At 45.0% G+C, this 56,259-nt stretch carries 66 protein-coding genes and 1 tRNA gene (2 of these 67 running past the window's edge); 28 read left to right on the top strand and 39 right to left on the bottom strand.

Going from position 1 to position 56,259, the window contains the following annotated elements:
• The 7 genes in view from QW087_04715 to QW087_04685 are tightly spaced (at most 4 nt apart) and all read left to right on the top strand, a layout consistent with a single transcriptional unit that may run on beyond the window.
• Window positions 1–243, top strand: partial view of a V-type ATP synthase subunit E family protein gene (locus tag QW087_04715; GenBank protein MEM2944022.1) — the 3' end only. Its footprint begins 315 nt before the window's first position; only the last 243 of its 558 coding nucleotides appear in the window; its start codon lies off the left edge, out of view; its stop codon occupies window positions 241–243.
• A 4-nt stretch (window positions 244–247) separates the two neighbouring features.
• Window positions 248–1,309, top strand: a complete 1,062-nt coding sequence (gene ahaC / locus QW087_04710; GenBank protein MEM2944021.1) for an ATP synthase A1 subunit C — start codon at window positions 248–250, stop codon at window positions 1,307–1,309.
• Complete coding sequence (locus tag QW087_04705; GenBank protein ID MEM2944020.1) at window positions 1,309–1,617, top strand: V-type ATP synthase subunit F; 309 nt, start codon at window positions 1,309–1,311, stop codon at window positions 1,615–1,617. The genes ahaC and QW087_04705 overlap by 1 nt, the downstream gene beginning before the upstream one ends.
• Window position 1,618: 1 nt before the next feature.
• On the top strand, window positions 1,619–3,352 hold the full coding sequence (locus QW087_04700) for a V-type ATP synthase subunit A (GenBank protein MEM2944019.1): 1,734 nt from the start codon (window positions 1,619–1,621) through the stop codon (window positions 3,350–3,352).
• Window positions 3,349–4,734, top strand: a complete 1,386-nt coding sequence (locus QW087_04695; protein MEM2944018.1) for an ATP synthase subunit B — start codon at window positions 3,349–3,351, stop codon at window positions 4,732–4,734. The genes QW087_04700 and QW087_04695 overlap by 4 nt, the downstream gene beginning before the upstream one ends.
• Before the next feature lies 1 nt (window position 4,735).
• Entirely contained in the window at window positions 4,736–5,371 is a 636-nt protein-coding gene (locus QW087_04690; GenBank protein ID MEM2944017.1) for a V-type ATP synthase subunit D, read from the top strand.
• On the top strand, window positions 5,368–5,490 hold the full coding sequence (locus tag QW087_04685) for a hypothetical protein (protein ID MEM2944016.1): 123 nt from the start codon (window positions 5,368–5,370) through the stop codon (window positions 5,488–5,490). Before QW087_04690 ends, QW087_04685 begins: the two co-directional genes overlap by 4 nt.
• A gap of 27 nt (window positions 5,491–5,517) precedes the next feature.
• On the opposite strand, the gene QW087_04680 is transcribed toward QW087_04685, so the two are convergent.
• A complete protein-coding gene (locus tag QW087_04680) occupies window positions 5,518–6,981 on the bottom strand; it encodes a DNA-directed DNA polymerase II small subunit (protein MEM2944015.1) in 1,464 nt (487 codons plus the stop codon).
• Window positions 6,982–7,036: 55 nt separating this feature from the next.
• Here QW087_04680 and QW087_04675 point away from each other — a divergent pair, with 55 nt between their 5' ends.
• On the top strand, window positions 7,037–7,426 hold the full coding sequence (locus tag QW087_04675) for an RNA-binding domain-containing protein (GenBank protein ID MEM2944014.1): 390 nt from the start codon (window positions 7,037–7,039) through the stop codon (window positions 7,424–7,426).
• Entirely contained in the window at window positions 7,423–8,187 is a 765-nt protein-coding gene (locus tag QW087_04670) for a sugar phosphate isomerase/epimerase family protein (protein MEM2944013.1), read from the top strand. Before QW087_04675 ends, QW087_04670 begins: the two co-directional genes overlap by 4 nt.
• Here QW087_04670 and QW087_04665 read toward each other — a convergent pair.
• Window positions 8,180–9,475, bottom strand: coding sequence for a CPBP family glutamic-type intramembrane protease (locus QW087_04665; GenBank protein ID MEM2944012.1), 1,296 nt, complete (start codon window positions 9,473–9,475; stop codon window positions 8,180–8,182). The two genes, QW087_04670 and QW087_04665, sit on opposite strands and share 8 nt — an antisense overlap.
• 187 nt (window positions 9,476–9,662) lie before the next feature.
• Here QW087_04665 and QW087_04660 point away from each other — a divergent pair, with 187 nt between their 5' ends.
• Window positions 9,663–9,914 carry a hypothetical protein gene (locus tag QW087_04660; GenBank protein MEM2944011.1) on the top strand — a complete coding sequence of 84 codons (252 nt, stop codon included), beginning with the start codon at window positions 9,663–9,665 and terminating at the stop codon, window positions 9,912–9,914.
• An 86-nt stretch (window positions 9,915–10,000) separates the two neighbouring features.
• Here the strand turns inward: QW087_04660 and cyaB are convergent, their stop codons facing one another.
• The gene (gene cyaB, locus QW087_04655) at window positions 10,001–10,531 is read right to left on the bottom strand and encodes a class IV adenylate cyclase (GenBank protein MEM2944010.1); all 531 of its coding nucleotides are present in this window, start codon (window positions 10,529–10,531) and stop codon (window positions 10,001–10,003) included.
• Between the two features lie 134 nt (window positions 10,532–10,665).
• On the opposite strand from cyaB, the gene cobO reads away from it, so the two are divergent.
• On the top strand, window positions 10,666–11,187 hold the full coding sequence (gene cobO / locus QW087_04650) for a cob(I)yrinic acid a,c-diamide adenosyltransferase (protein ID MEM2944009.1): 522 nt from the start codon (window positions 10,666–10,668) through the stop codon (window positions 11,185–11,187).
• Here cobO and QW087_04645 read toward each other — a convergent pair.
• From QW087_04645 to QW087_04610, 8 genes are all read right to left on the bottom strand, one after another.
• Window positions 11,181–12,320, bottom strand: coding sequence for a hypothetical protein (locus QW087_04645; protein ID MEM2944008.1), 1,140 nt, complete (start codon window positions 12,318–12,320; stop codon window positions 11,181–11,183). The genes cobO and QW087_04645 overlap by 7 nt on opposite strands.
• A 60-nt stretch (window positions 12,321–12,380) precedes the next feature.
• Window positions 12,381–13,025, bottom strand: coding sequence for a hypothetical protein (locus tag QW087_04640; GenBank protein ID MEM2944007.1), 645 nt, complete (start codon window positions 13,023–13,025; stop codon window positions 12,381–12,383).
• Complete coding sequence (locus QW087_04635) at window positions 13,012–13,968, bottom strand: transcriptional regulator (protein ID MEM2944006.1); 957 nt, start codon at window positions 13,966–13,968, stop codon at window positions 13,012–13,014. Before QW087_04635 ends, QW087_04640 begins: the two co-directional genes overlap by 14 nt.
• 99 nt (window positions 13,969–14,067) lie before the next feature.
• A complete protein-coding gene (gene hsp20, locus QW087_04630; GenBank protein MEM2944005.1) occupies window positions 14,068–14,577 on the bottom strand; it encodes an archaeal heat shock protein Hsp20 in 510 nt (169 codons plus the stop codon).
• 5 nt (window positions 14,578–14,582) lie between these two features.
• Window positions 14,583–16,766, bottom strand: coding sequence for a CDC48 family AAA ATPase (locus tag QW087_04625; GenBank protein ID MEM2944004.1), 2,184 nt, complete (start codon window positions 16,764–16,766; stop codon window positions 14,583–14,585).
• Window positions 16,767–16,804: 38 nt separating this feature from the next.
• Window positions 16,805–17,284: an Hsp20/alpha crystallin family protein gene (locus QW087_04620; protein ID MEM2944003.1), complete on the bottom strand. Its 480-nt coding sequence runs from the start codon at window positions 17,282–17,284 to the stop codon at window positions 16,805–16,807.
• 84 nt (window positions 17,285–17,368) lie between these two features.
• Complete coding sequence (locus QW087_04615; GenBank protein MEM2944002.1) at window positions 17,369–17,683, bottom strand: hypothetical protein; 315 nt, start codon at window positions 17,681–17,683, stop codon at window positions 17,369–17,371.
• Window positions 17,673–18,329: a helix-turn-helix domain-containing protein gene (locus tag QW087_04610; GenBank protein ID MEM2944001.1), complete on the bottom strand. Its 657-nt coding sequence runs from the start codon at window positions 18,327–18,329 to the stop codon at window positions 17,673–17,675. Before QW087_04610 ends, QW087_04615 begins: the two co-directional genes overlap by 11 nt.
• Before the next feature lie 285 nt (window positions 18,330–18,614).
• Here QW087_04610 and endA point away from each other — a divergent pair, with 285 nt between their 5' ends.
• Window positions 18,615–19,673: a tRNA-intron lyase gene (gene endA, locus QW087_04605; protein ID MEM2944000.1), complete on the top strand. Its 1,059-nt coding sequence runs from the start codon at window positions 18,615–18,617 to the stop codon at window positions 19,671–19,673.
• On the opposite strand, the gene QW087_04600 is transcribed toward endA, so the two are convergent.
• From QW087_04600 to QW087_04590, 3 genes are all read right to left on the bottom strand, one after another.
• Window positions 19,674–20,627 carry a zinc ribbon domain-containing protein gene (locus tag QW087_04600; protein ID MEM2943999.1) on the bottom strand — a complete coding sequence of 318 codons (954 nt, stop codon included), beginning with the start codon at window positions 20,625–20,627 and terminating at the stop codon, window positions 19,674–19,676.
• Between the two features lie 93 nt (window positions 20,628–20,720).
• On the bottom strand, window positions 20,721–21,653 hold the full coding sequence (locus QW087_04595) for a transcription initiation factor IIB (GenBank protein MEM2943998.1): 933 nt from the start codon (window positions 21,651–21,653) through the stop codon (window positions 20,721–20,723).
• The gene (locus QW087_04590) at window positions 21,625–21,906 is read right to left on the bottom strand and encodes a Gar1/Naf1 family protein (GenBank protein MEM2943997.1); all 282 of its coding nucleotides are present in this window, start codon (window positions 21,904–21,906) and stop codon (window positions 21,625–21,627) included. The genes QW087_04595 and QW087_04590 overlap by 29 nt, the downstream gene beginning before the upstream one ends.
• Before the next feature lie 224 nt (window positions 21,907–22,130).
• On the opposite strand from QW087_04590, the gene QW087_04585 reads away from it, so the two are divergent.
• The 7 genes from QW087_04585 (at window position 22,131) to guaA (ending at window position 27,336) form a co-directional block, all read left to right on the top strand.
• Window positions 22,131–22,874: a 4-phosphopantoate--beta-alanine ligase gene (locus QW087_04585; GenBank protein MEM2943996.1), complete on the top strand. Its 744-nt coding sequence runs from the start codon at window positions 22,131–22,133 to the stop codon at window positions 22,872–22,874.
• A 58-nt stretch (window positions 22,875–22,932) separates the two neighbouring features.
• Window positions 22,933–24,171 (top strand): adenosylhomocysteinase, encoded by a 1,239-nt coding sequence (locus QW087_04580; GenBank protein ID MEM2943995.1) that lies wholly within the window; start codon window positions 22,933–22,935, stop codon window positions 24,169–24,171.
• Window positions 24,153–25,115 (top strand): carbohydrate kinase family protein, encoded by a 963-nt coding sequence (locus QW087_04575; protein MEM2943994.1) that lies wholly within the window; start codon window positions 24,153–24,155, stop codon window positions 25,113–25,115. Before QW087_04580 ends, QW087_04575 begins: the two co-directional genes overlap by 19 nt.
• Before the next feature lie 121 nt (window positions 25,116–25,236).
• A complete protein-coding gene (locus tag QW087_04570; GenBank protein MEM2943993.1) occupies window positions 25,237–25,470 on the top strand; it encodes an Lrp/AsnC ligand binding domain-containing protein in 234 nt (77 codons plus the stop codon).
• A gap of 13 nt (window positions 25,471–25,483) precedes the next feature.
• Window positions 25,484–25,777 (top strand): hypothetical protein, encoded by a 294-nt coding sequence (locus tag QW087_04565; GenBank protein ID MEM2943992.1) that lies wholly within the window; start codon window positions 25,484–25,486, stop codon window positions 25,775–25,777.
• Between the two features lie 144 nt (window positions 25,778–25,921).
• Complete coding sequence (gene purE / locus QW087_04560; GenBank protein ID MEM2943991.1) at window positions 25,922–26,389, top strand: 5-(carboxyamino)imidazole ribonucleotide mutase; 468 nt, start codon at window positions 25,922–25,924, stop codon at window positions 26,387–26,389.
• Window positions 26,389–27,336, top strand: a complete 948-nt coding sequence (gene guaA / locus QW087_04555) for a glutamine-hydrolyzing GMP synthase (GenBank protein ID MEM2943990.1) — start codon at window positions 26,389–26,391, stop codon at window positions 27,334–27,336. Before purE ends, guaA begins: the two co-directional genes overlap by 1 nt.
• Here guaA and QW087_04550 read toward each other — a convergent pair whose 3' ends face one another.
• The gene (locus tag QW087_04550) at window positions 27,337–28,071 is read right to left on the bottom strand and encodes an HAD-IA family hydrolase (protein MEM2943989.1); all 735 of its coding nucleotides are present in this window, start codon (window positions 28,069–28,071) and stop codon (window positions 27,337–27,339) included.
• A gap of 235 nt (window positions 28,072–28,306) precedes the next feature.
• On the opposite strand from QW087_04550, the gene QW087_04545 reads away from it, so the two are divergent.
• A complete protein-coding gene (locus QW087_04545) occupies window positions 28,307–28,882 on the top strand; it encodes a GMP synthase subunit A (protein MEM2943988.1) in 576 nt (191 codons plus the stop codon).
• Window positions 28,879–29,109, top strand: coding sequence for a hypothetical protein (locus tag QW087_04540; GenBank protein ID MEM2943987.1), 231 nt, complete (start codon window positions 28,879–28,881; stop codon window positions 29,107–29,109). The genes QW087_04545 and QW087_04540 overlap by 4 nt, the downstream gene beginning before the upstream one ends.
• Here QW087_04540 and QW087_04535 read toward each other — a convergent pair.
• Window positions 29,083–29,562: a DUF131 domain-containing protein gene (locus tag QW087_04535; GenBank protein ID MEM2943986.1), complete on the bottom strand. Its 480-nt coding sequence runs from the start codon at window positions 29,560–29,562 to the stop codon at window positions 29,083–29,085. The genes QW087_04540 and QW087_04535 overlap by 27 nt on opposite strands.
• A gap of 112 nt (window positions 29,563–29,674) precedes the next feature.
• The gene (locus QW087_04530; protein ID MEM2943985.1) at window positions 29,675–30,958 is read right to left on the bottom strand and encodes a hypothetical protein; all 1,284 of its coding nucleotides are present in this window, start codon (window positions 30,956–30,958) and stop codon (window positions 29,675–29,677) included.
• Between the two features lie 332 nt (window positions 30,959–31,290).
• Between QW087_04530 and QW087_04525 the strand changes: the two genes are divergently transcribed.
• Window positions 31,291–32,226, top strand: a complete 936-nt coding sequence (locus tag QW087_04525) for a hypothetical protein (protein MEM2943984.1) — start codon at window positions 31,291–31,293, stop codon at window positions 32,224–32,226.
• Window positions 32,227–32,284: 58 nt separating this feature from the next.
• Here QW087_04525 and QW087_04520 read toward each other — a convergent pair whose 3' ends face one another.
• Both QW087_04520 and QW087_04515 read right to left on the bottom strand, forming a co-directional pair.
• The gene (locus tag QW087_04520; protein ID MEM2943983.1) at window positions 32,285–32,767 is read right to left on the bottom strand and encodes a Mut7-C RNAse domain-containing protein; all 483 of its coding nucleotides are present in this window, start codon (window positions 32,765–32,767) and stop codon (window positions 32,285–32,287) included.
• Window positions 32,748–33,395, bottom strand: coding sequence for a 2,5-diamino-6-(ribosylamino)-4(3H)-pyrimidinone 5'-phosphate reductase (locus tag QW087_04515; GenBank protein ID MEM2943982.1), 648 nt, complete (start codon window positions 33,393–33,395; stop codon window positions 32,748–32,750). The genes QW087_04520 and QW087_04515 overlap by 20 nt, the downstream gene beginning before the upstream one ends.
• 145 nt (window positions 33,396–33,540) lie before the next feature.
• Here QW087_04515 and QW087_04510 point away from each other — a divergent pair, with 145 nt between their 5' ends.
• Entirely contained in the window at window positions 33,541–34,323 is a 783-nt protein-coding gene (locus QW087_04510; protein ID MEM2943981.1) for a PAC2 family protein, read from the top strand.
• Here the strand turns inward: QW087_04510 and rtcA are convergent.
• Window positions 34,310–35,338, bottom strand: coding sequence for an RNA 3'-terminal phosphate cyclase (rtcA, locus tag QW087_04505; GenBank protein ID MEM2943980.1), 1,029 nt, complete (start codon window positions 35,336–35,338; stop codon window positions 34,310–34,312). The genes QW087_04510 and rtcA overlap by 14 nt on opposite strands.
• On the bottom strand, window positions 35,335–38,094 hold the full coding sequence (locus QW087_04500) for a cation-translocating P-type ATPase (protein MEM2943979.1): 2,760 nt from the start codon (window positions 38,092–38,094) through the stop codon (window positions 35,335–35,337). The genes rtcA and QW087_04500 overlap by 4 nt, the downstream gene beginning before the upstream one ends.
• 392 nt (window positions 38,095–38,486) lie before the next feature.
• Here QW087_04500 and QW087_04495 point away from each other — a divergent pair, with 392 nt between their 5' ends.
• Together QW087_04495 and QW087_04490 are read left to right on the top strand one after the other, a co-directional pair.
• Window positions 38,487–40,178 carry a cation:proton antiporter gene (locus tag QW087_04495; protein ID MEM2943978.1) on the top strand — a complete coding sequence of 564 codons (1,692 nt, stop codon included), beginning with the start codon at window positions 38,487–38,489 and terminating at the stop codon, window positions 40,176–40,178.
• A 330-nt stretch (window positions 40,179–40,508) separates the two neighbouring features.
• Window positions 40,509–40,913 carry a PH domain-containing protein gene (locus tag QW087_04490; protein ID MEM2943977.1) on the top strand — a complete coding sequence of 135 codons (405 nt, stop codon included), beginning with the start codon at window positions 40,509–40,511 and terminating at the stop codon, window positions 40,911–40,913.
• A 146-nt stretch (window positions 40,914–41,059) separates the two neighbouring features.
• Here QW087_04490 and QW087_04485 read toward each other — a convergent pair whose 3' ends face one another.
• The 6 genes from QW087_04485 to QW087_04460 form a co-directional block, all read right to left on the bottom strand.
• Window positions 41,060–41,617, bottom strand: coding sequence for a hypothetical protein (locus QW087_04485; GenBank protein MEM2943976.1), 558 nt, complete (start codon window positions 41,615–41,617; stop codon window positions 41,060–41,062).
• Window positions 41,618–42,004: 387 nt separating this feature from the next.
• A tRNA-Gly gene (locus tag QW087_04480) sits at window positions 42,005–42,076 on the bottom strand.
• Between the two features lie 83 nt (window positions 42,077–42,159).
• Window positions 42,160–42,414: a UPF0147 family protein gene (locus QW087_04475; protein ID MEM2943975.1), complete on the bottom strand. Its 255-nt coding sequence runs from the start codon at window positions 42,412–42,414 to the stop codon at window positions 42,160–42,162.
• Between the two features lie 34 nt (window positions 42,415–42,448).
• Entirely contained in the window at window positions 42,449–42,826 is a 378-nt protein-coding gene (locus QW087_04470; protein ID MEM2943974.1) for an Lrp/AsnC ligand binding domain-containing protein, read from the bottom strand.
• A gap of 79 nt (window positions 42,827–42,905) precedes the next feature.
• Window positions 42,906–43,073, bottom strand: a complete 168-nt coding sequence (locus QW087_04465; GenBank protein ID MEM2943973.1) for a hypothetical protein — start codon at window positions 43,071–43,073, stop codon at window positions 42,906–42,908.
• 307 nt (window positions 43,074–43,380) lie between these two features.
• Complete coding sequence (locus tag QW087_04460) at window positions 43,381–43,890, bottom strand: GNAT family N-acetyltransferase (protein ID MEM2943972.1); 510 nt, start codon at window positions 43,888–43,890, stop codon at window positions 43,381–43,383.
• Window positions 43,891–43,987: 97 nt separating this feature from the next.
• Here QW087_04460 and asnS point away from each other — a divergent pair, with 97 nt between their 5' ends.
• Window positions 43,988–45,286: an asparagine--tRNA ligase gene (gene asnS, locus QW087_04455; protein MEM2943971.1), complete on the top strand. Its 1,299-nt coding sequence runs from the start codon at window positions 43,988–43,990 to the stop codon at window positions 45,284–45,286.
• Here the strand turns inward: asnS and QW087_04450 are convergent.
• The 4 genes from QW087_04450 to QW087_04435 all read right to left on the bottom strand — a co-directional run bounded on the left by QW087_04450 (window position 45,277) and on the right by QW087_04435 (window position 49,660).
• Window positions 45,277–46,347, bottom strand: coding sequence for a M20/M25/M40 family metallo-hydrolase (locus QW087_04450; GenBank protein MEM2943970.1), 1,071 nt, complete (start codon window positions 46,345–46,347; stop codon window positions 45,277–45,279). The two genes, asnS and QW087_04450, sit on opposite strands and share 10 nt — an antisense overlap.
• A complete protein-coding gene (locus tag QW087_04445; GenBank protein ID MEM2943969.1) occupies window positions 46,344–47,390 on the bottom strand; it encodes a M42 family metallopeptidase in 1,047 nt (348 codons plus the stop codon). Before QW087_04445 ends, QW087_04450 begins: the two co-directional genes overlap by 4 nt.
• Before the next feature lie 150 nt (window positions 47,391–47,540).
• On the bottom strand, window positions 47,541–48,710 hold the full coding sequence (locus QW087_04440; protein MEM2943968.1) for an AAA family ATPase: 1,170 nt from the start codon (window positions 48,708–48,710) through the stop codon (window positions 47,541–47,543).
• Window positions 48,707–49,660 (bottom strand): NGG1p interacting factor NIF3, encoded by a 954-nt coding sequence (locus tag QW087_04435; GenBank protein ID MEM2943967.1) that lies wholly within the window; start codon window positions 49,658–49,660, stop codon window positions 48,707–48,709. The genes QW087_04440 and QW087_04435 overlap by 4 nt, the downstream gene beginning before the upstream one ends.
• A gap of 257 nt (window positions 49,661–49,917) precedes the next feature.
• On the opposite strand from QW087_04435, the gene QW087_04430 reads away from it, so the two are divergent.
• Window positions 49,918–50,259: a hypothetical protein gene (locus QW087_04430; protein ID MEM2943966.1), complete on the top strand. Its 342-nt coding sequence runs from the start codon at window positions 49,918–49,920 to the stop codon at window positions 50,257–50,259.
• A 72-nt stretch (window positions 50,260–50,331) separates the two neighbouring features.
• On the opposite strand, the gene rpl12p is transcribed toward QW087_04430, so the two are convergent.
• Genes rpl12p through ftsZ form a run of 7 tightly spaced genes read right to left on the bottom strand, consistent with a single transcriptional unit; the run spans window position 50,332 to window position 55,167 of the window.
• Window positions 50,332–50,649 carry a 50S ribosomal protein P1 gene (gene rpl12p / locus QW087_04425; GenBank protein ID MEM2943965.1) on the bottom strand — a complete coding sequence of 106 codons (318 nt, stop codon included), beginning with the start codon at window positions 50,647–50,649 and terminating at the stop codon, window positions 50,332–50,334.
• Window positions 50,650–50,664: 15 nt separating this feature from the next.
• Complete coding sequence (locus QW087_04420; GenBank protein MEM2943964.1) at window positions 50,665–51,672, bottom strand: 50S ribosomal protein L10; 1,008 nt, start codon at window positions 51,670–51,672, stop codon at window positions 50,665–50,667.
• A complete protein-coding gene (locus tag QW087_04415) occupies window positions 51,673–52,374 on the bottom strand; it encodes a 50S ribosomal protein L1 (protein ID MEM2943963.1) in 702 nt (233 codons plus the stop codon). It abuts the gene before it with no gap.
• A gap of 27 nt (window positions 52,375–52,401) precedes the next feature.
• Window positions 52,402–52,881, bottom strand: coding sequence for a 50S ribosomal protein L11 (locus QW087_04410; GenBank protein ID MEM2943962.1), 480 nt, complete (start codon window positions 52,879–52,881; stop codon window positions 52,402–52,404).
• Window positions 52,882–52,898: 17 nt separating this feature from the next.
• Window positions 52,899–53,780 carry a transcription elongation factor Spt5 gene (locus QW087_04405; protein MEM2943961.1) on the bottom strand — a complete coding sequence of 294 codons (882 nt, stop codon included), beginning with the start codon at window positions 53,778–53,780 and terminating at the stop codon, window positions 52,899–52,901.
• Window positions 53,781–53,807: 27 nt separating this feature from the next.
• Window positions 53,808–54,023 carry a protein translocase SEC61 complex subunit gamma gene (locus tag QW087_04400; protein MEM2943960.1) on the bottom strand — a complete coding sequence of 72 codons (216 nt, stop codon included), beginning with the start codon at window positions 54,021–54,023 and terminating at the stop codon, window positions 53,808–53,810.
• Window positions 54,024–54,057: 34 nt separating this feature from the next.
• The gene (gene ftsZ, locus QW087_04395) at window positions 54,058–55,167 is read right to left on the bottom strand and encodes a cell division protein FtsZ (protein ID MEM2943959.1); all 1,110 of its coding nucleotides are present in this window, start codon (window positions 55,165–55,167) and stop codon (window positions 54,058–54,060) included.
• A 232-nt stretch (window positions 55,168–55,399) separates the two neighbouring features.
• Between ftsZ and QW087_04390 the strand changes: the two genes are divergently transcribed.
• Complete coding sequence (locus QW087_04390; GenBank protein ID MEM2943958.1) at window positions 55,400–55,678, top strand: acylphosphatase; 279 nt, start codon at window positions 55,400–55,402, stop codon at window positions 55,676–55,678.
• 114 nt (window positions 55,679–55,792) lie between these two features.
• On the opposite strand, the gene QW087_04385 is transcribed toward QW087_04390, so the two are convergent.
• Window positions 55,793–56,259, bottom strand: the 3' portion of a protein-coding gene (locus tag QW087_04385; GenBank protein ID MEM2943957.1) for a TatD family hydrolase. It continues 373 nt past the right edge of the window; the window shows 467 of its 840 coding nt (coding positions 374–840); its start codon lies beyond the right edge, outside the window; its stop codon occupies window positions 55,793–55,795.

Raw genomic sequence — 56,259 nt, 5'->3', positions numbered from 1 at the left:
GCAAACATACTACAGAAAACCAGGGGAGTGCTTGCAGATCCTAAGGTCTACTGCCCAAAAGGCGACGCATCGCTGCTTGAGGGTACCGTGCCGAGGGAAAGAGTCACTGAGGTAGATATGGAACCGGGGCTCATTGTCGAAAGCGCTGACGGAATGCTTCGACTCGATTTTAGATTCAGAACACTCCTCGAGGATATCTGGGAAAGGGAAATGAAGAGCGTGTCGGCAATCTTATTCGGGTGAAGTTATGGGGATTTTCCGTGGGAAGAGTGGTAATTACGCATATGTCTGCACTAGAATTAAGGCCAAGAAAAGCCTTCTTCTCACGCAGGACGTCTATCCCAAGCTACTCATGATGGATCTGAATGAGATAGGCCGTTTCCTAGGGGAAACGCAATATCATGTGGAAATGGCAGAACTTGCCTCGAGGTATTCAGGAGTCGATCTCATTGAGCTAGGAACGAGCCGCAATCTTGCAAGGGTGTACAGGCAAATTATTGGATTTTCCAGAGGCGAACTCAAAGAAATGATTTGTAGTTATCTTGCCAGGTGGGACGAATGGAACATAAAAACAATTCTGCGAGGAAAATATGCTGGTGCGACTATCGAGGAAATACAGGAAGATCTCGTCCCAGCAGGAAGGCTTGGAGAAGATGCGCTTAATAATCTGCTTATGAAAGAAACTGTCGACGAAGTGCTCGAGACATTGAAAACTGATGAAGGTATCGTATTTCCAGATGAAGTGCTCGCCGCATACAGAGAATCTGGAACTCTAGAGCCGATCGAGGAATATCTCGATAAGATCTTCTATTCTCGTTTGCTTGCGACAATTTGTCCGAGCACTAAGCCAGGAAAGTTATTCTTAGCCTTTGTGAAAAAGGAAATCGATGTCGTAAACCTGAGGACGCTATTGAAGCTTAAACGCGAAAGCGTGTCGCCTGATAAATGCAAGGATTATTTCGTTGAGGGCGGCAGTGAACTAACAATGAAAGAACTCCTGAGCCTCGCCAGCGTTGAGAATTTTGACCGGCTCGTCGAAGAGCTCGCGAGATTTTCTTTCTACGAGGATATTAAAGAGGGTCTGCGTGTGGCTAGAGAAACCGGGTCCCTGATGCAGGTGACTATGGAGCTTCAGAAACACCTTATCAAGCAGGCTGAAACGTTTTCGCACATCTATCCTATATCGATTATCCCTGTACTTGATTACATCATTAGGAAGAAAATCGAAGTTGATAACATCAGGATCATTGCCCGGGGGAAAGAAAGCGGGCTTGATAATGAAATCATTAAGAATCTGCTGGTGATATGATGAAAATCGCAGTACTCGGAACTGAGGAATTTGTTCTCGGATTCCGCCTTGCGGGCGTTACCTGCGTATTCAGAGCTGACAAACTGAAGGAATTCGAGGAAAAGCTCCTTGAACTTATGCAGGACACCTCAATCGGGGTACTGGCAGTAGATTCATCTATGCTTGAGAAATTGAGCGTGAGTACGAGAAGGAAGGCACTTGAAAATATCGCTCCGGTCGTCGTTCCAGTAGGTCGCGAGGAAGGCGACCTGAGAGATAAAGTTAAACGTGCTATCGGTGTTGACTTATATAAGACTCAGAGGGATTAATATGGGAAAAGTTGGAGAGATTTACAGGGTGGCCGGGCCAGTCGTTACCGCAACAGGTATTTCGCCGAGGATGTACGATGTCGCTCTTGTCGGCGAAGAGAAGCTGATGGGGGAAGTCATCAAAATTTATGGCAATAAAACGGTCATCCAAGTATATGAGGATACTTCGGGACTGCGACCTGGAGAGAAGGTCTGGGATACGGGTCAGCCCCTCGTTGCTGAACTTGGTCCAGGTTTGCTTGGCAGTGTTTACGACGGCATTCAGAGACCGCTGCCCGTGTTGATGAAGACTATGGGGGACTTCATCAAAAGAGGTGTTGCCGCACACGGACTTGATCTCCAGAAAAAGTGGGAATTCATACCCCTTGTGAAAGAAGGCGATAGCGTACGTGCGGGTGGCGTAATCGGAAAGGTACGGGAAGGACATATGGACCACAGAATCATGGTGCCACCAGATGTGTCGGGAAATGTAGATTGGATTAAAGAAGGTCAGTTTACCGTCGAAGAGCCTGTATGCGCGGTTTCAGGGAAGGAAGTAACAATGATGCAAAAATGGCCTGTGAGAGTCGGACGCCCCATATCGAAGAAAACTATGCCAGACATACCTCTCGTAACTGGACAAAGGATATTGGACACGCTTTTCCCGCTGTCGAAGGGCGGTGCTGGTGCGATTCCTGGAGGGTTTGGTACTGGAAAAACAGTGACGCAGCAGCAGCTGGCTAAATGGAGCGATGCCGACGTCGTTGTTTACATAGGGTGCGGAGAGAGGGGAAACGAAATGACGGAGGTGCTAGTGACGTTCCCAAAGCTAGAAGACCCAAAAACAGGGAAACCACTGATGGAAAGAACCGTACTGATCGCAAATACATCCAACATGCCAGTAGCAGCAAGGGAAGCGTCCGTGTATACAGGCATGACCATTGCAGAATACTACCGCGATATGGGTTATGACGTCTCGCTGATGGCCGACTCCACTTCCAGATGGGCGGAGGCCATGAGGGAGATTTCCTCTAGACTTGAAGAAATGCCTGGAGAGGAGGGATTCCCAGCTTATCTGGCGGCAAGGCTCTCGGACTTTTACGAGCGTGCTGGAAAGGTAGAGACTCTCTCTGGCATGAACGGCTCTGTCACAGTCGTAGGTGCTGTATCTCCACCAGGCGGTGACCTGAGCGAACCGGTGACCCAAAACACGCTCAGAATCGTGAGGGTCTTTTGGGCACTTGACTCCAAACTAAGAGAGCGCAGGCATTTCCCTGCGATTAACTGGCTTACGTCTTATTCTCTTTACACAACGAACCTCGATACTTGGTTTAGAAAGAATGTCGCTGAAGATTTCCCTGAATTGAGGGCATGGGCCATGGAAATCCTCCAGAGGGAAGCTGAATTGCAGGAGATCGTCCAGCTTGTTGGGTCAGATGCGCTTCCGGATGAGCAGAAGCTCACCCTTGAAATCGCTCGTATGATCAGAGAGATCTTCCTCCAGCAAAATGCGTATCATCCTGTCGACACTTACACGCCGCTTAGGCGACAGTACGTTTTCATGAAGACTATCAAGAGGTTTAGCGACCTCGCGAAACGCGCAGTCGAGCAGGACGTTCCTGTTGAAACGATCACAGAACTGCCCGTCAGAATCAGACTTACGAAATCGAAATTCGAGCCAAACGTGGATGAAGAATTGGAAACGATTAACAAGGAAATGGATGCGCAGTTTGAATCACTGGGGGGTAAGACATGATCTCAAAAGAATATCGGACAATTTCTCAGATAGCCGGCCCACTGGTGTTTGTCGAGAAAACGGAGCCAGTTGGATATGGAGAACTCGTCGCTGTTTCGCTTCCAGATGGAAACACAAAGCGAGGGCAAGTACTTGATACTTCTCACGATACTGTGGTAATCCAGATTTTTGAGGGAACTTCGGGTATAGAAAAGTCTTCGGGTGTGCGTTTTCTTGGCGAAACGATGAAGATGCCAGTCTCGCAAGATATGCTCGGTCGAATCCTTTCTGGTTCCGGTGAACCGCTTGACGGTGGGCCGCCGATTGTGCCTGAGGATCGCCTAGATATCGTCGGTGCTGCTATTAATCCGTGGGCAAGAGATGAACCAAAGGAGTTTATTCAAACTGGCATCTCAGCGATTGATGGGATGAACACCCTTGTCAGGGGCCAGAAACTTCCCATATTCTCGGGAAGCGGTCTGCCTCATAACGACATAGCGCTTCAAATCGCTAGACAGGCGAAGGTGTTAGGAAAAGAAGAGGAATTTGCTGTGGTCTTCGCCGCTATGGGCATTACGAGCGAAGAAGCGCAGTATTTCATGTCTGACTTCGAAAAAACGGGAGCGCTGAAGAGGGCCGTTGTGTTCATGAACTTAGCTGATGACCCTGCTATTGAGAGAATTATCACGCCGAGACTCGCGCTCACCACGGCCGAATATCTTGCATTTCAGCTCGACATGCACGTGCTCGTCATTCTTACGGACATCACAAACTACTGCGAAGCGCTCAGACAGATCGGCGCGGCTAGAGAAGAAGTGCCAGGTAGAAGGGGATACCCTGGGTACATGTACACAGATTTGGCAACGCTTTATGAAAGGGCTGGTAGAATCAAAGGGAAAAAAGGATCCATTACGCAGATCCCGATTCTTTCCATGCCAGGCGATGACATCACTCACCCAATTGCCGATCTGACGGGATATATCACTGAAGGTCAAATAGTTGCTGCCAGGGACCTCCATCGAGCAGGCATTTATCCACCGATTAATGTTGGCGCGTCGCTATCGAGACTCATGAATGCTGGGATCGGTGCGGGGCTTACGAGAGAAGACCACAAGGCCGTTTCTGATCAGTGCTATGCTGCTTACGCTGAAGGCAGGGATCTTAGGGGTCTGGTGGCAATCGTAGGCAAAGATTCGCTTTCGGAAAGAGATAAGAAATTCCTTGAGTTCGCTGATCTCTTTGAGCGGAGGTTTGTCAGACAGGGAAAGGAGGAAGACAGGGACATAGAGACGACGCTCGAGATCGCATGGGAACTGCTGGCAACGCTTCCAGAATCTCAGCTAACGCGTATTGATAGAAAGTACATCGAGAAGTACCACCCCGCGCACAGAAAGAGTGAGTGAGATGGCTAGGCGTGAGTTGAACCCGACGCGCTCTGAACTTCTTGAGATCAAGAAAAAAATCAAGCTGACTGAGGCCGGCTATAAGATTCTCAAAATGAAACGCGACGGCCTCATACTTGAGTTTTTCAAGATTCTCGAAGAAGCGAAGAATGTAAGGGCAGAGATCGTGCGTGATTATGAAAGGGCGATGCAGAAGATCGCCATCGCAAAGGCTGTCGAGGGGGTAATCGCGGTCAAATCGGCTGCGTTTGCTCTGAAGGCTCATCCTGAAGTCAAGGTAAAGAGCAAGAACATCATGGGTCTGGTCGTGCCTGAAATCGAGACAACAACCATCAAGACGACAACAGAAAAAAGAGGATATGGAGTCATCGGGACCTCGCCTTTCATTGATGAAGCAGCTGCGGCCTATGAAGAGCTCTTAGAAACGATCGTCAGGGCTGCGCAGATTGAGACGACAATGAAGCGCCTCCTAGACGAGATAGAAAAGACGAAGAGGAGGGTAAACGCCCTTGAATACAAGGTTATTCCAGAGCTTAAAGAAGCCGAGGAATTCATTGAGTTCAGGCTCGAAGAGATGGAAAGGGAAAACATTTTCCGCCTCAAACGCATCAAGCAGAAGGCGGAGGCAACGGTGTGAGAATCTTTAGTATCTCTGAAGAAAAGAAAAGAGAACTTGTATTCAAGCTTGTATGGATCGTTTCCACATTCATGCTTGTTCTTGGATTCATTGTAATAATACTGTTCTGGAATGCGTGAATTTCAACACATACTGGTTATTCTATTTCAATTGAAATTTCTTACAAAACATCTTCCAGTCCCGAGATGCACGATTGGCAATTTGGCCGGGTCAGGATTGAAATTGTGCATACGCTGGTAGGTTGTTTGTGCCTGCCAAGTCGACGCATTGATGATCCTAATCCCCCTATAATCAGACACCCCAGCTCCGTGCACATGCCCAGTGACGAAAATATCTGGCACGGGGTCGATCACAAGAAAATCCTTTTTTTCTGGGGCGATGGGAGTTTTTCCGCCATATATCGGTGCTAGATGCCTCCGTCGCAGCATCTCTCTCATTGCTTCAATGGGATTTGCGTAAGTTAAACTCTGGATATTTCCAACAAAGTCATCAATGCTCCTGCCGTGATACGAAAGAATGATCCTTCCTTCTACTTCTACGAAGCAAGGGTTGCCTACCATGATGATTTTTGAATCAAAGAGGTCCCTGATCTCCTTCGGAAATGCTGGTTGAGGCTCCGCAAGACGCACAGCGTCGTGATTGCCTGGTTGCATGATAACAGTTACCTCATCAGGAAGCTCTTTCATGAGATCGCTCAGCGCTTCATATTGCTTGAAAATATCATCAATAGCAAGCTCCTCCTCTTGATCTGGGAAGACACCTATCCCGTCAACGCAATCGCCAGGTATAACCAAGTAGCTGACACCAGATTGAACACCTTCGTGTTTGAGCCAGGACACCATCGCATCCCATTGTTTCCTGAGGAAAGTTTTGCTTCCTACATGGACATCAGACGCAAAGGCGACCATCGAACTTGAATCGTTTTTCTCAAATCTGGTTTTGAGGGGGACATCGGGTCGGATGATTTCTTGAGCAACAATCATCTCTCCTTTCTTGTTAGGTCTTCCAACAACACCAATCACTTCATCCGCAATTACGGATTCGCTGATCAGTGGAGAATCCTTAGGGATGAGGACAAGACAGCGCTCTTCATCATCTTCAATCTCAATGATCTTGTGTCCCATTTTTGTAGACCTGACCTCGTTCACCATGCCAATGATTCTAACTTCACGGTCGAACTTGAGGGCCTTTGAGATCGAGAGAACTCCCGCTAATTCTCTTCTATGAATAAGCATCCGCTTTATCGCGTTGAAACGATCAAGAAAATAACGCGCAAAGTCCGAGATATTACCCTCGCACGTCGAATTGCCCGTTATATCCTTCAGAATTCGCACGTCGCCGACCGTTGAGGTGATACCCCCTGAAGACCCTTCCGATCGAGAAACCGTAATCTTCTGCTCAGGAATTTCATCGGGAGATTCCAGAATTTCGGCCGTTCTCACTAATTCTAGTATGTCTTCTTTGGTCACAATCAAAGGATGCTGCTTCATGGATGAAATGGCTGACTTGATAAATGCGATTGGATCCTCTTTTGAAAGGACGAAATCCAAAGCACTAGGCTCGAGCAGTACGCCATTCCCTGCTAGAATTTCAAGCACACGCTCTCTCATTTGCACGGATCAACAAGGAGTCCCATTTAAATACTTTTTCTGGTATCGGGGTGGCATGCCTCTAATCACAGCGCGTGTCAAATGCTTTCCAACGGAAGATCCAGAAAAGGTGAAAAAGGCCATTCTGAACATTTTTCCAGAGAGCATCATCGATGAATCTGAGAACGGGTTCGTTGCTACAGCAAATTCATGCGAAAGACTTGCCGAGCTTGTCAGAAATATGAAGATACTAGACTCAGCGAGGGCCGTTTTGCTTCGGGGGAAGCGCAACAATTCGGTCAAGATCAGGATCAATAAGCAGGTTGCATTCGTTGGCAAGCTTAGCTTCATCGAGGATCGTGACCCGCCGCTAGGCTCCATTGAAGTTGTGATTGAGGACGAACGCATCGATGAAATCATTGATAAGATTGCGCCCAGCACAACTGGTGACGAGGTGAATTCATGATAGCCGTTTCATCGCCCGTATTTTCCATGCTTGATTTTGAAATGGCGTTGGGGTTTGTGAGCCAGAAATTCGATGCATGGGAAATTATTGGAGAGGGGCGCCACTTCCTCCCCAGCATCGAAAAGCAGTTTTTGGAAGTTGCACCTTCATATCCGCTGCAATTTTCAGCCCACGCCCCTTTGAGTGACGTCAATATCGGAAGCTTGAATCCCCGATTGCGAGAGGCAGCGGTGAGGGAGATAATCGATGGATTAAAGTCAGCGAACCGCATGAATTTTGACGTATATACAATTCACCCTGGATTCTGGTCCCCTATAGGACTTCTCGACAAAGAGGGCGTATACGAAGCAGTTCACAAATCATTGTCAGAGATTGAGAAGGCGTCAATGGATACCGGTGTAAGGGTTGCGCTCGAGAACATGCCTAATATGCAGATCAGCATGGGAAGAACACCGGATGATTTGATGAGGATGCTTGATGGTTTTGAAATCGATATTTGTTTTGACGTAGGTCATGCTCATACCTGTCAATCAATTGATGAGTTTTGTAAGCTTACTAGCCGCTTCGTCAACGTGCATGTGCATGACAATCGCGGTGAATATGATGAACATCTCCCAATCGGCTCTGGAACGATCGATTTTAGGAGGGTGCTTAAATTACTTACTGGTTATAAGGGGAGATTGGTCATAGAGGCACGGAGCATGCCTGATGCCGAAATTTCAAAGGAACGATTGGAGAAGCTATTGGCTGAAGCTAGATGAAGTACCTTCCACATCTCATACATTCAAATCTTCCATCGCGGTATCTCGCCTCTGCAGCCCCGCAGTAAGGACAGACAATTTTGAAGTAACCAGCTCCGTACATGTCTAATGTGGCAACGCGGTCGCTTTCGCTCCCTTCAGCATTGTCTCGCAGGTACATTGCCTTCTTGCCAGCATCCCTCCCTGCACGGACGTCGATGGAATCAGGCCATACCTTCCTTCCCAAGATAGCGCCGAGCGCTTTCGAAGCGTAGTTAACAAAATAGATGAATCCAATTACAACCCAAACGAGAATAAAAAGCCCCATAATTATCTGAGAGGGAATGCCTTCGAAAACCATAGTCGGTATCGACAAGTAATCGACCATGAAGTGGAGCATGATTGCGGCGTAGATACCTTCTTTGAGAAAGAGATAGCCGAGCGCCAGTCCTGCCATAAATGTTGGAAGGAGTTTGTAAGCGTCCCAGGAGAAGATATGTGCAACGCTGAAGAACGCGCTCGAAATCAATAAAAAAGTGATCTCGGCCTTGCCCAAAGAGAAATGTCCTCCGAGGAAATATCGTCTTAATTTCTGTCGCTTTCTTCTAAAGAAATCTACAAAAAGAAGGGGCATGCCGATGAGGAGCATTCTGCTTACAATTTCTTCCCATACAGAAGCGTTGGCAAAACTGTAAAGAAGCTTCCAGAGCTCCTTATCGACCGTATCTGGCGTCGTTGGCGTGATACCAAACGCATCAAGGATCAAATAATATACTATGTTAAAAAAGAGAACTGCGAAGAAAATCGTCCCTACTGTGTATATCGCGCTGTGGTTTTCAATTTTTCGCTCTACAGACAGTTCCCTGATGAATATGCGCCAGCTTTTGATCATTAAGAATATGAAAGAGCTCACGATCGCCACAATGAGAAGAATATGGTAAACAGCAAATGAAATCCCACTGAGTTCTACGATATTAATGATCCATGGTACTATGATAAATAGTGTAGTGTGATAATATGGCGTCTCAGGGATCACGATATTAACACTCCAGATGAGTATGAGAATGTTCAAAATTGTCACAGCAATGAGACTGAGTATCACATAAGTTCCTATTCCCCGTATGATTTGCTTAAATGTGACCAGGAATGGTTCAACGCTTGGAGGGGCTATTACTGGGATCTCCACCTGGATGTTAAATGGTTGCCCGCAGAATGCGCAAAAATTTGCATCCTTTACGACAGGCCGTCCACATCGCGGACAATATCGAAAATGATGCTGAGGAGAAGGTGAGGCTTCTTCAGTTGCCACGGGCTTTCATTTCCAGCGCTCTATTTCTATTTGTCGGTCCTTGTATTCGACGATAAAAAAAGATGGTATCATAACCATGTCTTTTCACGACTGGATTAGAAGCGATATAAAGAGAGTGGCAAAAAAATTGTGGAAACTTTTATTAGGTATCGGGGTCTTTTCGGACAAGCCGATTAGGAGGCTAAAAATGGATGATGATGTAACCGGCAAGAAGGTTGAATTTGTGACGATAAGCGCTGAGAAGATACCGTTCGGTAGGAATAATTTTATCGAGGTGGCCAGAAAAAAGGCAATCACGGAGGATGGCGAAAACGAGTTCATCTCGCTCTCAAGGGGCTACTACCTCCCTGACGGCTCCGAAAGGTTCAAAAAATCTTTGACGATTCCGGATGACCCCCAAATCAAGGCGTTCATCGTTGAAAAGATCTCGTCAATGTAAGCGTGGGAAAATATAGTTCTCGAGTGGCTATAGATGGGGACATATTGATTTTTTATCTGGATTATTTTAATTTGCCGCTCTGCGCTTTATTTTCTTAAGGAATCAGCTAAGAGTAGCAATTCCAAATAGGACCTTCGCTCATTTCTCCGCAAGTTGAGTTCATTCATCATCGACGAGATTTCTTCTTTGCCTTTATCCAGGTTAGTGCCAGAATATTCGATTTCGACGAAATCGCCCAACCCTTCCACGCGATCTAAGCAGATGGTGAGCGAGTCTTTACTGAAGACCGTCCTCTCTTTAATGACTTCCCTTAATGGTCTGAATCCAAGTCTTACCAGCAATTCAACAAGCAATTTGCAGTCTGAAATTACCACTTCAATCTCTTCGCGTGTTTTTGTTGTAAAATCCAGTTTTGGACCTTTGTAGGTGAGTGTGCATTTACCATCCTCCACTCTGACGCGAAGCGCCTCATCCGTATCCGCAAAATTCCGACTCGGATGAACAAAATACGTATCTACTTGGTTCATTGATCCGCACTTGACCGCCCCCATGGTCATAAGACGCTTTGCCACTGTTTCCAAATCATCACAGTATGCCTTCATCTCAATTTCCAGCATGCATAGAGAGAGAGGAATCATGAATTAAATAGTATCGACTTACGGCGCCATTCCACCAAAAAACATGTTAGTCGGAATCTTGATAATCAGCAATCCTATAGAATCCTTTGAACACCTTTCAATGAGGCGGTTTTATGGCAATAGGGCTTATCATCATTTATACTGGAGACGGCAAGGGAAAGACAACAGCAGCATTGGGTCTCGCATTGAGAGCTCTCGGCCATGGCAAAAGTGTTTGCATCGTGCAATTCATGAAGGGTTTGGGAATGACCGGCGAGGTGAAGGCGCTTAGTTGCTTTGAGAAAGCGTCGATCAGGCAGTTTGGAACTGGAACTTTTATCATGAAGGGAAAACATACGAAAGAAGATGTAGAGGAAGCTCGCAAGGGACTGGATTTTGCAGCCCAGGTGATCGCCTCGAAGTTGTATAACGTCGTAATTCTAGATGAAATATGTATCGCCATAGATTTCGGTCTCATCAGTCTCGAAGACGTTCTTGAAATCTTGATGAGTAAAGATCGAGAAACCGACATAGTTCTTACGGGCAGAAACGCACCCACGGCACTGATTGACTTGGCAGACCTTGTAACGGAGATGAAGTGCGTAAAACATCCCTATGATTTAGGCATCGGAGCAAAGGAAGGCATAGACTACTGACACTCTTCGACGTCATCCTTTTCCCTGAGACGGTTGCGCAGATACATCAGGAATCTTACCTCCTCCTTTGGTTTGAGTATGCTCAGTCTTTCACTGTCCCCCTTTCGAACAAGTTCAAGGGCCAATGGCTGTCCTCTCGTTAGCTGATAAATAAGCTGAAAGGCCTCATCATCAAGATCCATGGAAAGAACCGCCTTAGCAGTCGTTTTGTCCATGCGTTGCAGGTGGATTTCAATCACCTTACCTCTTATCACGTCGTCCTTGTGAAAGAATCTGCTGTAAGATGGCGTCTCCTCGCCCATTGCCACTGCCATTTTGGCTCTGCCTTGACCAAGTGATGCCATGAGGTCAAAAAAGAAGTCGACGACCGGCTCTTGAACTTCGCAGTAGTTATCGAAGCACAGCAGGACATTCCTCTCCTTTAGTTCCTCAATCGAGCCTGAGGAGCAGCCGTTCAATAGTGCGAATTCTCGTAACGATTCATTGATTTTCACCGCACTGCAATCGTTCTGGAGATCGTACCAGAATAACGGCATGTGAGATCTTTCGATTGCAATTTTCTTCAGCATTGTGGAAGAACCATATCCAAAGTTTGCGAGAATGACAAGCACCGTGGCTTTCGATTCAAAAAACGAAAGCGCGGTTGCGAGCTCCTTTTCTCTTCCATAGAAACGAGGCAGATCGATTTCGGCGTTTGACCAGATGACTCTTTTATGTGCGATTATCAGTTTTGCGCCAGTGGCAACGCATTTTGCAATTTTCGCCAACGTGATATCTGGACGCTTCTTCATAAGATCCGCAACAGAAGTCTCGTTCTCATCGCCACCTTCAGTGACTCTAACTTTCTCATCAAGTATCCGCTCCATCAGATCTGAGACCCTCTGCGCTCCTTTTTGAGTCAGATAATATACTTTCATCCGCCTCTCCTTGCCCGCCACGTGCATTTTCCGCTCTTCGATCATTCCCATTTCGATCAGAGGACGAAGGTGTCTGGTGATGTGTGTGCGCGGAATCTCCAACGCGGATGATATGCCGGATTGCGCTATAGTTTCTGACGGGACATTTTGAGACTGTTCTTTTCGTCTCTCATAAAGATGAATGAGGATAATGTCTTTTGGTGAAAGCTGGAGCATTGATTGAAAAATGCAAGGGGGAATATTTAATCGTGGTGTATTTGCCTCTGCCATCAGAAACTATGGGCTCAAGCTCCTAATCCGATCTGCAGACATCTTTTCTAAAAGTGTCGTTGTTCCTCCCGCTCTTTCATATTCTAGAACCGCAAGAATATTCCTAAAAGTAAGCGTCATCGATGCAATGCTCTCTGCCATATGCTTTTCTTTGATTTCCGAAAGTTTTCTAAACCCACGAGGGGCGTTCACTTTTCTATCCCATTCAAGCACGAAACTGTAGGGCGAAGAAATGTCGAATCGTTTTCTCGATATTCTCCTTGCCATGAAGGACTCCCGGATTAAATCGAAGGCGCTGACGCAGTTGCAGTAAGTTTCTGTAAACTGCTCTTCTGGCATGTCGATCGCTTTAATCGGAACACCGTTTTTCTCGCAAAGCTCAAGGGTCTTCACGTAGCAGGGTGGTGGAAGTCTAACTTCTCCGAATGTAGATAGGATGTTGCCGTACACAACTTCAAGCTCGCTTGGTTCGTAACTGTCGTAATTCTTTCGATCTCTCAGCCCATCAAGTTCCTCTGGCGAGATAGAAATGCAAACCAAATCCGGTGTGATTTCGACAAAGACATCTTCCACTACTTTTTCCTCCGAAACTAGACCTTTGATAACTGGGAGAATGAATATGGAAGCGCCGTTAAGTTCAATGCTTTTCATGCGCCCCACAACGCGCAATGACCATTTCGAATAGCTCCTGCGATTCGTCCAACTTCTTCAATTCGTCCTTGCCGATAATCGCCGCACCTCCTATATTCTGTTTGGATCTGGAGTGTCTCAGAAAAATCACTGATTTTCTCTCGGTGATCTTTGAAATATCGCCGACGATACAGGCCTTCTCTACGAGTTTTGTCTCATCCTTTCCTACACCTGTGATGATCAGGGTACGGTTGTCTTTAGTAAGTGCTTCAAAAGGACACCTTGCAGTGGGAAGAACAGAATAGCCGAGTCTCCCTAATAGTGCGAAGACTTCTCTGCTCAAATCATCCATATCGCTCAGATTGGTTAATCTTTCAGAAGTGTCAGGAGTGTACTTAAAAGGATCGAGCGGCATGACGAGAAACTCACCAAGATACTCCTCAAGCCTGAGTGCTACATCGATCATTGCTCCCATCCCAGATTCGTACATCTTTATTGTTCTTCTCGATACACCAGCAACTTCCGCTAGGGTGCCGAGACTTATGTTTTTCTTTTCGCGGATTGATCTGAGCAAATCACTATCGAGGCGCACATATAGACCACCTGGCGCCGCGAAAATGAACGGAGGCACGCCTTCAAGCAGGTAATCTGAAAGTGTTTCGGGAGATATGATCGGCACACCGAAGCGCGAGTATACAATACCCGCCTCGATATCTCTAGAACCAGATTTTTCGCCAATAAGGATAGGCGCCGCTTGCAGTGCTTCTGCAAGCACTTTTATTTCCTCGGCGTTGTCCTTTGAGAACGCATCGACGTTTGTGAGAACTTTGATAATCAACAATAGTTGATCTCTTCTTGCAACTATGTCAAAACTGATGCTTTTCATGTTGATGGGTTTTGAGACGTAGAAACCTGCTTTTGCTAGAATATGTCGAATCCCTTCAACGAGTTCGTCTCTCTGCACAATTGTAAACGGGGTGAACTTCTATATAAGCATTGCTAAATGATAATATAAAAATAAAATATGCTGGAGCGATCTAAATTAGCGCTCCAATCCCCCATATTATTCAATTCTTATTTCCTTGCCCTTTTCCTTCACACGAGCCCTCTTGAGGTGGATCTCGAGGACTCCATTCTTGTAGGTCGCCTTGGCGCTATCGGGATCGACTTCGCATGGTAGATCTATGCGCTTCTCGAACTTCCTATCGGGGTTATCGACTTCAATTTCTAGAGAATCCTCTGTTGCATTGAGTTTGATATCCTCCTTCTCAACGCCCGGTAGTTCAACTATGATGCGCACTTTATCTGCCTCTTCAATGATGTCTGTAAGAGGTTCTCGCTTCGCAGCCTCTTCCCTCTGCCTGATCGTATTGCCAAATTCCTGGATCCGCGGTTTGCCGTCAGGTCCGATGCGCATGGAGAAGCCGTAGATCATCGGTTCTCTATCGAAGTGCAGATCCCCGCTGAAGAACTTCTCCATGATTCTTTCGATTCTGCGTCGCATTTCTTCGAATTCATCATCGAAGTCGCCAAAGAAGTCGTCCCAGTCCTTCTTTTTCTTGTCCCTTACCATTTTCATCACCTCACGTATTCGAAATCCTTGGCGATTTTTTGATATTTAACTAATTCCGAGCGGGAGATCGGGCGCACTTTGTTGAGCGCCTCTATGAAGTGCCGCATCTGGACTTTTTCATTTTTGAGCGTTTCGGAATTGAGCTCGGCACCTTTCGCAACTATCTCCCTCATCGCGAGCATTACGGCCTCATTGACAAGTGCAGCGAGGTCGGCTCCAGTATACCCTTCTGTACGTCTTGCTAGCTCATCGAGATCGACATCCTCTGCGAGTGGCTTCTTCTTAACATGCACCTCCAGGATCTTCCTGCGCCCTTCCAACGTGGGAGCGGGCACATGCACTAGACGATCAAAGCGCCCCGGCCTTAGAAGTGCTGGATCAATGATATCGGGTCTGTTAGTCGCAGCTATGACGACAACATTATGAAGACTCTCCAGTCCATCCATCTCAGTTAACAGCTGGCTAATGACTCTCTCCGTGACGTGGCTATCAAAACCGCTACCTCTTACAGGTGCGATTGAGTCGATCTCATCCATGAATATGATGCACGGTGCAGCCTGCCTAGCTTTTCTGAAAGTTTCCCTTACAGCCTTCTCGCTCTCACCTACCCACTTACTCAAGAATTCTGGACCTTTGACATTGATGAAGTTCGCTTCGCTTTCCGTCGCAACGGCCTTCGCTAGCATCGTCTTTCCTGTGCCCGGCGGCCCGTAAAGTAAGACGCCCTTCGGGGGCGCGGCATTAAGGTGATCGAACACCTCGGCATACTTAAGAGGCCACTCAACAGCTTCTCTTAACTCTCTTTTTGCATCTTCAAGATCACCGATATCGTCCCAGTGTAAATTGGGCGATTCTATGAGCACCTCTCGCAGACTCGAGGGTTGCATTTCACGGAGCGCTGCGAAGAAGTCCTCCTTCTTTACATTGATCTTATTAAGGATCTCGACAGGAATGCTTTCCATTTCTAGATCTATTTCCGGAAGGACCCTTCTGAGCGCATGCATTGCCGCCTCTTTACAAAGAGCTGCAAGATCCGCTCCTACGTAACCGTGCGTGAGATCTGCGAGTTTCTCAAGATCGACATCATCATCAAGGGGCATGCCACGTGTGTGAATCTGGAGAATCTCAAGCCTGCCATTTCTGTTCGGAATTCCTATTTCGATCTCCCTATCAAATCTCCCAGGTCTTCTCAATGCGGGATCTATGGCGTTCGGTCTATTGGTTGCACCGATAACCACAACTTTGCCCCTCGATTCGAGACCATCCATGAGTGCAAGCAACTGAGCGACCACACGCCTCTCAGTTTCGCCCGTCACCTCATCTCTTTTCGGTGCGATTGAGTCGATCTCATCTATGAATATGATGCTGGGCGCGTTTTCCTCAGCTTCCTTAAATATTTCTCTAAGGCGCTCCTCGCTCTCGCCATAGAACTTGCTCATGATCTCTGGTCCACCAATAGAAATGAAGTTTGCGTTTGTTTCGCCTGCTACAGCTTTTGCAAGCAGGGTTTTGCCAGTGCCTGGAGGTCCGTGAAGAAGGACACCTTTTGGAGCTTCTACACCAAGCCTTTCGAAGAGCTCAGGATGCCTTAGCGGCAGCTCTATCATTTCCCTTACCCTTTTCACCTCTTCACTAAGGCCACCTATGTCTTCGTATGTGACTTTCGGAATCTTATGGGAGATCTCCTTCACGGGTTTATCACTGATTTTTACCTCAGTGTTCCTGCTGACTATGACTGCATCGGCTGTTGGTGAGTAAGAGACAACGACAAGGTCGAGCCTCCTACCCATGACATTGATTTCAATTACATCCCCCCTCGTCACAGCCCTGCCCTCAAGCGTCTGGTTCAAATACTCCTCACCGCCCATGATCCTGAGGGGTTCAGTGGGGGCGAAAGTGATCTTCTGTGCCTCTTTAACATTAACTTTCTTAATAGCGACCTTTTCATCAATGCTCGTCTGAGCATTTCGTCGGATCGTGCCATCGATCCTAATGATGCCCCTGTTGGCATCTTCTGGATAACCGGGCCACACTATGGCAACAGTCCTCTTCTTTCCCTCTATTTGAATGACATCACCTGCGGTAAGCCCGAGAACATCCATGACTGCAGGGTCTACGCGAGCAATACCCCTGCCCGCATCCTTCGATTTGGCCTCAGCAACCTTAAGAACCTTTTCTGATGAGTCCATAATTCATTCACTCCTTCAAATGATTAGGGATGGAGGATTTATTTAACCTCCACCCTCTTTCGCTTTTCCTCGACTTTCCTTAATTTTGGCAGGGTGATCTCCAGCACCCCGTCCTCCATCTTGGCCTCGATTTTCTCTTGGTCTATATCCTCGTAGATGGGTATCCTCCTGTAAAATGAGAGTCTGCCTCGTTCCCGTCGAACGTAACCAACACCTTTCTCCTCCTTCTCCTCCTCCTTCTTTGCTTTGATCTCCAGAGCCCCATCTACGATCTCTATTTCCACGTCCTCTTTACCGATCCCAGGCATCTCGGCTTGTATGATGTATTTGTCTCCTAAGTCCTTGATGTCAACCGCCGGAATCCGTTCAAAGGTTCTGCTGAATATCGGGAAGGACGGGAACCAGGTCTCACCCCAGCCCATTCGCAGGTTATCGAGCATTCTTTCCATTTCATCCAGCAAGCCAAGCGGCCCCCAGTATGATCGAGGAACGATGCCTTCTCGATCTTCCTTTCTCATATGGTCACCTCCATTGCTCTCTAATTAACCCGCAGTTGATAACCACGGGTTGCAATCTATAACTACAATGATCATCTATATAAATTATTCGGTCAAGAGCTTCTTGAGATCTTCTTCTATCCGCTCGATTCGATTCTTTATTATTTCTTCAATTTCTTTCAGATCATTTACTATCTCGGGCGTTTCCTTTTTTACTTCTTCAATAAGTTTCTCCGCTGTTTTCTTAGCGCCCTCTCCTGTTTGTTTCGCAACTTTAACGAGTTCATCAAGCGTCTCCTCGCCAGTTTTCTCAATCTTGTGAATGACTTTCCCGATATCTTTGCTAGTTTCTTTAGCCAGTTTCTTCAGCTCCTCCTCATATTCTTCCATTAACGCTTTGAGGCGCACCTTATCCCACATTCCTATCCCCCCGGTCTATTTCATTAAGTATCTCCTCCACGACTTCATCTCTGAGATCCAATTCACGTGCGATTTCAGATGGGCTAAGCATGGGCCTCTTAATGGATTCGTAAATCACCCTTCGCGCCTCATAGTCTCCGATGAATGATTCAATGAACTCTTTAGCTTCGTTGAGTAATGCTTCCTTCTTTTCTATAAGCTCCTTGCGCCTTCTCTGCAGATCGTCAAGCTCTTTGTCGATTTCTGAAATTTCCTTTTTCGTATTGGAATATTTTTTGCAGAACGTGTTGAAATCGACTTCTTCATTCCTCGATACATCAAAATCAGCGCCCTGTTTCTTGTTGAAATTCTCCCGCGAAAATATTTCAACGTTGAATAGACCAGGACCAACATCAACAAAGATCGTAAATCCTTGAACCGGCACGTAAATTCTTCGTGCAGGACCTCCCCGATCACTATCCACAATGTAACTCCTTACGATGTTGTTTTCTTCCAGAACCTTTAGGTGTTTCATTATTGCCTGCTGACTCATGCGGAGCTCTCTTGAAAGTTGCAATGGGTAGTGAGGCTCCCTTACTAGTGCTTCCAGAATCTTTCTACGAGTTGGGTTTTCAATTATGGATAGAAGTGTATCGAGATCGATCATATCTACCCCTTCTAAACAACCTAAAGTTATTAACAAGTTATATTAATACTCATCGGTGTATACGTTTCATGCCTTGTCTAAAATATGCTCCAGCTTTATCTTTTCAGTACCAGTTATTCTCGAGATTTCTTTTGCCATCTTGGTTGGTCATTTCGTTGACTGCAGCAATTGAAGCGGGGCGGGCAATCTGATCATTTCTCTGTTTCATTGTGATCTACTAGAGAATGGGTTGATTAAGAAATCAATGTGAATAACTATAATTATCCCAACGGAATTTGAGATCCGATGCCTGGCGTTCTGAAAGAAGAATCGATCATTATCGATGATCCAGTTGAAGGAAGCCAAATTTACAACAAGGGATTTTATGGATACCCGCTTTCTGGTGGCGGTCTAGAACTCGACCTTCTGGAGGCGTGTTATCTTGTTGAAACAGGACGTTTAGTTGTACAACAAAAATCCAGTGCTATGAATCTTGAAGAGGTGATGAGGCGAGCCGCTCGCATATACAATGATTTTGAAATCGATTATCTGGTCTATAGAGATCTCAGGCAGAGAGGTTATATTGTGAAAAGGGGCGCGGACGATTTCGACTTCAGGGTATTTCCAAGGGGCGGCACCCCATCAAGCTCGGCGACTAAGTTTTGGGTAATGTCCATAACTGAGAGATCGTCATTTAATATCGAATCGTTCAGGGAGGCTGTTGAAAGATCCGAGAAAACGAGGAAAGAACTTCTTGTTGCAGTCGTTGATGAGGAAGGCGATATAACATACTATAAGGCTTCTGCAATCGATCCGCAAGGACATGTAATCGCGCGGGATGAAAGAGACGAGGTCGTTGAGGCAACTTTGTTTGAGGATAGAGCATTGATCTTCGACAGAACCGCCGTCGAGTATCTCTATGATCGTGAATTTTACGGAAAGAAAATCGGGGATGCCCTTCAGCTTTCAATGATAGAAACAGCCTTTTTGTTGGAAAAAGGCAGAATATCGCTCAAGAGCGCTAGATCAGGAAAAAGAATAGGTCTGAAGGGGCTCAAAAGACGCGCAAGAAACATTCAAATGGACTTTGACATTAGATTCTCGGTCTACAGCGATCTGCGATCAAGAGGACTTGTTGTAAAGACTGGCTTCAAGTACGGCTCGCACTTCAGGGTATACGACGCCGATCCTGGGAAACATCACTCTCGGTATTTGGTTCATGCGATACCAGAGAACTACGAAGCTTCCTGGCCAGAGATCTCAAGGGCTGTCAGGCTAGCTCATGGCGTTAAGAAAGAAATTCTTCTCGCAAGAACGACAAAATACGGCGTCGAGTACTTGAGACTCAAGAGGGTTCGACCATGATTATGTCGAAACCGCCTTCTCCTCTGCAGCTGCCGTTTCTGCGCTCTGTGATTTCAAGATTTCATCTTTGACTTTTTTCGCTCCCACATAATCCTCTGGGTCTAGTTTCATAGCCTCGTCTAGAATGTTTAGGGCCTCGGAGGTCTTTCCGTAATTTTCCAGAATGATTGCAATTCTTACCATGTAATGGCTCTTTTTCCTGTCGAATGATGTAAGATCAATCGCTTTTTTAAATGCATTTACAGCCTCTTCCACCCTTCCAGCCTTCAGCAACGATTCCCCAAGCTTTGCGTAACGACTCGATTTCACTTCTCGGGAACCCTCTTCCTCCGCGAGGATTCTCAGAGTCTCGATCTGTCGCGTTAGCGCTTCAGAACGAATGACCTCAGCCCCGCATTTTATGCACTTGGAATACCCCTCTTTTATTTCTGCGCCGCACTTCCCACAGATCTTCGGTATAGGCGTTCCGCAATAGGGACACGATGCCCAATCAGTTTCGATAATACCTTTGCAATTGGGACATTCTGAGACGCTCTTGAGCCCTGCAGTTTCAAATGGCATCGCAGATGCAACCCTTTCGGACTCGGGCGGTATGAAGTAATTTTTTTTCAGCAGTACATAAACGAAAATTGCGAGCTCTCCCCCTCCAATCACCGAGCTCACAAGTAATAGATCTTCTGAGGAAAGGTAAATGATGGCGCTCCTACCAATCAGGGAAAAACCAAGCCAGGTGATGATAGTTTTCCACGCCCCTATTTCGCACCGCCACAGTGCCCTCGTGACGGAGATCTCAGATATCCCGATGAGGAAATATACGATGACGATGAGCGTTCCAAAAGTCGTGCTTACAACCTTGCCAACGATAAAAACAATAATCGATGCCGCAATCGATAAAACTCCACCTGCTATGAGCCATATTGCCGCAGGTTTCAATAGCGCTCTTCCTAACTGCACAACGTCACCTATTTGGTAATGGCAATAGCCAATAAATAGGCTTCGTGGTTCCCATTCAAATATCCCAAATATAAAGTCTCTTTTGAAGCCTCTCTAGAGCTGTATATCAATGCCAAGCTTTTCCGTCAATTCCTTGTATCTGTTTCTTATAGTCACTTCAGTTACACCAGCCACGTCTGCGACCTCGCGCTGAGTTCTCCGCTCGTTGCATAGAATCGATGCGATGTATATTGCAGCTGCTGCAACTCCTGTGGGACCACGACCTGACGTGAGCTCCTTCTTTGCCGCATCCTTGAGTATTTCATTTGCTTTTGATTGGACCTCGCCGCTCAGTTTGAGCTCGCTACAAAATCTCTGAATGTAATCCTGAGGTTTTGTTGGCATCAGTTTCAGTTTCAATTCTCTGGTCATGAACCTATATGTTCTGCCAATTTCTTTTCTCCCTATGCGACTCGAATTCGCGACCTCATCAAGAGTTCTCGGTACGCCGCACTGCCGGCATGCTGCGTAAAGAGAAGCTGCAACAACACCCTCTATGCTCCTCCCCCTAATGAGGTTCTTGTTAACGGCTTTTCTATAAATCATTGCAGCGGTCTCTCTGACATTTCTAGGCAACCCCATGGCCGATGCCATTCTATCCAGCTCGCTGAGAGCAAATGCGAGATTTCTCTCAGTGGCGTTTGAAACCCTAATCCTTCTCTGCCATTTTCTGAGGCGGTACAATTGCGCTCGATTTCTAGTGGGGATGCTCTTACCATAACTGTCCTTATTTTTCCATGAAATTTCTGTGGAAAGTCCTTTATCATGTATCGTATACGTCATGGGGGCTCCAGTTCTAGCCCTCCTTTCTCCTTGCTCTACATCAAATGCCCGCCATTCGGGTCCCTGGTCTATAAATTGGTCATCTATGACGAGACCACAATCCTCACATATAAGCTCGCCACGCTCGTAATCTCTCACGAGGTGGGCGCTATTACATTCAGGACAGCGCTCAATCTCATCCATTCCTTCTCTTTGTTTTGCCATTTTCCTCAACCTCTTCTACATACAGGGGTCTGCCGATTGTATTCGGCAGCCGATATTCATCGTCGGGCTCAATTGACACAAAAGGCGAAGCTACTGGACCAAAAACTCTCTTGATACGTCCAACCATTCTTTTTCTGTTGTCAAAAACATAAGCCCCATGTGGTGGCGCGAAACGCGCACGCACTATATATTTACCATCAAAACCGATTTCCTCAATTTCACCAAGGAGTTTAATACGTCTATATGATTTCACTGATCTTCCCCAGTATAGTGTCGGAATACGGGATGTTATATTTATAATTTTCGTAAATGATTTATTTAGCATCTGTACTTTTTCTGCTATTGACATTTTAGCAAATCAGGCGTGGAGAAGGAAACAAATTACTTGCCCATTAATTCTCAGGGATCAGCAACCTCCTCTCGTGTGTCAATTTTCTGCAAGGAATCTTTTAATTACGATCCAACTAATCCGTACTTATGGATATTCCGAAGAATCACCCCAGATGGAAATCGCTTATGGTGAGAGAAAAATTGGCAGAGCTCAGCAAGGAAGGCATAGTTGCTGTTACGGGTCTTATAGCACATGGAAGGGGTGAAGCATTTGACTATCTATTGGGCGAAAGAACCATAGAGGAGTCAGCTCTCGCTGAGAAAGTTGCAGCTGCCTATCTCCTAATGGCAAAGCATCCAGTCATCTCTGTTAATGGAAATACTGCGGCTCTCTGTGCCAAGGAAATAATAGATCTAGCTCACCTATTGAAGGCTAAGATTGAGGTCAACCTTTTTCATCGAACGGAAGAGCGTGTAAAGAAGGTCTGTGCATACATGGAAAAAATGGGGGCCAATGATATTCTAGGAAGAAATCCAGATGCAGTACTTCCCAGGATTTCATCAGACCGTGCACTGTGCGCCAGAGAAGGCATTTTCAAAGCTGATGTGGTTCTTGTTCCTCTTGAGGATGGCGACAGAACGGAAGCACTTGTCAAATCCGGTAAAGTGGTTCTCGCCATCGATCTAAACCCGCTTTCGAGAACCTCTCGGGCAGCAACGGTTACCATCGTTGACGAATTAACACGGGCAATTCCAAACATTCATCATTTTGCCGCAGAATTGAAGGGCGACGTTGCAGCTTGTCGCGATCTCATATCGCGATTTGAAAACCGGCAAAACTTAAAGAAAATTATCCAAGCGATTTGCAGGTATTTGAACTCCCAATTCTGAAATGCAAACAGATATGCATTTCTCAATCGATTTACGTGGACAGGAATGGTGTGTAACAATGACCGTTGATGCCATTATCGGACTTAAGCGACTTCAATGGGCTAGTGAGCACATGAAAGTATTGGCGTCGATCCGCGACAGGCTTTCTAAAGAAAGACCTCTAGACGGATTGAAAATCGGGATGGCTCTCCATGTGGAAGCGAAGACGGGAATTCTTGCAGTAGCGCTTTCTGAGGCGGGTGCAAAAGTAAGGCTTGCCAGTTGCAATCCGCTTTCAACGGATGATTCCGTCGCCGCATCTCTTCGAAAAGATTTTGGAATAGAGGTTTTTGCAAAAAAGTGGGAAAGTCGCGACGAGTACTATGATAATCTTAACGCTGTTATAGATATCGGACCAGATTTCGTGATTGATGACGGAGCAGACCTCATCACAATGCTTCATACATCACGTAAAGAGAAGCTTGAAGGTGTCAAGGGAGGTAATGAGGAAACAACTACTGGTGTCATTCGATTGAGAGCCATGGCCTCACAGAAGAAGCTAAGATTCCCAGTAATCTCGGTGAACGATGCCCAGATGAAATATCTTTTTGATAACCGCTACGGAACCGGCCAATCTACTTTCGACGGATGGATGACTGCAACAAATCTTCTTGTTGCTGGAAAAACACTTGTTGTCGCGGGTTATGGCTGGTGCGGTAAGGGAATTGCAATGCGCGCAAAAGGTCTTGGCGCGCGTGTGATTGTTACAGAAGTCGATCCAGTTCGTGCTGTTGAAGCTGCTATGGATGGTTTTGACGTAATGCCAATGAACAAGGCCGTGCGAGTGGCGGACATGATTATCACCGCAACTGGAAGCCGCGATGTCGTTCGAGAGGAGCATTTCGTGGTGATGAAAGACGGCTGTGTTTTGGGGAATTCGGGTCATTTTGATAATGAAATCTCGAAGACAGCACTTGAGGAGTTGTGCGGGAAGCCTAAAAGGGTCAGGGAATATGTCGACGAATACAGATTACCTGATGGACGGAAGGTGTACCTCTTGTGCGAAGGGCGATTGATGAACCTAGCAGCTGGCCAAGGGCATCCTGTTGAGATTATGGACATGAGCTTTTCGATTCAGGCATTGTCGCTCTTATACTTATCAAAGAATTGCGAGAAAATGCTACCAGGGGTATACCGCGTTCCAGAGGAAATCGACAGAACGGTTGCGGAACTGAAGTTGAAGACTATGGGAATCAGAATTGATAGATTAACTAGGCAGCAGAGGGCGTATTTGTCAGGATGGGAAGGAGGTACATGACCCCGCCGCTCTTTCTCTGTGTTTACGGGCATGTGGCCCTAGACTACATTATTAAACTAGCAGATTTTCCGGAACCCAATACCTCAGTTGATATTTTGGAGAAAGAAACGTATTACGGAGGAACAGGTGCCAATATCGCTACAATTGCGTCTTCGCTGGGCGTTCCTACGGCTCTCTGCTCTTTTGTTGGGGAAGATTTTCCTGACGATTTTCTTGATTTTATGCGCAGCCGTAACGTCGACCTCAGGGAGCTTGTAAAAATAAGGGGCGAGAAAACACCTACTGTCTGGATCGTATCTAATGCATCAAATGATCAAATCGCATATGTTTATCAGGGCCCTATGCGAAAAATGGACGAGTATGAAGTGAAAATGAACGCTGCAGTTGAGTCCGATGTCGTGCATATTTGTACTGGTAGGCCTAGTTACTATCTCAAGTTGATGGAATTGTGCAAGAGCATGGGGAAGTATATCGCATTTGACCCCTCGCAGGAAATACATTATATTTGGAATGCCACTGATTTTCGCAAAGCCATCACATTTTGTGATGCTATCTTCGTTAATGATAGCGAACTGAGGCGTGCATTGCAACATTTGGAGCTCGCTGCCGTAGAGGATATTGCAAAGAGGGTGAGACTTCTCGTCAACACGAAGGGAAAAGATGGCTGTGTTGCTTATGAGGGCGGCATAAGGAGGATCACGGTTCCATCCTTTGATACCGATAAGATTGTCGATCCAACTGGTGCAGGAGATGCCTTCCGAGCCGGTTTTTATGCGGGCAAGTTCAGAAAACTGCCTTTAGAATCGTGTCTCGCTGCCGGATGTGCAACCGCCTCCTTCATCATTGAGGCAAAGGGCACTTTGACCAATATTCCGAGTTGGGACGATGTTGAGAAGAGGATGGAGCGAATATTGCCTAAGATAAGAGTAGATGATATATCATGAACCTCCTGCCTGGCAAAGGGGACTACATTTCTTTTTTTCATTAAAAATCTTATATCACGGCAAGACGCAATCATCGAAAAGTTTAAACACAAATAAACTGTAATGGGGACTTGGTGAATAAATGGCTGTGGGTTTTGTTCTGATCAGCACGGCACCCGCAAAGGAGCACGAAGTTTATAACGAACTACTAAAAGTCAAGGAGGTTGTAGAACTTCATCCGCTGTTTGGAGAGTATGATTTGATCGCTAAGATCGAGGCGGAAGATTTTAACCTTCTTGGTCAGGTCGTCGTCGACAAGATCAGATCGATCCCCGGCGTAATCGATACAAAGACGCTTACGGGCATCAAGTTCTAAGAAAGGTGATCGAATGGAATGGGAAGGTTTCTTGACAGTGCTTTTGTTGACATTTGGATTGTTCATGGTTTTGGCAGGAGCATTCACAGCCTACTTCGGTAGCGGCAAGAGCAGGGCAATTGGAGTTGCGTTACTCATAATTGGTCTTGTAGTCGGCATCGTATGGGTGTATCTCGCTGGCTTTACAGATCTAGTAAATGTCTGGGTTGCCGATGTCGTCTGGGAAGCATTTGTCAACATTCTTGCTGCAGTCATTGGTGCACTCATCGCTGTTGGCATATTCCTATTGGCGATCATGAAATCTTAGGCAAATATAATTCCCTTCTTAATTTTACAATACAATTTTTGGCAAAACTCTTTCCCTCTTCATTATTCTTTCCCTCTTCATTATAAATTTTCTTTTGATCTTGATTTCGAAATACTTTTATTCTTAAAATTTAGTGAGTGAGTCATGCCCGATGTTACCATACTGCTAGGAAGCAAGAACGACCTGATGATCGGAGAAAAAGCGCTTGAAATCCTAAGGCGTTTTGAAGTGAGCGCTGAACTGCTCATAGCATCGGCACACCGGACACCCGATCGTTTAAAAGAAATTGTGACAAGAAGCGATGCTAAAATTTTCATTGCTATTGCTGGGCTCTCTGCGGCCTTGCCCGGAGCAGTGGCTGCCCTGACTACGAAACCGGTTATTGGCGTTCCTGTAAGTGGAAAAGTCAATTTGGATTCGATACTCTCCATAATCCAAATGCCGCCTGGAATACCAGTTGCGGCTGTAGGGTTGGACAGGGGAGAAAATGCCGCTCTGCTAGCCCTGGAGATCCTCGCACTATCAGATGATCGAATACAGAGGAAGCTGGTCGATTACCGAAGGGAAATGGCCAAGCAGATCGAGATCGATTCGCAGGAGGTACAGCATTAATGTTCGATGTGGAGAAATTTGTCGCCGAAAAGGTAGAGGAATTGTCGAAGATAATTCAAGGAAAAGCGATTATTGCCTGTTCAGGAGGCGTCGATAGCACTGTTGCAGCTGTTCTTGCAAGTAAGGCCGTTGGCAATCGTCTCCTAGCTGTATATGTAGATACTGGACTCATGAGAATGGGGGAGAGCGAGACCGTTGAGAATATGCTCTCCCGACTTGGCATTAATCATAAAATCATTGACGCTTCTGGTGAATTTTTCAGCGCATTGAAAGGTATTGTCGATCCAGAAAAGAAAAGGAAAATTATCGGTGAAAGATTCATTAGGGTGTTTGAGCAAGCTGCGGAAGAATATGGCGCTGAGTATCTCGTTCAGGGGACAATAGCACCAGATTGGATTGAAAGTGGGGATAGCCTACGGGACACCATCAAGACGCATCATAACGTTGGTGGTTTGCCATCTGATATGAAGTTGAAACTTGTGGAGCCTCTACGCGATCTTTACAAGGATGAAGTGAGAAAAGTCGCAAGATATCTAGGAATTGAGGTTTCAGAACGTCAGCCGTTTCCAGGACCGGCTCTCGCGGTGAGGATCATTGGGGAAGTTACACGTGAATCTGTGGAAATTGTGAGAAAGGCGTGCGCGATCGTTGAGGAGGAGATCGAAAGAGCAGTTGAAAATGAAAAGATGATGAAACCTTGGCAGTATTTTGCAGTTTTGCTTCCAGTGAGATCTGTTGGCGTTCAGGGTGACAGGCGTGCATATGGCAGAACTGTGGCAATAAGAGCCGTTGACTCAGTCGATGCGATGACTGCCACTTATTCGAAGATTCCACATGACGTTCTCGAAAGGATATCCCAGCGTATTGTTAACGAAATGAAAGACAAGGTGAATAGAGTGGTTTATGATATAACTGATAAACCTCCGGCGACAATTGAATGGGAATAGCTAGCGCTTATCATATTTCAGCAGGATGCGATCAATTTCATTCCAGTTAGAAATTCTATCATCGGGCTTGATAGAATCATCATGTTGGTAAAATTTCGATTCTTTCAAAATTCCAATCATACCAACATTCTTTGCACCTTTGATGTCGGCTTGCAGCGAGTTGCCTACAAAAATTGCATCTTCAGGTCTTGAATTCAAATTAGACAGTGCTATCTTGAAGATTTTTGGATTAGGTTTTCTCAGACCGACATCAGTTGAAAAAACAAGATCATCAAAGTATACATCAATATTGTAATGATGCATATCTTTTAAAGGGAACTCCGAGGGCAACCCCCAGGCCACGTCCGATATGAGACCAAGTGCGTACCCCAATTCACTAAGCCTTTCTAGCATCTCCTTTGTGCCAGAAATCAACCGGCGATCTTCCAGCAAAGTTTCGTAAAATGCTGTAAGACTCCGCTCTATGAGGCCTTCATCGCCATCACAACCATATTGGCGAAAGCACCGATTGAGAATGTCAGAAAGGGGTATCTCAATCGATCTCGCCAGCTTGATCTCTCTTGCCTCAGCCAGTAAATTGCCGAGGCAGGAACAGAAATTATCTTCTTCAACTCCAAGTCCATAATCCTCTTTCATAATTCGATAAACTCTCCTTATCGCCTTACACTCGGGCTCTTTCCAATCGTGATAGTAGTCAATTAGCGTATGACCCAGGTCGAAAAATATCGCTTTCACGATGTGATTCATGTAAGATTTCTCTATTAATAATATCGTTTGGTTTTTCAAGTTACTTCGATCACTTATTGAGAGTTTGTGTTTATCCTGGCAATAATTTCTTTCAAATCGTGTTTTGCATCTGATTCCAAATATATATCTCCCAGTAGATAACACAATTGAATGCATACGGTACACATATGTTGATTAGGAGGCTAAACATCCCTTAAATACAAAGCATATGTTTTACACGTCGATGAAGGTGTACGTCATTGACAATGGAGGACAATGGACGCATAGGGAGTGGAGAGTTCTCAGATATCTTGGTGTCGATTCAATTATTGTTCCGAATACGACGCCTTTTGAAAAGCTGGGCAATGCAGATGCCCTCGTTCTTTCTGGCGGTGCGCCGCGCGTTGCGCTCGACGCTGATCGAATGGGCCGTAATGGTGAATATCTGGAGATGGCCGATTTTCCAATACTGGGAATTTGCGCGGGCATGCAATATATGTGCATGAAATTTGGCGGTAGGACTGAGCCTGCGAGAGTTCCAGAATTTGGCAAGACGATCATTTATGTGGACGATGCGGACGATTTATTTACAGGACTCCCAAATCGTTTTACAGTTTGGGAATCTCATAACGATGAGGTGACGGCGGTACCAGATTCGTTCGAAGTTTTGGCCCACTCAGATAATTGTCCAGTTGAAGCTATCAGAATGAAAAAGAAACCTATATACGGGCTCCAATTTCATCCAGAAGTCGAACACACCGAATATGGAATGGAAATTTTCCGTAATTTTCTTAGAATCGTTGAAGGATGGAAAAAATGAACAGTGAGGACATCGCTGCAATAAAGGATGCGCTAGAACGAGTGCGGAAGGACGAACCATTCGAGAAAACTCTTGGCCGGGTACTTCGCAGAAATGGACGCTCATTTGATGACTATCTCAGAATCATAGGGGAGTTGCGGGAAATTGCAAGAAAGAAGAAAATGTCGCTTTACGAAGCTGGAAATTTATTGACCAAGGGACTAAATGAAGGCGAGTATGATCACTAAAACGATCATAGCAATGGCGAGCAGCATCGCAACAATGACCATCCTCGGCTCAGATCCAAAAATGATTGGCACTGGACCGATTAGTACAACTCCCGCCCCCTTAGTTTTTATTGCTCTCTTTTCCAGACCCTCTTTCCATTTGTCATCGTCATTGGAAAAGTCTTCAAATTTGTCGTGTTTTTCCCTAGAAATCCAAGAGGTTTTTGACAAATTCCTTTTTGATAGATCTTCACATCCGTAAGGACTCATGAAAAATGCCAGGATTAGGATGAGAAATCCGAAAAAGATGATAATGATCGCAGCAGAACCTAGTGCTCCTGAACCATAGATAATAGGGAAAATGAGGAAGAGCGCTACGTGTAGCTCTCCAATTAAGAGGGCCGCCAAGACCAGTGCTAAACCAATTATAACCATTGAAATGGATATGAATTGCAGGAATCTTCGTAGCTTCACGCTTTTTCAAGAAAATTGATCGTTAATTAAACTTTCTACGGGAGAACACGAATTATCTCCAGATTATGATTGAAAAAAAACGAACCCAGATTATCAAAAAAACAAAAATATTCTAATACCTGTGGAGATTCCATGCAGCGACAAACGATAGCCCCTTTCTGACAAGTGCTTCTGCAGTCTTGTTCACCGCATCGTGTTTGTCGAGGTAATTCCTTTCTAATAATGGCATATGACCGGATTCTATGACCTCTTTTTTATCCCTGAAGTAGTCGAGGATGTCTGATGGGTGCTCTCTCATTTTCTCTACATCTATCTCCCCGCCCTCATGTTTCGCAGCAATATTCGGAATATGGTCGGCGACTGCGAGAAGATCATCTCTGCGATTGTATGGTTGCCTCACGATACTTTTCCAAGTTTCAGTTATGTGATGTTCAATTCTTACCGCTTTTTCAAGGCCGAGCTCCCGGCGAATGTATGCGGTCTTTTCCAACGTATCAACATTGACAGAGTTGCTGAGGTTGAAACCAACAAGTGGAGTTGTACCATCTGGTCTTGAAAATAGCTTCGCCGTCATGAGCGTCCATAAGACCGAATATGGGTTGTCATTTCCCATGAAAACTGATATTTTGAATTCCATGTCAATTCCGAGTCTATGCAATATGTATCCTAGCAAAACGGTACCAGGGTTGACGTTCAATACCTGTTTGATTCCATAATTCGTGTAATAGTAAAGGAATTCATCGATGTATTGTAGCGCATGTTCGTTCGGCTGTCCAACCCCGCCAAAGTAACCAGTTATGGTTTCAGGACCACCGAGATGAATATTTGAACCATCGGTACCTCTAGTGTCTAAAGTTTCGACGTAAGAAGCACCTATAATCTGCATCGCAGCTGCTGTTGCTATAATGTCACCCTGATCAGCTTCCTGCTCCTTCATTTTACGAACCCGAATGTATCTCGACGGCATGATTTCTCGATTTCTTATTGCTTGTTCCGCCTCAGCAATAAGCCATGGGAAATATTGGAGAGCACTTATTTCGAGAACTACGGGGAATCTCTCGTTGAATGATACCATGTCTGCCTTTTCACCAATCACCTTTTTCCTGAATTCTCGAATGGAAATGAATTTACCTTCATCCCTGACCTGCATCAACCATTTTAGATCTTTTAAATAAGGCGAGTTAATTGCCTCAAGTCGCTTAAACATAAACTCTAGACTTCTGGCTCGACGTGCCTTTTCATTTATTTCCTCTGGAGTGCCATATTTTTTGATAATCGAAAGAATCGCATTAACCAATTTATTATTGGGGTCCATGAGAAATTTGTTAATTTCTGACAACGCATCGCTTGAAATCTCTAACCGCCTCCTCAGTTCCTCCATGAGATCTACCTTCATCGATCTTGTAATTCTACTTTTTTTGCTAACAGGTTGTACTTATAATTTACTCGGTTCCTGAAAAATCTTCATATGTACTTGGTAGCAAGCGTTAAAGTCGAGATAATGCAAATTTTCTAAATATTCACGTCGAGCCAATGCATATGGCATTTCATACAGTATTAGCTGCAACGTTTCTCCCTTCTCAAATTCTAGCCTTGCATTCTTCGCAGAGGACATACGATATATCAAGAACCCCATTGCTTCACCATCTGCGGGTCTATATGGTATTCCGACCTTTTTCTGTGATAATGTTTTTATTTTGTGAACTTCATTGTGGATCTGGTGCTAAATTGACCTCCCTGAGCAGTGTGGTTAAAGAAATATTGAGTTCAAGGGAGTTTCAAATAATTGAGGAAGTAGATAGGATCATTGGCAAAAAAGGCCCTATCGAAATTGCTTTCTTGCTGCTAGATGGAAAGGAAGATGAAAAAAGGATTCGTAAATTCGCCAGCGATCTAAGTGGATTTAAGGGAAAGAAAGTCATTGCGTCACTTAACCCAATCTCGGAGGTGACGGTCCAAGCCATAGACCCGTCAGTAATCATTTGGGACAGAGAAGCCATTGCTAAAGAGATTGGACGCACGCGCATCGAGAAGCTTCTGGGGGAACACGATCACGGGCTCATCGATGAATTAATCGCGGATGATTATCCACAGATTGTAGCTCCAGAAATTCTTGAGGAAATGCATGGCTCAGAATTAAGTGAAAGAATCATCAAACCAGTTATAAGCATCGAAGACGTAAAGGAGATATCTAGACAAACTGTTGGTGGTTTTAGGTATAGACTGGAATTAGTGCCATATTTTGTATATCAATATTCATGCGACCTTTTTTTGGACAAGATCAAAGTGGGTGCTGAGCGTGGTTGTTTAGCGGTCAATGCGTTGACCGGAAAGGTGGAGTCATGGAATGAAAACGTCGATATTGTATTGTCCCTTGACCATGTATTCAAGAGATTGGAACCCACCTTTGATGCAGATGAAGCAAGGAATCTCGTCAAGAGCGAAGTCATCAAGATCCATACTCATGAGCAAGAGATCATCAGGGACACCGGCCAAATCACTATAGTTGAAAAGAAAACGGTATCGCCAAGTCCAGAAGATGTTTTGATCAAAGATATGGGTATTTTCTACATTCCCATTTGGTGTGTCGAGGGAATACACGGCGTCATGATATTGAATGCGGGAAACGGAAAAATCATTTCGGAAGATTATTACATGATATAGGTCAGGAATCTTGAACAATCGAAATAGGAATTGTTCATTTCCCTCAGTTTGAATTATTTTATCGGTTATTTACTTTCGCAGAAGAATTCAGGATGTTAAGTTGCTTCATAATGTTGTTCCAGTGTGACCCCTTCCAGTAGATCTTGCCACACCGGTTGCAGCGATAGAATTCTGTCGTATTCAATATCACTCCTTGCGGAACTTCTTTTTCGACTTCTACTATTGGAACCTCACGCAATTCTCCGTTGCATAGTGTGCATCTAGTGAACTCACCGTTGATTTTCAAATCAAATTCAATAATGACTTGCTGCAATTGATCGCGAATTTCATCGCTTTTGATGCACAGAGCTCTTCTTCTTAGTCTTCTTGCTAAGTCTTTATCTCTGGTGAGTAATACCCTCTCCTCCGATAATACAAATGCTTCAATTTCTTCGTCTTTCATGCCCTTGAGGTATTCTGTGTCATAGCCTAATATGCGCAACCACCTCGATAGAGAACCCAGCATTTCATCAGTTGCAAACCTAACTTTGTTTCTTTCCATCATATACAACCTCGTACTCTAGGAGTACGCCGTTTCCTAAGCGTTCAAACGAAATGAGGTTTAAATGGATTGCCTCATGAGATAAAAACCCCTCTCCGTCCACCGGGGTTGGTGCCTCCCGGCCACCTAGAATAATATCGCCAACAAATACAAAATATCTATCGACAAACCCTCCTTTAAAAAATGACCATATAGTCTCGCCGCCCCCCTCTACAAGAAGTAATCGGACTCCTTTGTTATAGAGATATGAAAGAAGCCGTCTTATATCCACCCTCTCCTTGCCAAATCTGACCACCTCAGCATTTTTCCAAGTTTTCTGGCAAAACTCCGTTGTTACGATGAGTGTGGGTGCACAGCCATTGAGAACTCTCGCATTCTCTGGAGTTCGCCCTCTTGAATCGAGAACGACTCGCAGAGGATTGCCCCCCTTCGGTGTGCCTTTTACAGTAAGATGAGGGTCGTCTGCAAGGACGGTTCCGACGCCTACGAGAATCGCATCGCACGATGCCCTCAATTTTCTAACTCTTTCTAGGTCTTCCTCAGAGGAAATTCTTACCTGCCTTCTTTCTCTTCCTGCGATCTTGCCATCAGCTGTCATTGCGCAGTTCACAATAACGAAAGGTCTCATCAGGCGATTCATGATCTAAATGCCTGATAATATTTCCGCTCCCCTTTCCTGAAATGGCTCAAGACTTGTTGATTTGTTGTGCTACATGCGCATCAAGCACGAGAATTCCCAATTATTAAGTATCTTGATTTGAATTTTAACATCAATGGATGAAATTAGAGTCGTTGAGCTCAAGGAAATGGATTTGAGAGGCGCTTACGTGATAGACGGCTTTCCAAGCGTCGGACTAGTGGGCTCGATTGCTGCAAACTATCTCATTAAGACACTGCCACTAGAGCTTATCGGCGTGATTGACTCGGAGTTTTTCCCAGCGATATCCTGGGTTAAAGATGGTACACCCTTTGGTCCTGTAAGGATCTATGGCGGTGAAAGCGGTGAAGATAAAGTTGCTATCTTCGTATCTGAATTCCAGCCACCTGTTAATCTTATTAGATCTTTGGCAACGACGATGATGGATTGGTTCGAAGATCATAAATGCGGTATGGTGATTTCGCCAGAAGGTCTGATAGTGCAGACAGGTTCTGATGAAAGCGAAAACGTGGCTGATTCAAAATCTGGGAGCGATGCCCTTAGTCGAGTATGGGGTATAGGATCCACCGCTAGAGCAAATGAAATACTAAAAAGCAACGGAATTCAACTTTTCGAGAATGGAGTTATAGTTGGTCTTGCGGCCACATTGTTGAATGAAGGCGTCTACCGGGATCTGGACGTGTTGCTTCTTCTTTCCGAAGCCCGCGCTGATTATCCAGATGCAAGAGCAGCAGCAGCGGTTACGGCCGCAATCGACAAAATCCTCCTTCATACAGAAATCGATGTAAGGCCGTTGCTCGATGAGGCCGTGGCGATCGAGGAGAAACTGAAGGAAATGTATAAGAGAGCTGGTAAAAAGGAAGAACTATCCAGAATGAGATCGATTATGTACGGTTAGGGACGACAGTAACTTTCCATCTGTTCTGTGTTTTTTGCAGTTGAAATCTTGCGCCAGTAAATTTCTCAATCAGCCAAATCTGTGTCTCGAGATGTTTTGTAATATTCTTTACGAAGAACTGCGAACGATCCTCAGAAAGTGCTAGATAAGCCAATATTTGGTCTGCGGCATGGATATCGAGCGTTCCCATACCATTAATTTCTTCTTTTAGATTCCTTGCCGCCTCTAAGCCAACGGCTTCTGCTGGGACTCCTCTTTCTCCAAGTGTATCAGATCCAAGAACTGTATTCTCAAAGTTCGCTGCTATGCAAATGCCCGCACCAGTGGATATGCCAGTCGAGGACTCCGTTAATATTTTAGCATCAGATATATCAATTAACGCTTTCTTTGCCGAGAGAGCCATGCGCCGTGAAATGTGCTCTGGAAGATTCTGTGAAAAGCAGATACCTGAGATTTCGGATAAGGTTCCGCGATCATCCAAATGAAGGGGTTTGAACTTACTTGTTGGCGTTACTTCAACGACGACTCTCCCACCACCCTCTGGGTAAAAGCCTCTCGACACTATGCTCAATTTTGCCTTTATTCCAATTTTCTCAAGAAGTGGAAGAAAGACGAGTTTGTAGTAATCGATCGATGGCGACCATTTGACATTTGTACCTCCAGAGATCTCGAGCACTGTTTCCGCCTCAGCGAGGGAAGACGGCAAAAGGCATGCTTGCATCACGAGCGTTATGCTCCCTGCAGTTCCTACGTCTATTTTGTATCGACCGCCTCGGATAGTTCCAGGATGAAAGATCAATTCTTTCGAACCTGCCAAAGCGCCACCGATCTCTGCATTCGAAATTGTTGCGACACCTTTAACAGCAGCTAGATGCTGTGGTGCTAGACCTGGATTAGGTCTTCCTGCCCTTATATTGAAAACTCTAACTTCTTTTTTGGTGAGAGCAGAGAGTGCAACTGCCATCCGCAGTAACTGTCCCCCCCCCTCGCCGTAAGATCCATCTATCTCAATCATTCGCCCACCATCTGCTGCAGCTCAATTTGACTAGACAATCGGGTATTTTTTTCTCTTATTCTTGTGATTATCTTCCAGGATTCCATGGCTATAGTCGCAATTGAGCCAAATATCAAGACTATTACCCATTCATCTATTCCTATGGGAACAGTCTTAAACGCAGAGTTCAATGGATATATGTAAATTACAGCAAGCTGCAGAAGTGCAGAAATTATGAATGCGTATAGGACTTTTGGATTTGAACGGATGCCTAATTCCTTTATTGTTTTTCTTTCAGATCTTGCTGAAAATGCGTAGAATAATTGCGAGAAAACTATGGTGCAGAAAGCAACTGTTCTCGCATGAACGATATCGCCAGTATCATAGTACTCGAGGAAAAATGCAAAATTCGTGCTGATGGCCATTATGATGCCCACGGTCACAATTCTATACGCCATATGCCTAGTGATCGGCTTTTCCCGGGGATCGCGAGGCAGTCTTTCCATAACATCATCTGCAATCGGCTCCACGCCGAGACTTAGTGCTGGTAGTCCGTCTGTAACGAGATTCATCCACAGGATCTGGATTGGCAAGAGGAAGGGCAGGAATGCCGGATCGGCGAGGGCAAGTGTCGCAATGAACATGGCTGCCACTTCGCCTGCGTTGCAAGAAAGCAAATATTCAACAAATCTTTTGATGTTATCATAGATTCCCCTTCCCTCTTCAACGGCATGAACAATTGAGGCGAAGTTATCATCGGTCAGAACCATCTCAGAAGCTTCCTTCGAGACGTCGGTACCAGTTATTCCCATGGCAACTCCGATATCAGCCTTCTTGAGTGCGGGTGCATCATTGACTCCATCGCCAGTCATCGCGACGATTTCACCGTTCCTTTTTAGTGCCTCGACAATTTTTACCTTGTGTTCTGGTGCGACCCTTGCGAAAATTGACACTTCTTTTACTCTTTTGGACAGCTCCTCTACACTCAGTTTCTCGAGCTCACTTCCTGAGATGACCTTTGGATCCAGCGTATCGGCAATTCCCATTTCCACGGCTATTGATTTTGCCGTGAGTTCATGATCTCCCGTTATCATTATAACTCTAATGCCAGCATTTTTGGCCTTCTTCACAGCTTCAATGGCTTCTTTCCTTGGGGCGTCACTCATTCCAACAAGTCCGAGAAAGATGAACCCACGTTCAATTTGGGTATCATCCCTTTCAAAATCCTCTATTTCCTTCATCGCAATTGCAAGAACGCGAAGTGCCCGAGAGGCCATTTCATTATTCTTGTCCATTATCTTTTTCTTTTCCTCGTCTGATAAATCCACAATTGTACCGTCGACGTATCTTTTGCTGCAAATCGCGAGCGTAGATTCCGTAGCCCCCTTCAAAAAGGCAAAGATTCGATTCTGTCTCTCGTGAACCGTTATCATTCTTTTCTTCACGGAGTCAAAAGGCAATTCGTAAATCCTCGGAAACTCTTCATTTAGCTTAGATAAATCTATACCTGCCTTTTTTGCCATCACAAGTAAAGCACCTTCAGTTGTGTCGCCCCTTATCGACCATCTATTTTCTTCAAAAACTAGAGACGCGTCGTTGCATAATGCTCCAGCTGTGATAAGCCACTTTAGATTTTCAACCTCTTGGGGGCTTATTTTTTCTCCATTTTTTGTAAATTCACCTTCGGGCGTGAATCCTTCTCCAGTGACCTGAATCGTATCGCCAATCCATATCTCACGAACGCTCATTTCCCCTTTTGTAAGAGTCCCTGTCTTGTCTGTACAGATCACTGTCGCACTACCTAGACTTTCTACTGCTGGTAATTTTCTAATGAGAGCATTTCTGCTAGCCATCCGTTGCAATCCAAGTGCGAGGCTGATAGTAACGACGGCTGGTAGCCCCTCAGGAATAGCTGCAACCGCGAGACTCACTGCGGTAAGAAACATTTCTTCAACTGCGACGTTTCTAATGAGGCCAACGATGAAGATAAAAATAGAAACACCAAGAACCATAAAGCCTAGTTGCTTTCCCAAATTCGCAAGTTTCTTTTGAAGGGGAGTTTCCGATTCCTCTTCTTGTATCATGTGTGCAATTTTTCCTAGTTCTGTGTTCATACCCGTAGATGTCACAACTGCGATACCCCTTCCGTATTCGATAGTTGAGCCAGAAAATACCATGTTTTCTCTGTCGCTTATGTACGTATCTTCATCCAAAACGATACCAGCATCTTTTGAGGCCGGCATGGACTCCCCTGTCAGGGAAGCCTCGTTTACCTTCAGGTTAATCGATTCTAGTAACCTCCCATCAGCAGGAATTTTGTCTCCCGTTTTCAGAATTATGATATCGCCAGGAACCAAGTGACTTGAAGGAATATCCTTTTCCTTTCCGTTTCTAATGACAGTGGCATCAGGAGATGCCAATTTTTTCAGTGCTTCAAGAGTTCTTTCTGCTTTATATTCTTGAACAAAGCCGAGAATTGCATTTAAAATGACGATAACCATTATTACTGTAGCATCAAGCCATTCTTCCGAGGAACCTTTTAGGGCTCCGATTGTCGCAGAAACCACCGCTGCAATTACTAAAATGATGACCATGAGGTTTTTGAACTGACTGGCAAAGATCTTAAGTGGGGAAAGAGCGTCACTCCTTACAATCTCATTAAAGCCATATTTTTCCAATCGCGCCCTTGCCTCCTCTTCACTGAGACCCTTTTCAGCATCGGTATCAAGGGCGGAGACCACATCTTCTCTTTTGAGGGAATGCCAAGTCAAAGCCATCAATAAGGGGAACATCTCTTAGCCCAAAAATATACCGATCTAATGGATGGAACTTCAAATCCTAGATAAAGTGATTCATTCTGAAAATCTGGGCTTGTATCTGAGATAAGGCCTTTTTATACCTCAGTGTAGCTTCTACTGTGGTTTTTTCTCTTTTATAAATTTCCTATGTATCGCTTTACTGTTAGAAGATAAGCTGGAAATTTATTAATATCAGCCTATCCAATATAGCGTCGGAGGGATGCACTCTTGACGCGCTTACTTCAAAAGAGCGACAGTCAGTTTATTCATGCGAATCAATTAGCCAATCAACTTCGCCTTGTTCAATCTTCTGCAGGTTTAAGAAAAGCCAAAATGGAACCCGAAGGCTTGCACCATGTCGCAGAGGAATTATGCTGACCCCTGATAATATGATGCTTGAGATCGGCGCCATAATGTTAATCGCATTCATCGGTGCCGCAATTGCATCCAGGTTGAGGCAAAGCGTCATACTGGGTTATATACTTGTAGGCATTCTTATCGGACCACACATACACATTCAAATCGGTCCAGTTGTTTATACTGGCATAATCAATGATACTACAATAATCGATTTTCTTTCTCATCTTGGTCTCATATTGCTTATGTTTTTCATAGGTCTTGAATTTTCATTCAGCAGGGTGAAACGTACCAAATCTGCTGCTGCAATTATTGCGATGTTTAATTTGGGAATCAACATGTTTGTTGGGATTGTGCTTGGCACAGCTCTAGGTTGGCCAATTATCGATACTATATTTCTTGCGGGTATAATTTCGATGAGCAGCAGTGCGGTGGCAATGAAGTCAATAATCGAGTTGAAGCGATTGGCAAATCCGGAAACAGAATACCTCATAGGGATTTCCGTAATGGAAAGCTTTCTTTCAATGATTCTGCTGACGATTATAGCCGGATTGATGATAAAAGATGGATCTGGCTCGCTGAATCTTACCTCTCTTGCGTTCGGTATCATTGCCTTTTATGTGTTCTTTGTCTTCCTTGCAATTATTGTCATTCCCAGAACACTCAACCACCTCAGAAAAATTAAGAGCGATGAACTCTTCGTTTTATTTGCTTTAGGAATTGTATTCCTAGCGGCAGCATTTGCAGAGCTGCTTGGTGTCCCTGCGATCATAGGTGCATTTTTCATTGGGATGGTTTTCGCAGAAACGAAAGTCTCTGAACGATTTCATGAGAAAATAGTCCCGTTCAGAGATGCCTTTGTGGCAATATTCTTTGTATCGTTTGGAATGTTAATCAATCCAGCGCTTTTCACTGATATATGGTGGATGGTTATTCTAGCTGTGGCATTAGTAATCATTAACGATCTCTTTTTGACGGCAACGATCGCATATTTACTCGGCTTCTCTTCGAAAGCCTCCGTATCGATAGGAACTGCCCTTTGCGGTAGGGATGCAGAATCAGTAATGTTTGCAAGTGTTGGAAGTAAGGCATTTGGCGCAACCAAGGGGGCAATTCTCTACCCCTTTGCTGGGGCATTATGCTTCATAACGAGTGCAATAACGCCTTTACTTATGAAAAACTCATTAAAACTCGCTGATAAGATCTCAAAGATTATTCCGGATTTCGCAAAACACAGTGGTGCGCTAATATCTCGCACCCTTTCGAAACTCATAATTCCGAGAGCATTTCCAATCCGGAGAAAGACGAAAATAGCCATGATTATACTGGTATCGAATTTTATAGCACTTTGCGCGATCATTGTGACAAGGGGTCTTGAACATATTATTGCCTTCCTCATCGGCTTAGCATGTACAGCAACCCTCCATGTTGTGATCTCATCAGAGGTTCGTAGCATAGTAAGAAACGCAAATTATTCTAATCTCAATGCATCAACAAGAGACAGCATATTGATCGCGAATTTCGTATCGTCTTTTGTTTCAGGCGGTTTCGTGACGATGATGTGTACCGCATTCTTTTTTACTTACTACTGGGCTCTTTCTCCCATGGCTCTTCTTATATATTTCATCTGGGTCCTCATCAGAATGAAGAACACTTACGGAAAAATTATGACAAAGCCGATGATCTATCCATATCCAAATAGGTGAGTTGGCATTAGAAAACTTAAAACCACACTACGGTTAGTAGATTAGCATATTGAAATGGCGTATGAACATTGATTGGAATTATGCCATTATCATCACACCCTGAACTGCAAAGTTACCCTTCATAACAGAGACGAATAAGGGTCATTTTACACGCCGAAGTGTGTTGCGATATTTATCTCGAATCTCGCCACTTTCAAGAGCGCCTCCTCATCGCGATCCTATTTCGTAACTCCTGACGGGTTATCGAAAATCCATTGAAATTGTGGCGGACAAGATTAATAAATGTAGAGAACTGTTAAGATAATAATATTAAAACGAGGAGGATTAAATTTGGCAGGCTCGATTTCAAAATGGCTCAAATTCATGTTTGCAAGGGATCAGGAGTGGTTGATCAGGGAAGTGATAAAACCTGGCGAAGAAATTCTGTACATTGTAGAAAATTGCAGAATAAAAGATATAAGGCCTGGTAAAATGCAGAAATCCCCAGTCGGCTTGATGGTGGCTACCGATAGGAGGGTATTACTGTTTATTCCTCGATTATTTGAGGAGTTCAAGATTGAAGAATATCCTTATGATCAAATCACATCGATTGGATTGTGTGAAACACCATATTTCAGCGGATGTATTGATCTTGAGTCGAACAATGTCAAGAGAACAATATTCTGGATAAATCCTAAATCAGAGGCTGAAGAAATGGTGAGAGTTATCCGCGAACGAGCGAAATTAAACAAGTAAACAAGAATTGATATTTAACCGATGCAACTCAACTGATGCATAGATTTTTTGGATTGTGTAAAGCATTGACCTAAGTTCTCCGCTATTACTCATAAAGAAATTATAAAAAATGTATAAAAAAAAGGAAAAAGGTTGATGTTAAGGTTTTACCAGACCCAACCCATTCCCAGTGCCAGGCTGGCGTACAGCAGTGAGAACAGACCACAAGCTACAACCAACCATGCGCCTAGGAATTTAAGTACGGGCCACTTTGTTAGGTTCGCGGCTGCGGTTGCAAACAAGGCGACGACCCATGTGAAGTTCATTGCCTGCCAGAACCAGCTGCCCCAGAAGTACCACTGGAAGAAGAGCGCAGTCAAGCCCATGTATAGGGCAAGCCAACCTTGGCTTCTTCCGTCCCATCCGTTAAATGCGTGGAATCCAAAGGATGTCAGTACCAACCCATAGATAATTGGGCATATGATGTATAATGCAGCTGTTGTTGGTACGTTGACGAAGACATCCGGATCGATTATTGAGTTCGATGGGGCATATACAGCCAGGCTGATGAATGCTGTCAGCGTCGCCGCGATACCGCCTAGCGCTACAACAAAACCTCCGCCCTTTCCGTCGCATCTCCCAAGGCACAACCAACCGCCTACAAAACAGGAGATGCCACAGAACCACATGACGCAGGTTATGGGCACTAGCATGTTGAAGGCCATTCAGTTTCCTCCTTTCACACAGTCCCCCACATTAAGGTGTGTGTAATTTGTAATCTGAAAGGAAATATATAGACTTTTCCGATAAAACCCGAAAAATTTGTGCATTTGCAGCCTTGCTGGCTAGTAATTCAAATTTTCAAAATTAAAGGAATTATAAACATCGTAAACAATATATATTAAAAAACAAATTCAAATTGGCAATTCTTTTAGAGAACTTATCTTCAGAATTGATGAGCTTCGTTTTGATTAGGAAATTCATTCTTGTTGCAACAGTTTTTTCATTGAGATTCGAGCTTATTTGACTGCGCTTAATCTTCAATCTAGATATCGATCAATCAAAAGAAATCATGTCGAGTATTTATGAAATAGCTGTTGATGAGAAATAAGTGCGGCTGCCGGGATTCGAACCCGGGTTTGAAGCTTGGGAAGCTCCAGTCCTAACCACTAGACTACAGCCGCTTATAGACTGATTGCATTTGACCAATATTTCTTTTACCCGTGGCTCTAAGCTGATATTTTCCACATGAAGACCTTCAGAATAGTTAGCTTACGGTTTCCAACTGGCTAATTATGTTCCAAATCAGAGTTCTGCCATGGAGGGGAATGTTAGGATCATTCGCAAGTTCATCAAGAATGAAAATAGCACTCGCCGCTCTTACATCGAGTGCTTCATTCTGCTGAAGAAGACGCTCTTTCGCCTGCGTTGCTCCCCTTCTAATATTCCTCGGAACAGAAGTATCTTCAGCCAACTGATCAAGAATTTCAATGATTTGTTTGAGCTTTGCATTTTGATCCATCCAAACACCTCCTTCACCCTGATATTCGCTGAGATCATTCTTTTGGGGACTCAGAGTCCGAACCGTTTTGTTGTTCGGTCTTCATCTCGCCCCTTTCTTTGAAAGTCATTACGACCATCATCGTCTTTATTTCTTTTATTCCACGGATGTTGGCAATCTTCTCTACGAGAAAGCGTTTGAGCTGATTGTAATTTTGAAATTTCACTTTTGCAATGATATCCGCATCCCCAGTAACGAGAAATACATCCTCGACCACTTCATATTCGGATAAACACTCTGCTATCGCATCCGCTTCTTTTGTATCGATTTTTAGATTGATTAATGATGTTACCTGGTCATCACCGTAGTAGCTCGACATAACGCTATCATAATCCGGCTTCCCTTTGTCCTGCAATAAAACACCTCCACTCATCTATTCGGAGACCGCCCGTAAACTTTTGTGACAGATTTTGTTGCCTCTTGACCCGACGCGACGCAGAGGAAAGAAGACCCTAGCCCGTGGTTTCGAATTCTTCCTGAAGGTCTATTATCACTTGTTCGAGTACTTCTTCCAGGCTTGAACTCCTATATTCTCTCAGACCGCCAATATCGCTTTGAACTCTTGCAACATAGGTCGTATTGCTCTTAAGAAATTCGACATTACAGAGGGTCTCTTCCATTCTTCATCCACCTCCAGCCAACATCCTAGAGAATCTCAACGTGCGCCACATGTATGGTTTGGTATATAATAATTTTTGCAATGAATTGACGTGTCGATATTAAATGAAGTTTCATTCTTCAATACGATCATTTTCAGTGACCAATTGATACTCCTTCACGAATTAACCTGAGACAAAAAAGGATATGGAATGATCATCAACTTTTCCACGTTGGTGGTGACACCAATCTATTCTATCAAGCGGTCCTCCTGAAACTGTGATCAGTCATTTCATTTACCTAATGTCATCCCGTTTAGATTGTTCATGCTCAGCATTTGACATGTTTTTCCATAAGAAATGCATCTATACCAGGTCCATAATAGTCTCTTAATATGCATTTTTGATAGAATCCAAGTTTTTCGTAAAAATACAATGCACCAGCATTCCTTGTATTAACCTGGAGGACGATTCTAGTCGAACCCATTTTGACCGACTTTTTCTCTAATGCGCGCATTAATGCCGTACCAACGCCTTTTCTCCTGAAACGAGGGAAGACTGCTATAGACACAATCATTGAATCGATAGATACTCTAGAAAAGTGCATCGTGGCATAACCCGCGACGGAGCCTTCCACTTCCGCAATAAAAGTGATAAAATTGCGATTCCTGAGGATCGCTTCGAGGAGAGACCGATCGAACCGCTCCTCGGGGCTAAAACATAATTTTTCAATAGATTCTATTTCATTGATGTTTGCAACTGATGCCTCTTTTACTTTAATATGAAGTCCGTTGTTCAAATCATTAATAGGTTCCCTGCGTCGTATTTCATTCTTGGACATGTCAAGTCCCCACTCAAGTAGTCTTTGCCCGATCAATTGTATAGCAAATTCACGGACCGAAATAAAGAGATACTTGAATGTTCTTCGTAAGCAATGGATGTGCGAGCCAGTTCCGATATCGAAGATATTTTCAAATCCTGAAGTAAACAAAAAAGTATGCATAAGGGGATGGATTTATAGAACACGCTCGAGCGGCTCGATAATATTCACTGTTATCCGGGACGCTACAGGCATCATCCAGGTCACCGCAAAGAAAGGCGTAGTTTCTGATGATGCTTTTAACGCAGCATCTTCGGCCTCGATCGAATCTTCTGTAATTGTGTTAGGAACATTGGCAGAAGATAAGAGGGCTCCGGGCGGATTTGAAATCAGAGCTCATGAATTCAAGTTGATTGGGCTCGCGGATCCCTTTCCCATCACGGAATACCAGAGTGAAGAATTGCTACTTGACAAGCGGCATCTTTGGATTCGTTCCAGAGAGCAGAATGCCATTATGAAAATTAAGGCCACGGCACTTGAAGGCGCAAGAGAATGGTTAAAAGAGAATGACTTTGTAGAGGTAACGCCGCCAATTTTCACAACAAATGCCTGTGAAGGCGGAGTAACTCTATTCAAACTAGATTATTTTGGAAAGCAGGCATATTTGAGTCAAAGCGCTCAGATGTACCTTGAAGCACTCATATTTGCGCTTGAGCGGGTATGGTCTTTGACTCCGTCATTTCGCGCAGAAAAATCAAGGACACCAAGGCATCTTACTGAGTACTGGCATTTGGAACTCGAGGAAGCTTGGGTAGAGAACGAGGGTAATATGAATATTCAGGAAGAACTTGTCACGGCAATCGTTGAAAAGGTGCTTTCTGAACGCACTGAGGAATTGAAATTGCTCAACAGGAATATCGAACAATTAAAGGCAGTTTGTCCGCCTTTTAAGAAAATCAGATATGAGAAAGTTATTGATCTGTTGCGATCAAAAGGGTTCGAGATTTCCTATGGCTGCGATCTCGGTGCACCCGAGGAGCGTGCGGTAACTGAAGACGAGCTCGTCCCAGTATTTATCACGAATTATCCGAAAGAGTGTAAGGCATTTTACATGAAAGAAGATCCAGATGATCCGAGGACTTACAAATGCTCCGATCTTATCGCCCCGCAGGGTTACGGAGAAATTATCGGTGGAAGTGAAAGGGAGACTGATGTAAACAAGCTGATAGAAAGACTCGATGCCATGTGCATACCAAGAGAGAATTACGAATGGTATTTAGATCTAAGGCGATACGGAAGCGTCCCCCATTCAGGCTTTGGAATGGGGGTGGAGAGGCTAGTGCGGTGGATTTGTGGCATCGAGCATATCAGAGATGTTATTCCTTTTCCCAGGACACCTACGCGTGTCTATCCATAATCATCTCGCGAGGTGATTTTCCGGCCTAATTCAACCAGGGCTGAGTACATTTTCTCCAGAGCCCGGATTTCAACGTATTCATCCGCAACGTGAGCAAGTGACGGGCTTCCTGGACCGCATATGAATATCGATCGATTCGACGGAAGATATCGAGGCGCTTCTGTGGCATACGGAACATCTACTATTCTCGAGTTGAGATAACTCGTGAGGAATCGTGCGACGGATGAATTCGTATCCGATTCAAAAGGCTCGAGCCCATAAATCACTTCAACTTCATGGTCCAGCCCTTTCAAGCGATCTCTAATAAGCCTTTCAACGCCCGCTAGAGTTGAAGGCGAAGGAAAGCGTATGTCAATCTCTGTCTCGCATCTATCTGGGACAACATTGTCTTTAGTACCACCTCTAATGGTCGTGAAACATACTGTCATATTACTAGTTGGCCCATTCGGCGTTTCCGCAAGATCCAACAACCTCGAAAGGAGCATATGCATTTTGAAGATCGCATTCTCCCCAAGCCAGCATTGGCTCGAATGTGCGGCTTTACCTTTTGTAATCAACTTGAATCGAAAAACGCCCTTCTCTCTACAAGCCACGTTGAGATCTGTCGGCTCACAAATAATGATCGCCGGTGCCGACGTCACCAACTTATGTTTGCTCAACTCTATCGCACCGAGCATCTTCTCCTCTTCATCCGTTGTGAAGAGAATGGTACTAGGGACGTTTAATTCCTTGAGAGTTTCAGCGGCACATATCATCGCGGCTGCAGCACCCTTCATGTCTGTAGTACCTCTTCCATATACTTTGCCCCCGACAATTTCTCCTTGACTTCTCGACCAGCCGCTTCCAACAGGTACTGTGTCAAGGTGACCAGAAAACGCGATCCCGCCACTTCCCCAGGATGCAATGAGACATGGATTCGACCGGTCCCCGCAAACTGAGGTTTCGAATCCTTTATCTTTGAGCGTTTTCCTTACGAAGTCCACAATAAGCATCTTGTCTGATTGGAAATCACTTTTGATAGATAGTAGATCGAGAAGAAGTGGAAGTATTCTATCTTTCATATCAAGCCTCCTGTTGGCATTCCTTCTTCAAATGATTTGATGATCTTTTCAAGCAGGATTACGAGGTTCTTTACATCCATAAGATGAACACATTCGACAGGGGAGTGGGTATATCGCACCGGAACGCATAGAGGAACCATTACCGATCCAAATTCCTGTGCAACCGCTCCATCCGTACTGCCTCCGCTGATTCCTATCTGTATTGGTATATTCTCGCGTTCAGCGAGGTTTCTAACGAAATCGACAAATGCTGGCGATGCAATTGATTTATTATCCATATACCTCACCACCGGTCCAGAGCCAAGTGCAATTTTCTCAAGATGCTCAGGTGCACACGGAAAGTCAGTTGCAGAACAGGTATCAACCGCGATCACAAAATCCGGTCTCTCTTTTAACGCGGCTACTCGGGCGCCTCTTAATCCGACCTCCTCCTGAACACTCCAGACAAATGTCATCTTGAGTTTATCGACTCTTTCGATTTTACGGAGCACCTCTATGAGGGCTAGGCAGCCGACTCTATCGTCAAGGCTACGTGCGCACAAAACTTCGTTTCGCATTTGGATTATATTCTTGTCAAAGATGATCGGATCCATTATAGAAATACACGCCTCTTCAGCCTCCTTTTTTGATTGGCAACCCACATCGATGACCATGTCATCAGCAGATGGTACTTCTTTCATTTCTGATGCCGGATCTTTCATGAGATGCGGTGGAAGCACGCCAATGACGCCTTTGAGCTCCCCACACCTTGTATAAACGGTGACGACTCGACCAAGAAGCGTGCGATCATCGATTCCGCCGACCTTTCTGAAACGCAAAAAGCCGTTCTCTTCAATCTTCGATACGACCATTCCAACTTCATCCATATGCGCAACAAGAAGCAGGTGGTTATTCCCACTTCCAATTGTTGCATACAAGTTGCCCATCCCATCAACTCGAGTATCGCAGATCGAATCAACCTTACTTCTTATACTCTCTCTTATCCTTGATTCAAATCCAGAAACACCCGGCACCCTCAACAACTCAACCAGCTCTTCCAGCATGGAGGACTATCCCCCTCTTCTCAATTAGGGTGAATACCGTTTCACCTTGATTAATTCCCCGATTTGAAGGTCTTCGTGGTTCAGGAAAAAGGATAAGCAACGTATGAAAACAATGAACGCCAAAACCACAAACGGCTTATGAAAAATCTTCTAAAGCATTTCTTCAATTTTTTGCCTCAGTACCCTTGCAGGAATGTCTGGTAGAGAAATAAAAGTGGTTCTTCCTCCCGTTGTATCTGTGGATACCTTTGTTGTAAGAATGCCTTCATTTGACAACTCTTGTATATAGGACCAGAATTGCGTGTGGCTTCTTGGCCTCTCCCCATATTCTTCAGCGGCAATTGCATAAGCCTTCTCTGCTTCTCCTGTGGTCACATAAGCGCGATCTTTGAGTGCTCTACAAATTCCCAAGAGCACGATTTTCTTTTGCCTGTCGAGTTCCTCAATTTTTGACTCTGTTACAACGCTGTATGTGAAGGCCTTTGCCGCTCGTACATGTTCCGGTGTGACCAAATCTTCGCCCTCTTCCTCAGCAATCATACCAGATCGTTCCAACAGTTCGATTGCAAATCGTGCGTCCCCCCAATCAGAAGCAATGTCTGCTATCAGATCAACTGCATCTTCCCTTATAGTGCCAGGAAAGAATGCGAGCGAAACCCTATCTGCGATTATATCCCTCAATTCATCCCTTGTGTACTTATTAAAGTTGATAACATTTGTCCTTCGGAGCGTTGAAAGCGAAGATGTATCAAGGAGTTCGATTATTGGCTTCTGGGAAATAAGGATAAGTGAGAGAGAAGCCCGGCTTCCTAATTTTTCTTCATCGAATCGCGACAACTGATAGACCAGATCAGCTGCCCCTCGTCTGAGGAGTACGTCAACCTCATCAAGTACTACAATGAAATGAAGTTTCCGCTTCTCTAAATGCTTTTTCAAAGCGGATATCATTTCCGCTATGGATATTCCACGATCAGGGTAACCTTCGTCAAAGTGTGATACAAGACGGAGCATCACGCTAGCTTCGGTATTTCGCTGACGACAATTCACTATGATGAAATCGAGGGCCCGCCCAGCCTCATTGGAAGCCTTTGCAAAGTCTAGGCAAAAGCGTTTCGATGCAGCTGTCTTGCCAGTTCCGACGCTTCCGATCAGCAAAGCCGTTTGAGAAACGCCTTTTTCAAGCAAAGGTCTGAAAAGCATCCAGAGCTTTTGCATTTGAATCTCTCTGTGCACTAATTTTTCTGGTATATAATCGAATGAGAGCTTAGCGATGTCTTTGAAAATCTTTGATCTCTGGCTGTGCACGTCACGGTAATTCAATTTCTTTTCACCCTAATATAACCTGAGAACGGAATAATCGATAATCCTTTCTCTTCAAGTTTGTCGGCAAGCATATTCATTCCCAAGGAATCCGATGCCATGTGACCCGAGATCACGAGATTGATGTGGTACTTCTTTGCTTCATCAATGTGATTTTCTGGTGCATGCATGCATACCACTGTTCCCACGCCTGCCTGAACAAGCTGTTCATACATTTCCTTGGGGCCAGAGGTTCCACCCGTCATCTTCACTGCGATCTTTCCTGCTCTCCTGCTCTTCTCTCCGACAAAAATTTCGGGTCCAGCGTTATTACGTGCTGCAAATTCGAATTCTGGGATTGCACAAAGGATATCCAAAAGGTCTCTGATCCGCTCCGGCTTCTTCTCATCAAAGATGCCCTGGAGATATTTCTGTACGAGGTTGTCCGTCGGAGAATGTATGCACATAAATGGAATGCCAAGAAGATTGCAAGCATCGACCGTCTGGTTGAAATTTTGTGGATGAACACCCCTTTGCACCTCCTTTATCCTGGGTGCCAATATATCTTCGGCCACAGTAATCGGCACTCCAAGTCTGTTTAGCATAATCTCTTGCAAGTGCATGACGTCGAAGAAATTCGCCATTGCCCTCCCTCTTGGGTGGTGCCCAATGATAAGATCAATGCGCCTCCCGCGCTCTCTGAGCCGATCCACAAGCAGGACTTCTGCTGGTGTGATGTCAATACCCCACATGATGTTTTTGATCTCCGTTTCTGGATCACCAGCAAGTATCCGTGTGTCTGCATAAGGATTCCAAAGACGGTCCGCGTCGAACCATTTTCTTTCTTTCTCTTCCATTTTTTTGTAATTTTCTTCCACCCTTCTTAGATCAGCCCCGATTTCCTCCTTTGTTCGGGGATCTGCATCAATACCAATTTGTACTGCCGCCTTATAAATTTCAATGAGTTTCATAGGATTCACTTCTTGGTAATCTCGACGTGCATTTATTTAATCGTTGCATAGCTATTCAATCCGAGATTTCTACAAATATAAAATTGTACAGTTAATTTCGCTGCCAAGATAATTTTCAAGCGCTCTACTTCAAATTTGAAGCGGATTAGAATCTAAAGAGACTAATGAATAAGGTAGTTTGATTATCTAGATCCTTTTTGTTTTCTGATTTGGAAAAGTAAGTTTATCTATCAATGAATCATCTATGTTTTATTTGCATGTCAGCAGAAACTATCGAATCAATTCTAAAAAGCCAGTTAGGAATTCTTCACAGTGAAGATATTTTGCTGGAAGCGATGAAAGATCTCGTTCGAGATGAGATCAAGCGTTATGTCCGACAGAAAATCGATGAGAATCCCGAATTGAAGAAAGAGATCAAAGAGGCGATCGGAGAATTTGTAGCTGCTAAGGTGAAGGAAGCCTACGCTTTAGTGAAGCTAGCGAAATGCGGTGCTGAACTAGGGATTACGCTAGTTCCAAGGGACATCAAAGAAAAATTAGAAAAGGATCTTGCCTCGCTTCTCGAGCGCGAAGTCTCACGTGTTGTCGACCACATCTGAAGCAGACAAGCTAGATATGAGAATCGAGAAGAAATGGATTAAGAAGAGATGGAAACTGCAGTCGCTATCCGCTCATCCAAAGAGGGCACTAAGACCAGCTGCAGCCTCTTCTTCGCTGACTGTTTCCTCTTTCTTCTTTTCTTCCTTCTTCTCTTCCTTCTTCGGCTCTCCAGCAGCCGGTGCAGCTTGCGGAGCCGCAGGTGCAGCGGTTGATACCATCGCTGAGGCTATAGCCTCGTCGATGTTGATCCCCTCAAGGGAAGCGGTCAATGCCTTTATCCTCGCGGCGTCAGGTTCAATGCCAGCACTCTTGAGGATGTTCGCTATCGACTCCTCTGTGATCGGCTTTCCAGCGGCGTGGAGAACCATCGCACTATAGATGTATTCCATTTTTCTACCTCCTATTTATCCGAACAGGGCACTAAGACCAGCAGCGGCCTCTTCTTCGCTGGCCTTCTCTTCTTTCTTTTCCTCTCTATCCTCCTCGCTCTTCCGCACCTCACTCTTCTTTTCCGCGGAAGTTACTGCCAATTTTTGTCGCACTCGATCATCGTCGAAACCAGGAATCTTTGATGCGAGTGCGAGCATGCTTGCTTCGGCTTTTGCAAGCAGTAGCTTTATATTGTCCTTCGTCGGGAATGCCGTTGCAATGCTCAAAGCAACTCCTTCACGATAGGCTCTTGCGAGGATAGGTGTAATTGTTTGTGGAGTGGTATAAGCTATGTAAACGCCGAGGTTAATCGCAGTCCTCGCTGCCGTTACAATCATCGATACAAATTCTTCTGGGGTGATCTTGAGATCGTCCTTCTTGAACACCACTCCTTCCTCGAATGCTCCAAGCAGTTCGAGGCCGATAGTCATTGGATAAATCTCAAGCTTTGGGAGGATTTTCGCGATTTCCTCAGGAATTTTTTCGCCTTTCTTAACCAATACTTTTTCTTTCTTAATGACAACCTTTCCGCCCTCTATGCCAGCAGGTATCCCAGCTTTTTGTAATTCCCCAACGATTGGCCCGGGCTTGAATGGCGTTTCGCCCTCCTTTATAACGATATCCTCTGGAGAAATGTCACCGGGCTTCGCTGCTGCCTTTGTTCTTGTTGCCTCGATTTCTCGGAAGAGTTTAAAGGCATTCATATTCGTAGTCAACATCGCACATTGTCCAGAAATCATATTCTTAAGTTCGTGAAGCCCATTTTGCCCCTTAGACGCTTCCTCGATAGCGAGGCTAAGCAGCGTATTTCTAGTCATTACAATCTCTGCCTTTCCCCTCAATCGTCTTTTGATTTGCTGTAGTTGTGGGGCTGGAATCTGGTTTATACTTACGAGCGCAACGACCTTGCTCTTCTTCATCATCTGAACGAGATTGCCGACGACTTCTTTCTTCCACTGAGCAACGTGAGCCTGCTTGGCCATTTACTTCACCTTCTCGGAAGGTCCCATGGTTGTTTTCACGTAAGCGGACCCTATATTCATCATGCCTCGCTCAAGCTTTGATGAAACTCTCTTCAGAACTTCCTCGATGTTGTCGGCTATCTGCTCGGGCGTCATGTCGACTGTGCCGACTGGTGCGTGAAACGTTCTCTTGTCTCTGCTTCTCACAGAAATAGTCTTTCGCAAGCTTTCGATCATTGGTTTCGGATCGGCACCCGGCGGTATTGGTCTTGGCATTTTTCCACGAGGCGCCAAAACCATACCTAGGCGCTTACCAATCGTCGGCATGAGAGGCGCTTCAGCAATGAAATAGTCATATTGAGCAGCAATCCTTTTCGCTTCTTTTTTGTTATCAGCGAGTTTTGCCAGCTCTTCTGGCGTAATGACACGATCAGCAACATTCTTTGCCTTTAGAGCTAACTCCCCCCCGCCTATTACGCAGATCTTCACATCCTTACCCCGACCATGGGGGAGTATGATATCCTCTTGAATCCTGTTCTTAGGTACAGATAAGTCAACGTCCTTGAGATTGACAGAAAGGTCGACTGTCTCTCTGAAATTACGCTTCTTAGCTTTATCAAGCGCTTTCTTGACAGCCTGGACAATTGTTTTATCGGTCAATATAATGCCCTCCTGTAGTGCTAGCGAGCTGTGCTCTCCTACAGCGGTGGCTTCCTTTAACACTCGATCTCTTTATAAATCTTATGCCCCTTACTCTGCAAATTTTTCGTCGAACTTGCCTGCAATAATGTCTTTCTGGATTTCTTTCGGATCGCGATTCTCCACAGTGACACCCATCGAGACGCACACGCCGATGACTTCTAGGACTCTTTTTTTCAAGGTCTTTCCCAAAAGAGAGTCACTCTTCATATTCGCGATTTTGATGGCCTGATCGAGTGATATGTTGCCCACCTTCGTAGCCTTCGTCGACCCAGAGCCCTTTTCAGCTCCTATTTCTTTCAAAATCAGAGCTGAAGTTGGGGGCGTTCCGACGGATATCTCGAATTGTTTTGTCTTAGGATCAATGATGATCTTGACAGGGACTTTCATGCCCTCAAATGACTTCGTCTTTTGGTTAATCGCGTTTACGATCTGTATAACATTTACTCCAAGCGGTCCTAGTGCAGGACCGATCGGAGGTCCAGGCGTAGCCTTTCCACCATCAACAAGCACTTCCACAGTTTCAACCATGCAATTCACCTCATTACCTAATGTTCTTTCTCAATGACTCTTACGTGATCTCCTCTAACTGTTATCGGAATGGGCACCATTGCTTCGAATAGTTCAACCGTGATTTCTTCCTTGCTCTCGTCGATCTGCTTGACTCTTGCCTTCTCTCCTTTAAAAGGACCTGCCACAAGCTCAACAACATCTCCCTCCATTACGCCAGACACAAGCGGTTTGGGCGTAAGGAAGTGATCAATTTCGCCAAAGTCTGTCTCCCCTTCAACAAGCCCATGAGAGCGCCTTATACCACGGACAGCCTCTCGTAGGAGATCCGTGTTCATTCCCTCTATGAGAACATAGCCGCGAAGAGTGGACGGTGCGAGGATGGCAAAAATACCTGCTTTACCACTCTTTGCCTTACTAGCAACGCTGTCCGCAACATTTCTTTCATGTCCGATTGAGGTCTTGAGAGCTAGGATCGATTGCCTTGCAGATGCAAAGAAGCTCATTCTCGCAACATCGTCTGGTGCGCCATCAACAAAAGCCTCCGTAGTGATTCTTACCCAATCATTGTACCGTGCACCTTTCGGCGCAGTGATCTCAAGTTCAAGTTCCTTTGCCTGGCTGCCTTCCATGATGAACTCTATCTCAGGTGGCAACTGCGAATCACTATCCCAGAGAACTCCTCTAGCATCGAGAATCTTTACGCTCCACTCAGGAGCGCCTTCGGTTTCTCCCCCAATCTCAATGACTAGTCTCATCTTTACTTTCTTTTTACTCGCATCAGCGGTTTTCAGCTGGATTTTCCAGCTAGATTGACCGCTAGCAGGAAGTCTTTTTTCATCATTCTTGGCGATGAACATGATATTCCTTCCTGCTTCGCCGGTAGAGATCCCCTCATTTTTCATTTCTTTATCAAGCATTTCCACTCAAAACCTCTCCTTAGTATTTTAACCGGTGAGCAAATACATAATCCAGTAGATAAGGAAGCCGAGCCCTCCTATGATGATCAGACCCAAGCCAGTGATTTGAATAATCCGAATATATTCCTCACTGGACGGCTTTCTAGCCATTTTAATGACGCGCCCATATTTGCCCTTTCCAAGGTGTTTGAACCGGTCCTCTATTGATTTTTGGACTTCCCAGGATTTTTCAATGATATCCATTTTACACGCACTCTTTTTGAGGGGTGATTGACCTCTACTTTATAAAATCAACGTCTACAGTTCTCGAAGGAGCCGCTTCTTTGGGCCCCAAAATGTATTTCGATTTTACTCCTGTGATGACGACCATCACACGAATCTTATCCCGCAAAGTCGGATCGATAACCGCTCCCCAGATGATCCTTGCATTGGGGCTTATCTTTGACTGGATAATCTCGGCTACCTTTTCCGCCTCTGAAACAGTCATGTCTTCTCCGCCAGTGACGTTAATCAAAGCACCTGTCGCTCCGCTTATGTCAACATCGATGAGAGGCGAATTGATAGCCTCATTTACAGCCTGCTCTGCGCGATCGTCATCCTCCGCCTCGCCCAGTCCAATCATCGCTACACCAGATCCCTTCATAATAGTCCTCAAATCGTTGAAATCTAAGTTCACAAGACCAGGCTTTGTAATGAGCTCGGTAATGCCCTTGATCGCCCTCATGAGGACTTCATCAGCGACCTTGAATGCAGCATTGAGAGAAAGCCTAGGCACCAACTCAAGCAACTTGTCGTTAGGAATAACGATGACAGTATCAGCAACATTCCTGAGGCGCTCGAGGCCCCATTCGGCATTTTCCATCCTTAGGCGTCCCTCGCCTTTGAAAGGAGTTGTTACAACTGCCACCGTAAGTGCACCCATTTGTTTTGCAATATCTGAGATTACTGATATCCCCCCCGTACCGGTTCCACCGCCCATGCCCGCCGTTACGAAAACAAGGTGCGCATCGGCAAGTGCCTTTCTGATCTCTTCTTCAGCCTCCCTCGCAGCCTCCTCTCCAACTTGCGGCAGTGCACCAGCACCAAGCCCTCTGGTGCTCCTCCGACCAAGAAGAATTTTTCGCGGAGCTCTAAGCGTGAGCAAATGCTGAGCGTCGGTGTTGGCTGCATAAAGATTCACTCCGGATATCCCCTCATCGAATATCCTGGCAATTGTGTTGCACCCAGCGCCTCCGACTCCTATGATCGTAATATTTGTTCTCAATTTTTGCAGAACTTCGAGCAGTTCGGCATCTGCCGAATCCTGACCTGGCGTAAAGCTTGGTGATGAGGTGGCAGATGCGCCACTGGTGCCTTGCCCCGAGGCACCTTCAAAGATTGGTTTCATGTCGATTCCTCCAATATTACAATGCCCGCTCCCATCCCAGAAACGTGCATCCCTGAGCATTATTATGTGCCAATCATGTTTATAAGTTTTACCGAAGGAACGTTTCAAAGTGCTATCATTCTCAATTTGAAGGCAATCGCGGTGGATTCTGTTCAAAAGGCACAGATGTGCTCCTCTAAGCTTCGATAGAGGAAAGGAAATTTATTTTTCATTTTCTGCAATTCTAGACATCGTGTTTGCACGTGCGGAAGTAAAATTTATTGGAAAGGTCCAGGGAGTTTATTTCAGGGCGTATACTAAGAAATTCGCCGACGAACTGAGCGTCAATGGTCGAGTTAGAAACCTCTCAGATGGAACTGTATTCGCTATTTTTGAGGGCAAAAAAGAACAGATCGAAGAGGTCATTCGAAAGCTGAGGTACGAGCATCCTTATGCTAAAGTTGATTCTGTTGAGATTACGTGGTTGCCTTACAGAAATGAATTCTATGATTTTAGGATAATATATGATTGAATTCGTCTTTTATGGTCGTCTTTAAAAATTCACAGCAACATCTTATGGTAAGTCGGTTTCACATCATGATGCAGGAATCTGATAAATATTCAAACTGCATGCTGGCGCTAATTTTTACTCAATACTGATCCCATAGATCTTTTCAGGATTTTCCTTATTAATGACCCAGATATCTTCTTCTGTGAATATGCCCGCCTGCAGAAACGAGCGACATCTCTTTGGAACGGTTACAATTGACATAACCGCGCTTGGTCTTTTCGTATCATCAAGATAATCGGTCTCCATCACAAAGCGCCTTCCTTTCTTTAACGCATCTATAATTGCAGACCTGCTTGCCAGAATCGAAGGGAAAATGTTGTGGTTCTCGCTCGGAAGCACAAGCGGCGGGCAATAGTGCTTGACAACTTTTTCGCGCGGAAGACCTGCTTTATCCGCCATCTCAGCTAGCTCTTTCATGATCTCTGGTGTGGCACTCTCAGTATGTAGGATAACAGGGCAACCTATATCGGAAGCAAGCTGCATCCCGTAGAATAAGATCTCATTAGATGCATTCCTAATGTCTTCCGACACGTGGAAATGCG

It is taken from the genome of Methanomassiliicoccales archaeon (assembly GCA_038850735.1).
Lineage (GTDB): Archaea > Thermoplasmatota > Thermoplasmata > Methanomassiliicoccales > JACIVX01 > JACIVX01.
Note: the sequence above shows the minus strand (reverse complement) of the source record. Positions and strands in the feature narration are given on the sequence as shown.

Bases quoted from the DNA above. Each gene is read 5' to 3' on its own strand.
- QW087_04450 (MEM2943970.1), bottom strand. From the start codon at position 46,347: ATGAAAGATAGAATACTTCCACTTCTTCTCGATCTACTATCTATCAAA.
- QW087_04585 (MEM2943996.1), top strand. From the start codon at position 22,131: ATGGATATTCCGAAGAATCACCCCAGATGGAAATCGCTTATGGTGAGA.
- QW087_04445 (MEM2943969.1), bottom strand. From the start codon at position 47,390: ATGCTGGAAGAGCTGGTTGAGTTGTTGAGGGTGCCGGGTGTTTCTGGA.
- QW087_04495 (MEM2943978.1), top strand. From the start codon at position 38,487: ATGCTGACCCCTGATAATATGATGCTTGAGATCGGCGCCATAATGTTA.
- hsp20 (MEM2944005.1), bottom strand. From the start codon at position 14,577: ATGGTAAGGGACAAGAAAAAGAAGGACTGGGACGACTTCTTTGGCGAC.
- QW087_04565 (MEM2943992.1), top strand. From the start codon at position 25,484: ATGGAATGGGAAGGTTTCTTGACAGTGCTTTTGTTGACATTTGGATTG.
- QW087_04675 (MEM2944014.1), top strand. From the start codon at position 7,037: ATGCCTCTAATCACAGCGCGTGTCAAATGCTTTCCAACGGAAGATCCA.
- guaA (MEM2943990.1), top strand. From the start codon at position 26,389: ATGTTCGATGTGGAGAAATTTGTCGCCGAAAAGGTAGAGGAATTGTCG.
- ahaC (MEM2944021.1), top strand. From the start codon at position 248: ATGGGGATTTTCCGTGGGAAGAGTGGTAATTACGCATATGTCTGCACT.
- QW087_04410 (MEM2943962.1), bottom strand. From the start codon at position 52,881: ATGGTTGAAACTGTGGAAGTGCTTGTTGATGGTGGAAAGGCTACGCCT.
- QW087_04430 (MEM2943966.1), top strand. From the start codon at position 49,918: ATGTCAGCAGAAACTATCGAATCAATTCTAAAAAGCCAGTTAGGAATT.
- QW087_04500 (MEM2943979.1), bottom strand. From the start codon at position 38,094: ATGGCTTTGACTTGGCATTCCCTCAAAAGAGAAGATGTGGTCTCCGCC.
- QW087_04510 (MEM2943981.1), top strand. From the start codon at position 33,541: ATGGATGAAATTAGAGTCGTTGAGCTCAAGGAAATGGATTTGAGAGGC.
- QW087_04625 (MEM2944004.1), bottom strand. From the start codon at position 16,766: ATGGACTCATCAGAAAAGGTTCTTAAGGTTGCTGAGGCCAAATCGAAG.
- QW087_04580 (MEM2943995.1), top strand. From the start codon at position 22,933: ATGACCGTTGATGCCATTATCGGACTTAAGCGACTTCAATGGGCTAGT.
- QW087_04520 (MEM2943983.1), bottom strand. From the start codon at position 32,767: ATGGAAAGAAACAAAGTTAGGTTTGCAACTGATGAAATGCTGGGTTCT.
- cyaB (MEM2944010.1), bottom strand. From the start codon at position 10,531: ATGCTGGAAATTGAGATGAAGGCATACTGTGATGATTTGGAAACAGTG.
- QW087_04470 (MEM2943974.1), bottom strand. From the start codon at position 42,826: ATGAGTGGAGGTGTTTTATTGCAGGACAAAGGGAAGCCGGATTATGAT.
- QW087_04485 (MEM2943976.1), bottom strand. From the start codon at position 41,617: ATGGCCTTCAACATGCTAGTGCCCATAACCTGCGTCATGTGGTTCTGT.
- QW087_04420 (MEM2943964.1), bottom strand. From the start codon at position 51,672: ATGGCCAAGCAGGCTCACGTTGCTCAGTGGAAGAAAGAAGTCGTCGGC.
- QW087_04670 (MEM2944013.1), top strand. From the start codon at position 7,423: ATGATAGCCGTTTCATCGCCCGTATTTTCCATGCTTGATTTTGAAATG.
- QW087_04620 (MEM2944003.1), bottom strand. From the start codon at position 17,284: ATGAGAAAGGAAGATCGAGAAGGCATCGTTCCTCGATCATACTGGGGG.
- purE (MEM2943991.1), top strand. From the start codon at position 25,922: ATGCCCGATGTTACCATACTGCTAGGAAGCAAGAACGACCTGATGATC.
- QW087_04660 (MEM2944011.1), top strand. From the start codon at position 9,663: ATGGATGATGATGTAACCGGCAAGAAGGTTGAATTTGTGACGATAAGC.
- QW087_04540 (MEM2943987.1), top strand. From the start codon at position 28,879: ATGAACAGTGAGGACATCGCTGCAATAAAGGATGCGCTAGAACGAGTG.
- QW087_04645 (MEM2944008.1), bottom strand. From the start codon at position 12,320: ATGCTCCAGCTTTCACCAAAAGACATTATCCTCATTCATCTTTATGAG.
- QW087_04400 (MEM2943960.1), bottom strand. From the start codon at position 54,023: ATGGATATCATTGAAAAATCCTGGGAAGTCCAAAAATCAATAGAGGAC.
- QW087_04610 (MEM2944001.1), bottom strand. From the start codon at position 18,329: ATGATCGATCTCGATACACTTCTATCCATAATTGAAAACCCAACTCGT.
- QW087_04530 (MEM2943985.1), bottom strand. From the start codon at position 30,958: ATGAAGGTAGATCTCATGGAGGAACTGAGGAGGCGGTTAGAGATTTCA.
- QW087_04475 (MEM2943975.1), bottom strand. From the start codon at position 42,414: ATGGATCAAAATGCAAAGCTCAAACAAATCATTGAAATTCTTGATCAG.
- QW087_04695 (MEM2944018.1), top strand. From the start codon at position 3,349: ATGATCTCAAAAGAATATCGGACAATTTCTCAGATAGCCGGCCCACTG.
- QW087_04690 (MEM2944017.1), top strand. From the start codon at position 4,736: ATGGCTAGGCGTGAGTTGAACCCGACGCGCTCTGAACTTCTTGAGATC.
- QW087_04545 (MEM2943988.1), top strand. From the start codon at position 28,307: ATGAAGGTGTACGTCATTGACAATGGAGGACAATGGACGCATAGGGAG.
- QW087_04435 (MEM2943967.1), bottom strand. From the start codon at position 49,660: ATGAAACTCATTGAAATTTATAAGGCGGCAGTACAAATTGGTATTGAT.
- rtcA (MEM2943980.1), bottom strand. From the start codon at position 35,338: ATGATTGAGATAGATGGATCTTACGGCGAGGGGGGGGGACAGTTACTG.
- QW087_04615 (MEM2944002.1), bottom strand. From the start codon at position 17,683: ATGTGGGATAAGGTGCGCCTCAAAGCGTTAATGGAAGAATATGAGGAG.
- rpl12p (MEM2943965.1), bottom strand. From the start codon at position 50,649: ATGGAATACATCTATAGTGCGATGGTTCTCCACGCCGCTGGAAAGCCG.
- QW087_04405 (MEM2943961.1), bottom strand. From the start codon at position 53,780: ATGCTTGATAAAGAAATGAAAAATGAGGGGATCTCTACCGGCGAAGCA.
- QW087_04570 (MEM2943993.1), top strand. From the start codon at position 25,237: ATGGCTGTGGGTTTTGTTCTGATCAGCACGGCACCCGCAAAGGAGCAC.
- QW087_04460 (MEM2943972.1), bottom strand. From the start codon at position 43,890: ATGTCCAAGAATGAAATACGACGCAGGGAACCTATTAATGATTTGAAC.
- cobO (MEM2944009.1), top strand. From the start codon at position 10,666: ATGGCAATAGGGCTTATCATCATTTATACTGGAGACGGCAAGGGAAAG.
- QW087_04700 (MEM2944019.1), top strand. From the start codon at position 1,619: ATGGGAAAAGTTGGAGAGATTTACAGGGTGGCCGGGCCAGTCGTTACC.
- asnS (MEM2943971.1), top strand. From the start codon at position 43,988: ATGTGCGAGCCAGTTCCGATATCGAAGATATTTTCAAATCCTGAAGTA.
- QW087_04595 (MEM2943998.1), bottom strand. From the start codon at position 21,653: ATGGCAAAACAAAGAGAAGGAATGGATGAGATTGAGCGCTGTCCTGAA.
- QW087_04705 (MEM2944020.1), top strand. From the start codon at position 1,309: ATGAAAATCGCAGTACTCGGAACTGAGGAATTTGTTCTCGGATTCCGC.
- endA (MEM2944000.1), top strand. From the start codon at position 18,615: ATGCCTGGCGTTCTGAAAGAAGAATCGATCATTATCGATGATCCAGTT.
- QW087_04515 (MEM2943982.1), bottom strand. From the start codon at position 33,395: ATGAGACCTTTCGTTATTGTGAACTGCGCAATGACAGCTGATGGCAAG.
- ftsZ (MEM2943959.1), bottom strand. From the start codon at position 55,167: ATGAAACCAATCTTTGAAGGTGCCTCGGGGCAAGGCACCAGTGGCGCA.
- QW087_04640 (MEM2944007.1), bottom strand. From the start codon at position 13,025: ATGAAAAGCATTGAACTTAACGGCGCTTCCATATTCATTCTCCCAGTT.
- QW087_04575 (MEM2943994.1), top strand. From the start codon at position 24,153: ATGGGAAGGAGGTACATGACCCCGCCGCTCTTTCTCTGTGTTTACGGG.
- QW087_04680 (MEM2944015.1), bottom strand. From the start codon at position 6,981: ATGAGAGAGCGTGTGCTTGAAATTCTAGCAGGGAATGGCGTACTGCTC.
- QW087_04465 (MEM2943973.1), bottom strand. From the start codon at position 43,073: ATGGAAGAGACCCTCTGTAATGTCGAATTTCTTAAGAGCAATACGACC.